At 72.4% G+C, this 56,221-nt stretch carries 52 protein-coding genes (1 of these 52 cut by a window edge); 30 read left to right on the forward strand and 22 right to left on the reverse strand.

The window, feature by feature from the left end; genetic code table 11:
- Positions 1-127 precede the first annotated feature (127 nt).
- From AC5L38_RS04880 to AC5L38_RS04910, 7 genes are all read left to right on the forward strand, one after another.
- Positions 128-1,414, forward strand: a complete 1,287-nt coding sequence (locus tag AC5L38_RS04880) for an amidohydrolase family protein (RefSeq protein WP_495241550.1) — start codon at positions 128-130, stop codon at positions 1,412-1,414.
- A complete protein-coding gene (locus AC5L38_RS04885) occupies positions 1,411-1,827 on the forward strand; it encodes a DUF4440 domain-containing protein (protein WP_495241551.1) in 417 nt (138 codons plus the stop codon). Before AC5L38_RS04880 ends, AC5L38_RS04885 begins: the two co-directional genes overlap by 4 nt.
- Entirely contained in the window at positions 1,824-2,813 is a 990-nt protein-coding gene (locus AC5L38_RS04890; protein ID WP_495241552.1) for a zinc-binding dehydrogenase, read from the forward strand. Before AC5L38_RS04885 ends, AC5L38_RS04890 begins: the two co-directional genes overlap by 4 nt.
- Positions 2,814-2,859: 46 nt before the next feature.
- On the forward strand, positions 2,860-3,204 hold the full coding sequence (locus AC5L38_RS04895) for a TIGR04076 family protein (protein ID WP_495241553.1): 345 nt from the start codon (positions 2,860-2,862) through the stop codon (positions 3,202-3,204).
- Positions 3,205-3,327: 123 nt separating this feature from the next.
- Positions 3,328-4,356 (forward strand): LLM class flavin-dependent oxidoreductase, encoded by a 1,029-nt coding sequence (locus AC5L38_RS04900; RefSeq protein WP_495241554.1) that lies wholly within the window; start codon positions 3,328-3,330, stop codon positions 4,354-4,356.
- A 184-nt stretch (positions 4,357-4,540) separates the two neighbouring features.
- Positions 4,541-5,914 carry a kynureninase gene (kynU, locus tag AC5L38_RS04905; RefSeq protein WP_495241555.1) on the forward strand — a complete coding sequence of 458 codons (1,374 nt, stop codon included), beginning with the start codon at positions 4,541-4,543 and terminating at the stop codon, positions 5,912-5,914.
- Positions 5,911-7,254 (forward strand): FAD-dependent oxidoreductase, encoded by a 1,344-nt coding sequence (locus tag AC5L38_RS04910; RefSeq protein ID WP_495241556.1) that lies wholly within the window; start codon positions 5,911-5,913, stop codon positions 7,252-7,254. The genes kynU and AC5L38_RS04910 overlap by 4 nt, the downstream gene beginning before the upstream one ends.
- Positions 7,255-7,303: 49 nt before the next feature.
- Here the strand turns inward: AC5L38_RS04910 and AC5L38_RS04915 are convergent, their stop codons facing one another.
- Complete coding sequence (locus AC5L38_RS04915; RefSeq protein WP_344749018.1) at positions 7,304-7,933, reverse strand: helix-turn-helix domain-containing protein; 630 nt, start codon at positions 7,931-7,933, stop codon at positions 7,304-7,306.
- 96 nt (positions 7,934-8,029) lie between these two features.
- On the opposite strand from AC5L38_RS04915, the gene AC5L38_RS04920 reads away from it, so the two are divergent.
- Positions 8,030-9,292, forward strand: a complete 1,263-nt coding sequence (locus tag AC5L38_RS04920) for a damage-control phosphatase ARMT1 family protein (RefSeq protein WP_495241557.1) — start codon at positions 8,030-8,032, stop codon at positions 9,290-9,292.
- A gap of 148 nt (positions 9,293-9,440) precedes the next feature.
- Here the strand turns inward: AC5L38_RS04920 and AC5L38_RS04925 are convergent, their stop codons facing one another.
- The 3 genes from AC5L38_RS04925 to AC5L38_RS04935 all read right to left on the reverse strand — a co-directional run bounded on the left by AC5L38_RS04925 (position 9,441) and on the right by AC5L38_RS04935 (position 11,958).
- Positions 9,441-10,109, reverse strand: a complete 669-nt coding sequence (locus AC5L38_RS04925; protein ID WP_495241558.1) for an AIM24 family protein — start codon at positions 10,107-10,109, stop codon at positions 9,441-9,443.
- A gap of 212 nt (positions 10,110-10,321) precedes the next feature.
- A complete protein-coding gene (locus AC5L38_RS04930; protein WP_495241559.1) occupies positions 10,322-10,981 on the reverse strand; it encodes a DUF47 domain-containing protein in 660 nt (219 codons plus the stop codon).
- A complete protein-coding gene (locus tag AC5L38_RS04935) occupies positions 10,978-11,958 on the reverse strand; it encodes an inorganic phosphate transporter (RefSeq protein ID WP_495241560.1) in 981 nt (326 codons plus the stop codon). The genes AC5L38_RS04930 and AC5L38_RS04935 overlap by 4 nt, the downstream gene beginning before the upstream one ends.
- 441 nt (positions 11,959-12,399) lie before the next feature.
- Here AC5L38_RS04935 and AC5L38_RS04940 point away from each other — a divergent pair, with 441 nt between their 5' ends.
- The 5 genes from AC5L38_RS04940 (at position 12,400) to AC5L38_RS04960 (ending at position 17,315) form a co-directional block, all read left to right on the forward strand.
- On the forward strand, positions 12,400-13,092 hold the full coding sequence (locus AC5L38_RS04940; protein ID WP_495241561.1) for a RibD family protein: 693 nt from the start codon (positions 12,400-12,402) through the stop codon (positions 13,090-13,092).
- A 10-nt stretch (positions 13,093-13,102) separates the two neighbouring features.
- Entirely contained in the window at positions 13,103-13,546 is a 444-nt protein-coding gene (locus tag AC5L38_RS04945) for a cytidine/deoxycytidylate deaminase family protein (RefSeq protein WP_495241562.1), read from the forward strand.
- A 529-nt stretch (positions 13,547-14,075) separates the two neighbouring features.
- The gene (locus AC5L38_RS04950; RefSeq protein WP_495241563.1) at positions 14,076-15,314 is read left to right on the forward strand and encodes a glycosyltransferase family 9 protein; all 1,239 of its coding nucleotides are present in this window, start codon (positions 14,076-14,078) and stop codon (positions 15,312-15,314) included.
- Between the two features lie 34 nt (positions 15,315-15,348).
- Complete coding sequence (locus tag AC5L38_RS04955; protein ID WP_495241564.1) at positions 15,349-16,353, forward strand: glycosyltransferase family 9 protein; 1,005 nt, start codon at positions 15,349-15,351, stop codon at positions 16,351-16,353.
- Entirely contained in the window at positions 16,350-17,315 is a 966-nt protein-coding gene (locus AC5L38_RS04960) for a UDP-glucuronic acid decarboxylase family protein (RefSeq protein ID WP_495241565.1), read from the forward strand. The genes AC5L38_RS04955 and AC5L38_RS04960 overlap by 4 nt, the downstream gene beginning before the upstream one ends.
- 33 nt (positions 17,316-17,348) lie before the next feature.
- Here AC5L38_RS04960 and AC5L38_RS04965 read toward each other — a convergent pair whose 3' ends face one another.
- From AC5L38_RS04965 to AC5L38_RS04980, 4 genes are all read right to left on the reverse strand, one after another.
- Positions 17,349-18,092 carry a hypothetical protein gene (locus AC5L38_RS04965; protein WP_495241566.1) on the reverse strand — a complete coding sequence of 248 codons (744 nt, stop codon included), beginning with the start codon at positions 18,090-18,092 and terminating at the stop codon, positions 17,349-17,351.
- Between the two features lie 163 nt (positions 18,093-18,255).
- Complete coding sequence (locus AC5L38_RS04970; protein WP_495241567.1) at positions 18,256-18,783, reverse strand: GNAT family N-acetyltransferase; 528 nt, start codon at positions 18,781-18,783, stop codon at positions 18,256-18,258.
- Between the two features lie 108 nt (positions 18,784-18,891).
- Positions 18,892-20,079, reverse strand: coding sequence for an ROK family protein (locus AC5L38_RS04975; protein WP_495241568.1), 1,188 nt, complete (start codon positions 20,077-20,079; stop codon positions 18,892-18,894).
- 157 nt (positions 20,080-20,236) lie between these two features.
- A complete protein-coding gene (locus AC5L38_RS04980; protein ID WP_495241569.1) occupies positions 20,237-20,425 on the reverse strand; it encodes a hypothetical protein in 189 nt (62 codons plus the stop codon).
- A gap of 15 nt (positions 20,426-20,440) precedes the next feature.
- On the opposite strand from AC5L38_RS04980, the gene AC5L38_RS04985 reads away from it, so the two are divergent.
- The 5 genes from AC5L38_RS04985 to AC5L38_RS05005 all read left to right on the forward strand — a co-directional run bounded on the left by AC5L38_RS04985 (position 20,441) and on the right by AC5L38_RS05005 (position 26,233).
- The gene (locus AC5L38_RS04985) at positions 20,441-21,901 is read left to right on the forward strand and encodes a sugar ABC transporter ATP-binding protein (protein WP_495241570.1); all 1,461 of its coding nucleotides are present in this window, start codon (positions 20,441-20,443) and stop codon (positions 21,899-21,901) included.
- Positions 21,898-22,941 carry an ABC transporter permease gene (locus tag AC5L38_RS04990; RefSeq protein ID WP_495241571.1) on the forward strand — a complete coding sequence of 348 codons (1,044 nt, stop codon included), beginning with the start codon at positions 21,898-21,900 and terminating at the stop codon, positions 22,939-22,941. The genes AC5L38_RS04985 and AC5L38_RS04990 overlap by 4 nt, the downstream gene beginning before the upstream one ends.
- A gap of 115 nt (positions 22,942-23,056) precedes the next feature.
- Positions 23,057-23,995, forward strand: coding sequence for an ABC transporter permease (locus AC5L38_RS04995; RefSeq protein WP_495241572.1), 939 nt, complete (start codon positions 23,057-23,059; stop codon positions 23,993-23,995).
- 31 nt (positions 23,996-24,026) lie between these two features.
- Positions 24,027-25,232, forward strand: coding sequence for a substrate-binding domain-containing protein (locus tag AC5L38_RS05000; RefSeq protein ID WP_495241573.1), 1,206 nt, complete (start codon positions 24,027-24,029; stop codon positions 25,230-25,232).
- A gap of 161 nt (positions 25,233-25,393) precedes the next feature.
- Complete coding sequence (locus tag AC5L38_RS05005; RefSeq protein ID WP_495241574.1) at positions 25,394-26,233, forward strand: sugar phosphate isomerase/epimerase family protein; 840 nt, start codon at positions 25,394-25,396, stop codon at positions 26,231-26,233.
- A gap of 37 nt (positions 26,234-26,270) precedes the next feature.
- On the opposite strand, the gene AC5L38_RS05010 is transcribed toward AC5L38_RS05005, so the two are convergent.
- From AC5L38_RS05010 to AC5L38_RS05020, 3 genes are all read right to left on the reverse strand, one after another.
- Positions 26,271-27,752, reverse strand: a complete 1,482-nt coding sequence (locus tag AC5L38_RS05010) for a hypothetical protein (protein ID WP_495241575.1) — start codon at positions 27,750-27,752, stop codon at positions 26,271-26,273.
- Between the two features lie 286 nt (positions 27,753-28,038).
- A complete protein-coding gene (locus AC5L38_RS05015) occupies positions 28,039-29,541 on the reverse strand; it encodes a S1 family peptidase (RefSeq protein ID WP_495241576.1) in 1,503 nt (500 codons plus the stop codon).
- An 85-nt stretch (positions 29,542-29,626) separates the two neighbouring features.
- Entirely contained in the window at positions 29,627-30,586 is a 960-nt protein-coding gene (locus AC5L38_RS05020) for a LysR family transcriptional regulator (RefSeq protein ID WP_495241577.1), read from the reverse strand.
- Between the two features lie 327 nt (positions 30,587-30,913).
- Here AC5L38_RS05020 and AC5L38_RS05025 point away from each other — a divergent pair, with 327 nt between their 5' ends.
- On the forward strand, positions 30,914-31,693 hold the full coding sequence (locus AC5L38_RS05025; protein ID WP_495241578.1) for a putative hydro-lyase: 780 nt from the start codon (positions 30,914-30,916) through the stop codon (positions 31,691-31,693).
- A gap of 60 nt (positions 31,694-31,753) precedes the next feature.
- Here the strand turns inward: AC5L38_RS05025 and AC5L38_RS05030 are convergent, their stop codons facing one another.
- The 3 genes from AC5L38_RS05030 to AC5L38_RS05040 all read right to left on the reverse strand — a co-directional run bounded on the left by AC5L38_RS05030 (position 31,754) and on the right by AC5L38_RS05040 (position 33,693).
- The gene (locus AC5L38_RS05030) at positions 31,754-32,332 is read right to left on the reverse strand and encodes a P-loop nucleotide/nucleoside kinase family protein (RefSeq protein WP_495242065.1); all 579 of its coding nucleotides are present in this window, start codon (positions 32,330-32,332) and stop codon (positions 31,754-31,756) included.
- A 78-nt stretch (positions 32,333-32,410) separates the two neighbouring features.
- Positions 32,411-33,232, reverse strand: a complete 822-nt coding sequence (locus AC5L38_RS05035) for a patatin-like phospholipase family protein (protein ID WP_495241579.1) — start codon at positions 33,230-33,232, stop codon at positions 32,411-32,413.
- Positions 33,233-33,294: 62 nt separating this feature from the next.
- Complete coding sequence (locus AC5L38_RS05040; protein WP_495241580.1) at positions 33,295-33,693, reverse strand: PPOX class F420-dependent oxidoreductase; 399 nt, start codon at positions 33,691-33,693, stop codon at positions 33,295-33,297.
- 95 nt (positions 33,694-33,788) lie between these two features.
- On the opposite strand from AC5L38_RS05040, the gene soxR reads away from it, so the two are divergent.
- From soxR to AC5L38_RS05060, 4 genes are all read left to right on the forward strand, one after another.
- A complete protein-coding gene (gene soxR / locus AC5L38_RS05045) occupies positions 33,789-34,268 on the forward strand; it encodes a redox-sensitive transcriptional activator SoxR (protein WP_495241581.1) in 480 nt (159 codons plus the stop codon).
- 268 nt (positions 34,269-34,536) lie between these two features.
- On the forward strand, positions 34,537-37,527 hold the full coding sequence (locus AC5L38_RS05050; protein ID WP_495241582.1) for a cellulose binding domain-containing protein: 2,991 nt from the start codon (positions 34,537-34,539) through the stop codon (positions 37,525-37,527).
- Between the two features lie 300 nt (positions 37,528-37,827).
- Positions 37,828-38,427 carry a TIGR02611 family protein gene (locus AC5L38_RS05055; protein ID WP_495241583.1) on the forward strand — a complete coding sequence of 200 codons (600 nt, stop codon included), beginning with the start codon at positions 37,828-37,830 and terminating at the stop codon, positions 38,425-38,427.
- 250 nt (positions 38,428-38,677) lie between these two features.
- Positions 38,678-39,052: a hypothetical protein gene (locus AC5L38_RS05060; RefSeq protein ID WP_495241584.1), complete on the forward strand. Its 375-nt coding sequence runs from the start codon at positions 38,678-38,680 to the stop codon at positions 39,050-39,052.
- 156 nt (positions 39,053-39,208) lie between these two features.
- Here the strand turns inward: AC5L38_RS05060 and AC5L38_RS05065 are convergent, their stop codons facing one another.
- Complete coding sequence (locus AC5L38_RS05065; protein ID WP_495241585.1) at positions 39,209-39,979, reverse strand: TetR/AcrR family transcriptional regulator; 771 nt, start codon at positions 39,977-39,979, stop codon at positions 39,209-39,211.
- A gap of 132 nt (positions 39,980-40,111) precedes the next feature.
- Here AC5L38_RS05065 and AC5L38_RS05070 point away from each other — a divergent pair, with 132 nt between their 5' ends.
- The 3 genes from AC5L38_RS05070 (at position 40,112) to AC5L38_RS05080 (ending at position 42,368) form a co-directional block, all read left to right on the forward strand.
- Positions 40,112-41,119, forward strand: coding sequence for an ATP-binding cassette domain-containing protein (locus AC5L38_RS05070; RefSeq protein WP_495242066.1), 1,008 nt, complete (start codon positions 40,112-40,114; stop codon positions 41,117-41,119).
- A complete protein-coding gene (locus tag AC5L38_RS05075; RefSeq protein ID WP_495241586.1) occupies positions 41,116-41,976 on the forward strand; it encodes an ABC transporter permease in 861 nt (286 codons plus the stop codon). The genes AC5L38_RS05070 and AC5L38_RS05075 overlap by 4 nt, the downstream gene beginning before the upstream one ends.
- A 119-nt stretch (positions 41,977-42,095) precedes the next feature.
- Complete coding sequence (locus tag AC5L38_RS05080) at positions 42,096-42,368, forward strand: hypothetical protein (RefSeq protein ID WP_495241587.1); 273 nt, start codon at positions 42,096-42,098, stop codon at positions 42,366-42,368.
- Here the strand turns inward: AC5L38_RS05080 and AC5L38_RS05085 are convergent.
- On the reverse strand, positions 42,322-44,151 hold the full coding sequence (locus AC5L38_RS05085) for a phosphatidylglycerol lysyltransferase domain-containing protein (RefSeq protein WP_495241588.1): 1,830 nt from the start codon (positions 44,149-44,151) through the stop codon (positions 42,322-42,324). The two genes, AC5L38_RS05080 and AC5L38_RS05085, sit on opposite strands and share 47 nt — an antisense overlap.
- 509 nt (positions 44,152-44,660) lie before the next feature.
- Between AC5L38_RS05085 and AC5L38_RS05090 the strand changes: the two genes are divergently transcribed.
- On the forward strand, positions 44,661-45,662 hold the full coding sequence (locus AC5L38_RS05090; protein ID WP_495241589.1) for a hypothetical protein: 1,002 nt from the start codon (positions 44,661-44,663) through the stop codon (positions 45,660-45,662).
- A gap of 36 nt (positions 45,663-45,698) precedes the next feature.
- Here the strand turns inward: AC5L38_RS05090 and AC5L38_RS05095 are convergent, their stop codons facing one another.
- Positions 45,699-46,019, reverse strand: coding sequence for a GroES family chaperonin (locus AC5L38_RS05095; protein ID WP_344748144.1), 321 nt, complete (start codon positions 46,017-46,019; stop codon positions 45,699-45,701).
- A gap of 161 nt (positions 46,020-46,180) precedes the next feature.
- Here AC5L38_RS05095 and AC5L38_RS05100 point away from each other — a divergent pair, with 161 nt between their 5' ends.
- Positions 46,181-47,824 (forward strand): DUF885 domain-containing protein, encoded by a 1,644-nt coding sequence (locus AC5L38_RS05100; RefSeq protein ID WP_495241590.1) that lies wholly within the window; start codon positions 46,181-46,183, stop codon positions 47,822-47,824.
- Between the two features lie 145 nt (positions 47,825-47,969).
- On the opposite strand, the gene AC5L38_RS05105 is transcribed toward AC5L38_RS05100, so the two are convergent.
- The 3 genes from AC5L38_RS05105 to AC5L38_RS05115 form a co-directional block, all read right to left on the reverse strand.
- Positions 47,970-48,764 (reverse strand): ABC transporter ATP-binding protein, encoded by a 795-nt coding sequence (locus AC5L38_RS05105; RefSeq protein WP_495241591.1) that lies wholly within the window; start codon positions 48,762-48,764, stop codon positions 47,970-47,972.
- Positions 48,761-49,810 (reverse strand): FecCD family ABC transporter permease, encoded by a 1,050-nt coding sequence (locus tag AC5L38_RS05110; RefSeq protein ID WP_495241592.1) that lies wholly within the window; start codon positions 49,808-49,810, stop codon positions 48,761-48,763. Before AC5L38_RS05110 ends, AC5L38_RS05105 begins: the two co-directional genes overlap by 4 nt.
- A 187-nt stretch (positions 49,811-49,997) precedes the next feature.
- Positions 49,998-51,083 carry a FecCD family ABC transporter permease gene (locus AC5L38_RS05115; RefSeq protein WP_495241593.1) on the reverse strand — a complete coding sequence of 362 codons (1,086 nt, stop codon included), beginning with the start codon at positions 51,081-51,083 and terminating at the stop codon, positions 49,998-50,000.
- Between the two features lie 86 nt (positions 51,084-51,169).
- On the opposite strand from AC5L38_RS05115, the gene AC5L38_RS05120 reads away from it, so the two are divergent.
- Complete coding sequence (locus tag AC5L38_RS05120) at positions 51,170-52,192, forward strand: ABC transporter substrate-binding protein (protein WP_495241594.1); 1,023 nt, start codon at positions 51,170-51,172, stop codon at positions 52,190-52,192.
- A gap of 81 nt (positions 52,193-52,273) precedes the next feature.
- On the opposite strand, the gene AC5L38_RS05125 is transcribed toward AC5L38_RS05120, so the two are convergent.
- Positions 52,274-54,670, reverse strand: a complete 2,397-nt coding sequence (locus AC5L38_RS05125; RefSeq protein WP_495241595.1) for a helicase-associated domain-containing protein — start codon at positions 54,668-54,670, stop codon at positions 52,274-52,276.
- A 426-nt stretch (positions 54,671-55,096) separates the two neighbouring features.
- Positions 55,097-55,528: an ATP-binding protein gene (locus AC5L38_RS05130; protein ID WP_495241596.1), complete on the reverse strand. Its 432-nt coding sequence runs from the start codon at positions 55,526-55,528 to the stop codon at positions 55,097-55,099.
- Positions 55,529-55,844: 316 nt separating this feature from the next.
- Between AC5L38_RS05130 and AC5L38_RS05135 the strand changes: the two genes are divergently transcribed.
- A protein-coding gene (locus tag AC5L38_RS05135; protein ID WP_495242067.1) for a Sco1979 family transcriptional regulator crosses the window boundary here: on the forward strand, positions 55,845-56,221 show its 5' portion. The gene runs 484 nt beyond the window's last position; the window shows 377 of its 861 coding nt (coding positions 1-377); it begins with the start codon at positions 55,845-55,847; its stop codon lies beyond the right edge, outside the window.

Here is a 56,221-nt window from a genome sequence, read left to right on the forward strand (position 1 = left end):
TGACGGCCGGTGGCGGCGGGCACGGCGATCCGCGCGAGCGCGACCCCGACCTGGTCCGCCGCGACGTCGCCGAGGGCCACGTCTCCCCCGAAGCGGCCCACCGGATCTACGGGATCGGGGCCCTCCGATGAACGACACGGCCGGCGACACGACCGGCGGCACGGTCCTCGTCAACTGCACCGTCACCGACGCCCGCGCCACCGGTGCCCCCGGGAACCGTACGACGGAAGCGGGCGAGGGGCGGATCGCCGACGCGGCGGTGTGGATCCGGGGCGACCGGATCGCGGCCGTGGGCCCCCGCGAGCGGATCCTGGAGCGGACGGGCGACGCCCACCCGGTTGACCTCGACGGCGCGTACGTCACCCCCGGCCTGGTCAACATGCACACCCACCTGTCCCTGTCGCTCCCGGGCAAGGGAGGCGACAGCGTCAAGAACATGACGGCGCACGAGCTCGCCCTCTACATGGCCGACGGGGCCCGGCGCACCCTGAACTGCGGGGTCACCACGGTGCGGTGCGTGGCCGAGAAGGACCACGCCGACTTCGCGCTGCGCCGGGCGATCGAGTCGGGCCGGGCGGCCGGCCCGCGCATCTTCACCGCAGGCCAGGCCCTGGTCTGCACCGGCGGCCACGGACACGAGGGGAGCGACACCCTGGAGTGCGACGGCGCCGACGGGTTCCGGCGCGGGGTGCGCAGCCAGGTCAAGGCGGGCGCCGACCTCATCAAGATCATGATCTCGGGCGGGATCGCCGGGGAGCACGAGAGGATCGACACCCCGCAGCTGTTCTCCGACGAGATGGCGGCGGCGCTGCAGACCGCGCACGCCTGGGGCCGCAAGGTCACCGCGCACGCGGGCCCGGCGGCGGTAATCGCCGAGGCCGTCGAGCTCGGCCTCGACTGCGTGGAGCACGGCTACCAGCTCACCCCCGAGGTCGCGAAGAGGATGGCCGAACGCGGCACCTCCCTGGTGCCGACGCTGCTCGTCACCCGCTGCAAGGAGTTCTTCGACGAGCTCGGCGTGCCGGAGTGGATGCAGTGCCGCTCGCTCGGCGCCGGACCCCGGCACCTGGAGAGCTACGCCATGGCCCTCGACGCGGGGGTGGACGTCCTGCTGGGCAGCGACATGCCGCCGTTCTGGGTCTTCGAGGGGACCAACGCCTCGGTACGCGAGCTGGAGTGCATGTCCGAGGGCGGCCTCGGCCCGGCGGGGGCGCTCTACGCGGGCACGCTCGGCCCGGTGCGCTGGCTCGGCGCCGACGCCGACCTCGGCACCGTCGAGGTCGGCAAGTACGCGGACCTCATCGCGATGGACGCCGACCCGCTCGCGGACACCTCGGCCTTCCGCGGGGTCCGCTGGGTGATGAAGGGCGGCCGGGTCGTCCGCGACGACCGGTCGGGATGGGAGAAGTCATGAACACCGCCTCCGGCATGAACACCGCCTCCGGCACGGACGCCGACCTGATCTCGGCGGGCATCGACGACATGTACGACGCGTTCCTCGCGGCCGACCGCCGCCGGTTCGACGGGCACCTGCACGACGAGGTGACCACCTGGGAGACGCACCTGCCGGGACCGCTGCGAACCCGGTCGGAGCTCGACGCCTACCGCGACGACAGGGACGGCTCGGGTGCCCGTCCCCGCCTCGACAGGCTGGCGGCCGAGGACAAGCGGATCGACGTGTGGGACGACACCGGCGTCGCCCGCTACGTGCTCGTCGCCGAACCGCCGGGCGGGCCCGCGCAGCGCAGCCGGGTGACCGACGTGCTGCGCCGCGTCGGCGGCGACTGGCTCATCGTGCACCACCACTCCGAACTGCTCACGCCGTGAACCGGCGGCTGGTCGCCCACGCGCACGGCGAGCCCGAGGAGGTCCTCTCCCTGGCCGAGGTGCCCGAGGACCGCGCCCCCGGCGACGGGGAGGTCAGGATCGCGGTGCGGGCCGTCGGGCTGAACTACCTCGACGTCATGCTGTGCAGGGGCACCTACCCCGTGCGTCCCGACCCGCCGATGACGCCGGGCGTCGAGGCCGCGGGGACGGTCGTCGCCGCCGGGCCGGGCGCCGGGCACCTGGAGGGCATGACGGTCCTCGCCTGCCCGACCCTGCCGCACGGCGCCCTCGGCGACGTCGTCACCGTTGACGCGGCCCTTGTCGTGCCGTACCCGGACGGGCTCGATCCCGTCACGGTCGCGGCCCTGCCCGTCACGTACCAGACCGCGTGGTTCGCGCTGCGCCGGGCCGGGCTGGCGGCGGGGGAGACGGTGCTCGTGCACGCGGGCGCGGGCGGCGTCGGCATCGCCGCCACCCAGCTCGCGCGGGCCTTCGGGGCGCGCGTGATCTGCACGGCGGGCGGGCCGGCCAAGACCGCGCTGTGCCGGGAGAACGGGGCGGACGAGGCGATCGACTATCTGGACGCCGACTTCGCCGCCTCGGTCACGGACCTGACGGACGGCCACGGCGTGGATGTGGTGGTCGACCCCGTCGGCGGCGACGTCCTCGCGCGCTCGCTGGACTGCCTGGCCTTCGAGGGACGCCTGGTGGCCGTCGGGGCGGCCGGAGGGACCCCGCCGCCGGTCGACCCGATGGCGCTGGTCGCCGCGAACGCCTCCCTGGTCGGGGTGTCGTGGGGATCGGCGTACCCGTGGCGCAGGCCCGGCGCGGTGCGGGACGCCTACGAGGAGCTGTTCGCGCTGCTCGCCTCGGGCGCCGTCCGGCCGCTCGTGTCGCGCGTGGTGGACCTGGCGGGCACCCCCGCCGCCCTCGCCGACCTGGCCGCGCGCCGCACGACAGGAAAGATCATGGTCCGGACGGGCTGAGTCAGGACGGGCTGGGTTCAGGACGGGCTGAGGGAGAGGAGCCGGCATGGAGGACATCGTCGGGAACGACGGCGGCGACGGCGACATGGAGCTGTACGACCTGCGGGTGGTGGTCGACCGCATCGAGGGCAGATCCGTCTGCGGGATGGAGGTGGGCGACTGCTTCACGCTGGAGAACAGCGCCCACCTGCGGCTCCCCGACGGCGAGCACTTCTGCGTCTACGCGCTCGCCTCGGTCCTGCCGTTCCTCGCCGCCAAGCAGCGCGACCTCGCCAAGGGCGACTGGCTGGCCCGGGACACCCTGTTCGCCTGCCCCGACCCGGAGGAACGGCTGGTGATGCGGGTCGAGCGGACCCGCCGCCGCCGGATGAACTCCGCCGACCTGACCTGAGAGGGTTCACGATGACGGCCGATCCGAGCGGGGCCGCGACGGCCGCCGCCGACCTGGGAAGTTCGCGATGACGGCCTGCCGGAGCGGGGCCGCGACGGCCGCCGCCGACCTGAGGGGGGCGCGATGACGGCCGCCGAGATCGGGCTCGGACTGCAGAGCGACAAGCGGGCCGGTGACTACGCGCGGCTCGCGCGCCGCGCCGAGGAGCACGGCTTCGACGTGCTGAGCGTGTTCGGCGACCTGATGTACCAGCCGCCGATCTTCCCCCTGCTGGAGATGGCCGCGGCCACCGGGCGGGTGAGGCTGGGCGCGGCCTGCCTCAACCCGTACTCGACGGCGCCGTACGAGATCGCCGGGCAGCTCGCCGCCCTCGACCTGGCCTCGCACGGCCGCGCCTACCTGGGCCTGGCGCGCGGCACCTGGCTCGGCGCGGTGGGCATCGCCCAGCCCAGGCCGCTGACCGCGCTGGCGGAGACCGTCGAGGTGGTCCACCGGCTGCTGGCCGGTGACGCCGCGGGCTACGAGGGGGAGATGTTCCGCCTCGCGCCCGGCACCCGGCTGCGCTACCCCGTGCACCGGGCCCGGCCGCCGCTGCTGCTCGGCGCGTGGGGTCCGCGGGGGGCGGCGCTGGCCGGGCGGGTCGCCGACGAGATCAAGGTGGGCGGGAGCGCGAACCCGGCGATGGTCGGGGTGATCCGCGAGCGGGTCGCGGCCGGGGCGACGGCCGCCGGGCGCGACCCCCGCGAGGTCGGCGTCGTCCTGGGCGCGGTGACCGTCGTCGACACCGACGGCGCCGCCGCCCGTGCCAGGGCGCGCGCCGAGGTCGCCATGTACCTCGCGGTGGTCGCCGACCTCGACCCGACCGTGGAGATCCCCGCCGACCTGCTCGGCCGGGTCAAGGAGCTGGTGGGGGAGGGGAGGGACGAGGAGGCGGGGCGGCTGATCCCCGGAGACCTGCTCGACCTGTTCGCCTTCTCCGGCACCCCGGAGCAGGTCGCCGCGCAGGCGCAGGCCCTCATCGACGCGGGGGCGCACCGGGTGGAGTTCGGTACGCCGCACGGTCTCACCGACGACGGCGGCGTGGAGCTGCTGGGCACCGAGGTGTTGCCGCTGCTGGACCGTTCTCCGAAGGGGGTGGCGCCGGCGCGGTGACCGGAGGTGACGCTCCGTCATCTCGAAACCGGATGCCCGCAGAACCTTCCATCCGCAAAGCGCGCGGCCGGAATCGTCTAACGCTCCTAATTTCACCCCAGTTCAGTATGGGTGAACATAAGAATGGAGAAGGAGATGACGTGACGATCGAGCGTGCCGGGGACCCGGCGATCAGGGTGTCGGCGTGACGGCCGCGAGGGCCGGAGGCCTCGGCGACCTTCGCGACCAAACCGGATATGACGGCGCCGGAGGTCCCGGCGAGCGGGAGGCGCTGGCCGCCGACGCCGAGTGCGCCGAGCTCGCGCAGAGAACGGGGAGGCCGGTGTGCCGCCGCGCGGAGTTCCTCGTCCCGCCCGCCCCCGCCACCTCCCGCCACCCCGAGGTGGCCTACTTCGCGGGCAACTCGCTCGGCCTCCAGCCCCGCGCCGCCCGCGCCGCGATCTCCGCCGAGCTGGACGACTGGGCCCTGCACGCCGTCGAGGGACACCACCGGGCGGCACATCCCTGGCTGCCCTACCACGAGGAGCTGCGCGAGGACGCCGCCGCGCTCGTCGGCGCGTTCCCCGACGAGACCGTGGTGATGAACTCCCTCACCGTCAACCTGCACCTGATGATGGCGACCTTCTACCGCCCGGCGGGCGAGCGCACCCGCATCGTCATCGAGGACCACGCCTTCTCCTCCGACAGCTACGCGGTGCGCAGCCAGGCCGTACACCACGGCCTCGACCCCGACGAGACGGTCGTCCGCCTGCGCCCCCGCGAGGGCGAGGACTGCCTGCGAACCGAGGACATCGTGGACTACCTGGCCCGCGAGGGGCACCGGGTGGCGCTCGTGCTCCTCGGCGGGGTCAACTACCTGACCGGGGAGTTCCTCGACATCCCCGCCGTCACCGCCGCCGGGCACGCGGCCGGGTGCCGCGTCGGCTGGGACCTCGCGCACGCGGCCGGGAACGTGCCGCTCGCGCTGCACGACTGGGACGTGGACTTCGCGGCCTGGTGCTCGTACAAGTACCTCAACGCCGGTCCCGGCGCGGTCGCCGGGTGCTTCGTGCACCGGCGCCACGTGACCGACCCGCAGCTGCCCCGGCTGGCCGGGTGGTGGAGCACCGAGCAGGCGACCCGCTTCGAGATGCGGCCGGAGCTCGTCCCCGTCCCCACCGCCGACGCCTGGCAGATCTCCAACCCGCCGATCCTCGCCATGGCCCCGGTCAGGGTCTCGCTGCGGATGTTCGCCGAGACCGGGACGGCGGCGCTGCGGGAGCGGAGCCTGGCGCTCACCGGCTACCTGGAACGGCTGCTGGCCGAGGTGGCCCGCGATCGCCCGCTGGAGATCGTCACGCCCGCCGACCCGGCCAGGCGCGGGGCCCAGCTCTCCCTGCGGATGACCGGGGGCATCGACGCCTCCGAACTGTCCGCCCGGCTGCACGAGGTCCACGGCGTCCTCGCCGACGTGCGGCGCCCGGATGTCATCCGGCTGGCCCCCGTGCCCATGTACTCCACGTTCCACGACTGCTGGCGCGCGGCCGACGCGCTCGCCAGGGAGGTGAGACCGGCATGAGTTCCCCAGGCGAGGTCGGCGAGGTCGCCGTGGTCGGCGCCGGGCTGGTCGGCTGCCTGACGGCCTGCTACCTGGCCCGCCGGGGCTACGGGGTCACCCTGTACGAGCGCAGGCCCGACCCGCGCGAGGCCGCCCCCGAGCGCGGGCGCTCGATCAACCTGGCGATCTCCGAGCGGGGGATCGACGCGCTGCGCGGGATCGGGCTGGAGGAGACCGTGCTGAAGGCCGCGCTGCCGATGCCCGGCCGGATGATGCACGCCCCCGACGGCACGCTCGGCTTCCAGCCCTACAGCGCCGGGGGGCGGCGGGCGATCAACTCCATCAGCCGCTCGGAGCTCAACCGGACCCTGCTGGACGCCGCCCTCGGCATGCCCGGGGTCCGCGCCCTCTTCGAGCACCGGCTCACCGGGCTCGACGTCGACTCGGGCCGGATGGACTTCGACACGCCCGGCGGTCCCGTCACCCACACCGCCCCGGTCGTGCTGGCCGCCGACGGCGCCTACAGCGCGGTACGGGGACGGCTGCAGTTCCTGCCCGGCTTCGACTTCAGCCAGGAGTACCTCGACTACGGCTACAAGGAGCTGACGATCCCGGCGCGCGACGGCGGGTTCGCCCTCGACCCGGGCGCGCTGCACATCTGGCCGCGCGGCAAGGCCATGATGATCGCCCTGCCCAACCCGGACAGGTCCTTCACCTGCACGCTGTTCTGGCCCAAGTCGGGGCCGGGCAGCTTCGCGGAGCTGGACACCGAGGAGCGGTTCGAGAGGTTCTTCGCCGCCAACTACGCCGACGCCCACGCCCTCATGCCCGACCTCGCCGAAGACTACGCCCACAACCCGATCGGGCACCTGGTCACCATGCGGGCCCACCCCTGGCACGTGCGCGGCACCGCCGGGGCGGTGGTCGGCCTGCTCGGCGACGCGGCCCACGCGATCGTCCCCTTCTACGGCCAGGGCGCCAACTGCGGCTTCGAGGACTGCGTGGAGCTCGACCGCTGCCTGGAGGAGACCGGCGACGACTTCCCCCGGGCCCTCGCCATGTACGGGGCCCGCCGCAAGGAGCACGCCGACACCATTGCCGAGCTCGCGCTGGAGAACTTCGTCGAGATGCGCGACAAGGTCGCCTCCCGCTCGTTCCTGCTGCGCAAGCGCGTCGAGCACGGCCTGGAACGGCTGCTGCCCGGCCGCTACGTCTCCCGCTACGAGCTCGTGTCGTTCAGCACGGTGCCGTACGCCGAGATCCAGCGGCGCATCTCCCGCCAGCGCGGGGCGGTCGCCGCCGGGGCGCTCGGCGCGCTGGCCGCGGTCACGCTGGCGGCCCGTGCCCTGCGCCGCCGCTGACCGCCCCCGCGCCTTCGGGGATCGGGGAACAAGCCGGGGCGGGCAGGGGTCAGAACAGCCGGGGGGTCACCACGGACACGACCGTGGTGACCCGGTCGGTGTCGTTGAACATGCTGTGCGGGACGGTCGACCTCAGGTGGACGCTGTCGCCCGGGTGCAACCGGTGCTCGACGCCGTCGACCTCGTACAGGAGCTCGCCCTCCAGCACGAAGGCGAACTCCTCCCCGGCGTGGCCGTAGGAGTTCTCGCGCTTGCCGCCGGGCGCGATGTGCACCAGCAGCGGTTCGAGCACCAGGTTCGGGCCCCTGGCCGAGAGCATGCGGTAGGTCTGCTGGCCCGAGATGTACTCGGTGGCGGCCGTCGCCGAGCGGGTGAGCGTGAAGTGGCTCGGCAGATGGGAGACCGGGGCGTGCTCCTCCTCGGTCTCCTCCTCCGGCGGCACGTCGTTGAAGAACTCCGCCACGCTGCGGTCGAGGGCGGTCGCCACGCTGTTGAGCGCGGTCAGGCCGATGGAGGAGATACCCCGCTCGACCTGCGACAGAAAGCCGATCGAGAGCCCGGAGTGGGTGGCGAGACCGCGTAGTGTCAGACCGCGCTCCTTGCGGAACTGCCGCATCCGGGCTCCGACGGCGTCGTGGCGGTCCAGCTCCTCACCGCTGCGACGCTCCGATGTGCCCACCTACGGCTCCCTCCGTCAAGCGGCGTGGCCGCCTGTTCGCTCTAGCTAAACATATTTCATAACAAGAGTCGTCTTGCGTCAAAAAGGGAGTTGGAAATGGCAGACGGTGACGCCCGGCAGCGGTCCGCAGGGCCTTTGGGGCCGCACGATCCGCCGGAGTTCCTGAGCGACGTGCCCGGTTCCTATCCGTGGCGGGTCCTTCATGAACGTCACCCCGCGCTGATCGAGAAGGTCCGTGCCGCCACGCCGTACGACATCCGGGTGAACCGGGCGCTCGACCTGCTCCTTGAGGAGATCGAGGGGGTGATGGAGCCGCTGGAGGACCGCGCGCACGACCGTGACCTGTGGGAGAGCTGGGACCGGGGGCACATCGGCCGGCGGTGGGACGACGCGCCGTTCCTGTGGGCGGAGAGTTACTTCTACCGCAAGCTCCTGTCCGCGGTCGGCTACTTCGGGCCCGGCGCGTGGCAGGGCGTGGACCCGTTCGAGCCCTTCAAGCAGGCCGAGCTGTCCGGCGAGGCCGTCGACGGGGAGCTGCGCGAGCTCGACGCCCTGACCGCCCTGCCCTCCGCCGAACGGGCCAGGACGCTGACCCTGAGGGCGCTGTGGGGCAACCGGGCCGACCTCGTGTTCCGGGTCGCGGCCGGGCCCGAGCTCGCGGTGCGCGAATCCGGGCTGCTGGCCGACGACGGCGAGCTGTTGTGGTCGCTGATCGGCGGCGAGGAGACCGATGCCGCCGGCGTTCCCGGTGTGCCGGACGTTCTCGGGGGCGCGGCCGGCCGGGGTGCCGCGAGGATCTGCCTGGTCGCGGACAACGCCGGGAGCGAGCTGCTGCCCGACCTCGTCCTGATCGACCACCTGCTGCACGCCCGGGGAACGGGAGAGGTCGTCCTGCACGTCAAGCCGCTGCCGTACTACGTGTCCGACGCCACCCCGACCGACGTCCTGGCCTGCCTGCGGCGCATGTCGATCGCGGGCGGCGAGGCGGGGGAGGTCGCCGGACGGCTGCGGGCGGCGCTCGGGTCGGGCCGGTTGCTCGTACGGGCGCACGCCTTCTCCTGCGCGCCCCTGCCCTACCGCGAGATGCCGGTCGGCATGCGCGAGGACTTCGCGTCCGCGTCACTGACGATCATGAAGGGTGACCTGAACTACCGCCGCCTGGTCGGCGACAGGGCCTGGCCGCACACCACCCCGTTCGCCGAGGCCACCGCGTACTTCCCCGGTCCGGTCGCGGCGCTGCGCACCCTGAAGTCCGAGGTCGCGGTCGGCCTGGACGGCGACGTGGTCACGGCCCTGGAGGCCACCGGCCGCCCCTGGCTGACCACCGGCGCCCACGGCCTCGTCCAGGCCAGGGCGTGACGACCGGGGCCAGCCGCCGGGCCGGGGGATGATCGGGCCGCCGGCCCCCCGCGCGGACTCGTGACGTCCGTCCATGGCCTCGTCCAGGCCGGGCTGTGGCAACCGGGGTCAGCCGTCGGGCCGGACCTTCGCGCGAACTCGCCCCGCGTCAGCCGCCGGACTGGGGGACGATCGGGCCCTCGCTCGCCTGGACGAGGACGAAGCCGTCCCCCTCGAACGCGAGCTGCAGGGCCTCGCCGCTGCCCCGCCCGATCAGCGCGCCCGCCTTCATCGTGCGGTTGACGCCCACGCGCAACCCCGCGCTCCAGCACACCGCGGACTGGCCGTCGGCGAAGGTCGGCGCCTGGGACGTGTCGAGGAGCACGGGGGAGCCGTGCGCGGTGACCGCCACCCAGCCGGTGCCCCTGAGCGTGGTGTTGAACAGGCCGCCGGCGGCGACGCCCGCGCCCTGGACGCGCTGGATGTCCCAGGTGAGCTGCGGGTCGAAGGCGAGCAGGTTGGTGCCGTTGACGGTGAGCGCCTCGTCGTCCAGGTAGAACAGGTGCACGTCGGTGGCGTTGTCGGCGAAGAAGATCACGCCCTGCCCGCGGACCCGCATCAGCGGCGCGCCCTCCCCGCTCATCATCTTCTTCAGGAAGCGGCCCACGCTTCCCGCGCCCTCGTAGTCGAAGTCCATCGTGCCCTGGAAGGCGACCATCGCCCCCTGCCGGGCGAGGACCTCCCCGCCCAGCCGCACCCGCAGCATCTTGGCGTTCTGCAGGGCGAAATGGTCGGGGAGCCGGTCCTGGTCAAGGTTTCCGAAGAACGAGCTGCGCACGGGAGATGCCTCTCAGCGTCGGGGACGTCACACGGTGGACGGTCGCATGCTGAATGACGAACCCGGCCGCGAAGGAGTTCCCGCCCGCCGTTCCGGCGCTTCCGCCCGGACGGCTCCGGCGCGTTCTCCCCGGTGCCCGGACGCGGCAGTGCCCGGACGCGCCGGTCTCCGGATGCGCCGGTCTCCGGACGTGGTGATCCGGGGCGTCGTCCTCAGTGGCTTCGCTTGAGCATCGCGTCCGCGAGCGCGTCGGCGGCCTCGCCGAGACGGCGGCCCACCGCGTCGAGCCGCGACAGCAGCTCGCGTCTGCGCAGGGTGTCCATGTCCAGCGGCTCGGCGAACAGCTCGGCGAGCCGGGCCTGGTAGAGCTGGCGGACGCGGCTGCACGCCTTGCGCGTGGCCAGCACGGCCACGGTGACCGAGGCCGGGGCGTCGATCATCTTCAGCACGGCGCCCTCCAGCTCGTCGAGGCCGTCGATCACCGCCTGCAGCGGTTCGGCCGCGAACCGCAGATCCTCCGGCCCGAACAGGTCGATCTCGCGTACGTGGTCACGCAGCTGGTCCAGCACGTCGTCGATCGAGCGGGAGAGCCTGAACAGGTCCTCCCTGTCGATGGGGGTCGCCAGCACCCGCCGCAGGAGCCGTACCAGCTCGGCCCTGGCCTCGTCCCCCTCGTGCTCCACCTCGGCCATCCGGGCCCGCGCCGCCGACCGTTCGGTCTCGCCGGACGCGACGGAGCGGGCCAGCTCGGCCCCCGCCCGCGCGATGGCCACCTGGTCCCGTACCAGCCCGACGATCCGCCGCCCGGACCGGCCGCGCAGGTCGTCCCAGGCGCGCGCGAACCTCCGGGGCCGGCTCTTGGCGCGCTTCACATCAGCCTCAGCGCCAGACCGCCGAGGCAGCCCAGCGCCATCGACGACGGCAGCGTGACCAGCCACGCCATACCCACGTTCGCGACTCCTTGCCATCGAACTCTCCTCGCTCCCTCGCTCGTCGCCGCGCCGACCACTCCCGCGGTGATCGACTGCGTCATGCTCACCGGGCTTCCCAGGGCCGAGCTGCCGAGGACGGCGCCGGTGGCCGCCGTCTCGGCGGAGACGATGTGCAGCGGCCGGGTGATGACCACCCCGCGCCCCAGCCGTCCCCCGACGCGGATCAGGCTCGTCAGGGCACCGGCGAGGAAGACCGCCACCAGGGCGGCCATCCACACCGGCGGGACCTCGACGGGCCCCACCCCGCCGAGCCCGTCGCGGCTCACCCCGATCGCCACGCTCACCACCGCGATCATCTTCTGGCCGTCGTTCACCGCGTACGCCACGCACTGGGCCGAGTAGGCCAGCAGGTGCGTGGTGAACACCAGCCGCGGCATGCGGCGGTGGGACGGCACGCGGCGCGACACGGCCCCCAGCAGGTAGCCCAGGGCCAGCCCGGCCAGGGGTGCCCCGGCCCCGATCGCCAGGACGGTGCCCAGGTCCCGCCACGACACGTGAAGCCCGGCGCCGAGCCCCGCGCCGCTGATGCCGCCGATCACCGCGAGGGTCAGGCTGGTCGGCAGGCCCCTGCGGGTCAGCGCCGCGACCACCGCCACCGCGATCACCACCCCCACCAGGAACGCCGCCGCGCCGCCGCTGGTCCCGAGCCCGGCCAGCCGCTCGGTGAACGTGCGCGCGACCGCGACCCCCAGGAGGTACGGGACCGCGAAGAGCACGGACACCAGGAGCACGGTGACCGCCCACCCGGGGGAGCGGGGGAACCTGAGCCCGAGGCCGATGATGGTGGCGCCGTCGTTGGCGCCGCTGGCCAGCACGAAGAGGATCGCCACGGTGGCGAACGCCAGGGTCCATCCCATCAGTCGGGGGACCTGCGGCCGTGCCCCGCGCCCTCGCGGCACCCGTGCGCCGGGTCGCTCGCCGTCACGCCTCTCCCTCGCCCCGGACGACGCGAACGCCGCGGACGCCATGGCCGATGTGGGCGTACGGGACACCGGTGTCGCGGAGACGACGGCCGGTCGGTGCCGGGAGAGAGCGCGGGAGGCCGGGGAGGCGCCCGTGACCACGACTCGGCGAGCTCACACGCATTTATGACCCTTCAGTTGGAAAGCTTCAGTTTTAGGTTAACAGAGGGTAAACAGTCGGGGAATTGCCGCTGACATGGAGATGACGTAAAGATGGCACCCCGTACTCGCCGCCCCCCGGCATCCCGGGCGTGAGGCGGCGGGGCGGGACGTCGCCGCGAGCGGTCCGGAGGCGGGTTGTTACGATCGGCCGGTGCCCGACCGGGGAGGTGAGGGGTGGGCGAGCGCCCGTACGTGCTGCTGAGCTGCGCGATGTCCGTCGACGGATACATCGACGACAACACGCCTCACCGGCTCCTGCTCTCCAACGACGAGGACTTCGACCGGGTCGACGCGGTCCGCGCCACCTGTGACGCGATCCTGGTCGGGGCGGGCACCGTCCGCCGTGACGACCCCCGGCTCCTGGTCAGGTCACCGGAGCGCGGACGGGAGCGGGCCGCGCGCGGCCTGCCGCCGTCCCCGGCGAAGGTGACGCTGACCGCCACCGGGGACCTCGACCCGGGCGCCGCCTTCTTCACCGCCGGCGACGCGGAGCGGATCGTCTACGCCGCGCCGGCGGCCGTGGCGAAGCTCGCCGGCCGTCTCGGCGGGGCCGCCGAGGTGGTCGACGCGGGCGGCCCGGGCGACGGCGGCGATACGGTCGATCTGGGCCGGGTCCTCTCCGACCTGCGCGGGCGGGGGGTACGCCGCCTGATGGTCGAGGGCGGCACCTCCGTCCACACCCGCTTCCTGCGGGAGGATCGCGTGGACGAGCTCCACCTCGTCGTCGCACCGTTCTTCGTCGGCGACCCCGCCGCCCCGCGCTTCGTCCTGGGTGGAGACTTCCCCCGCGACCGCCGTCGCAGGATGGAACTGGCGGAGGCCCGCACGATGGGCGACGTCACCCTCCTGCGCTACCTGCTGAGCTGAGGAGGTCCGGATGGACGACCGCGACTGGCTGGGGCTGGCGTGCGACCTGGCGAGGTCGTGCCCGCCCTCGGAGACGGCCTTCTCGGTCGGCGCCGTGGTCGTCTCCGCCGACGGCGAGGAGATCTCCCGGGGATACTCGCGGGAGGGCGACCCCCACGTCCACGCGGAGGAGTCGGCGCTGGCCAAGATCTCCCCGGACGACCCCCGGCTGGCCGGGGCCACGGTCTACAGCAGCCTGGAGCCGTGCAGCGCGCGCAGGTCGCGTCCCAGGACCTGCGCCCGCCTGATCCTGGACAGCGGCGTCCGGCGCGTGGTGATGGCGTGGCGCGAGCCGCTGGTCTTCGTCGACTGCCACGGGGCCGAGGAGCTCGCGGCGGCCGGGGTGACCGTGCTGGAGATCCCCGAGCTGGCCGGCCGCGCCCGCGAGCCCAACGCCCACCTCGTCTCCGGCTGACCAGCAGGCCGTTTCCCGCCGGCCGGTTCCCGTTTCCCTCCGGCCGGTTCGGCTGATCGGCTCCCTCCGGATGGCTCCCTCCGGCCGCTTTCCCGCGCATGACGGCCCGCGCGGACCCCGGGCCGTCCCGGGCGGCCGGGGTATCGTGGGCGGTCGAGGCGTCCCGGCCGGTCCGGTCGTCCTGAACACGCGGCCCGCGGGGGCCGTCCGGCCCGGTTCGGAACCGCCGGGCCCCGCGGGGGAGATTCACCGTCGCGATGCCCTGCTCCGGTACCCCGCGTGGGAACCGGATAATCTCCGGGATGATTACTTATAGTTATAAAAGTAATCGCATAATCCTCTCAACTGCGCTTATATACGATTTTTCGGTTTGTGTGGCCGCTCCGCTCGGTAGTCATTAGATATCGAACGAGAGGCCGAGCACCATGAGATTTCCCGGGAAAAACGCGATATTTCATGACGCGCCGGCCTGCCACGTGGTCACCCGCCCCGCGGCCGGCGGGAAGGTCTCCGGCGCCGGGGAGCGGTGGTGACCGGCACCGTCCTCGTCGCCCGCGTGGACAACGCGGGCGACGTCCTGCTGGCCGGACCGGCGATCCGCGCGGTGGCCGCGGGCACGCGGGAGGTCGTGCTGCTGACCGGGCCCTACGGCCGGGCCGCCGCCGAGCTGCTGCCCGGGGTGTCGCGGGTGGTGGAGTGGCGCACGCCGTGGATCGACCCCGCCGCGCCGCCCGTGACCAGCCCGCACGTCCTCAGGCTGCTGCGGATCGTCCGGGACGTGGCCCCCGAGCAGGCGCTGATCCTCACCTCGTCGCACCAGTCGCCGCTTCCGCTGGCCCTGCTGTTCAGGCTCGCGGGCACGCCGAGGATCTCCGCGATCTCCGCCGACTACCCCGGCTCGCTGCTCGACGTGCGGCACGTCGTCGACGAGGACGTCGACGTTCCGGAGCCCGAGCGCATGCTCGGGCTGGCCCGCGCGGCGGGATTCGACCTTCCCGAGGGAGATCCGGGCGCCCTCGCCGTACGACGCCCGCTGCCCGACGTCGGCCACCTCACCGGGCCGCCGGGCTACGTGGTCCTGCACCCCGGGGTGTCGGCCCCGGCCAGGGCGTGGCCGGAGGAGAGCTGGGCCCGCGCGGTCCACGACCTGGTCCGCTCGGGCCGCAGGGTCGTCGTGACAGGCGGCCGGGACGAGCGGGGACTCACCGCGCGGATCGCCTCCGGGATCGGCCAGCACGGCCTGTCGCCCGGCCCCCTCTTCGCGGGCGGCTGGATGGGCGGCGGTCCCGTCCGCCTGCGCGGCTGGGAGGAGACGGACGAGGCCACCTTCACCGACGGCTGGGTCGACGGGCAGTCCGTCGCGACGGGCGGCCGGGGCACGGACGGCCCCTCGGTTCCGCGCGGCGGGCGGGCGGGCGCGTACCCGCGAAGGTCCGTCGTCGACCTGGGCGGCAGGACGACCTTTCCCGAGCTCGCCGCGGTGCTCGAAGGAGCGTGCGCGGTGGTCGTCGCCGACGCCGGTCCCGCCCACCTCGCGGCCGCGGTCGGCACGCCGGTCGTCAGCCTGTTCGCCCCCGTGGTCCCCGCCGGGCGCTGGGCGCCGTACGGGGTGCCGGCCGTGGTCCTCGGCGACCAGCGGGCGCCCTGCAGGGCGACGCGGGCCCACACCTGCCCGGTCGCCGGTCACCCGTGCCTGTCGTCGGTGCCGAGCACCCGGGTCGTCGAGGCGGTCGACCACCTGACGTTCGTGAAAGAGGCCGTCACATGAGGATCGCCCGGACATTCGCGAAAGAGGCAGTCACATGAGAGTCCCCCTGGTGCCGGAGCACGCGAGCCCCCTGACGAGCGTCGGTGCCGCGGGACCTCCGGACGATCGGCCGCTCATGGTGGTGCTGCGCGGGCTGGGGCTGGGGGACCTGCTCACCGCGGTCCCGGCGCTGCGCGCTCTGCGGCGCTCGCACCCCGGCCACCGGATCGTGCTGGCCGCCCCCTCCGCGCTGGCGCCCCTGGTGCCGCTGATCGGCGGGGTGGACGAGGTGTGCGACGTGTCGGGGCCCGGCCACGTGCCGCCGCTCGGCTGCCCCGTCGACGTCGCCGTCAACCTGCACGGGGGCGGCCCGCACAGCATCGCCGCGCTCCACCGCACCGGCCCGGCGCGGCTGCTGACCCACGCGCACCCCGCCTTCCCCGACGCGTACGGACCGGACTGGCCGGACGGCGCGCACGAGGTGCGGCGCTGGTGCGACCTGCTCGGCTGGTACGGCATCGAGGCCGACCCCGCCGATCTGGAACTGGAACTGCCCCGGCTCGTCGACGAGAGGTCGCGGCCGGTCGTCATCCACCCGGGGGCCGCGTACCCGGCGAGGCGCTGGCCGCCGGAGCGGTTCGCGCTCGTGGCCGCGGAGCTGCGGGACGACGGGCACGAGATCGTGATCACCGGGAGCGAGCGGGAACGGGACCTCGCCGAGCGGGTGGCACTGCTCGCCGGGCTGCCGTCCACGTCCGTCCTCGCCGGGCGCACCGGGCCGCTCGAACTGGCCGAGCTGGTGGCCGAGGCCCGGCTGCTGATCTGCGGCGACACCGGTGTGGCCCACCTGGCGGCGGCCTTCGTCACCCCCTCCGTGGTGCTGTTCGGCCCGGTCTCGCCCGCCCGATGGGGGCCTCCCGAGACGGGGCCGCACACCGTCCTGTGGACCGGAGGTCTCGGCGACCCCTACGGGTACGAACCCGATCCGGGGCTGCTGGAGATCGGTGTCTGGGACGTCCTGGACGCCGTGGCGCGGTTGACGGAGGTGGGTGTGCGGTGAACGGGCGGCGGGTGGTGGTGACCGGCGGGGCCGGGTTCGTGGGGTCGCATCTGTGCGAGCGCCTGGTGGCCGAGGGGGCGCAGGTGCTCTGCCTGGACAGTTTCCTGACCGGTTCGCCGCGTAACGTCGGGCATCTGGCGGGGCATCCGGCCTTCCGGCTGGTGGAGTGCGACGTGACCGGTTTCGTGCATGTGCCGGGGACGGTGGACCTGGTGCTGCACCTCGCCTCGCCGGCCTCGCCGGCCGACTACCTGCGTCATCCGATCGAGACGTTGAAGGCGGGCAGCCTGGGCACGCTGCACGCTCTGGGGCTGGCCAGGGAGAAGGGGGCCCGGCTGGTGCTGGCCTCCACCAGCGAGGTCTACGGGGACCCGCTGGAGCATCCGCAGCGCGAGACCTACTGGGGCAACGTCAACCCGGTCGGGCCGCGCAGCGTCTACGACGAGGCCAAGCGGTTCGCCGAGGCCCTGACCACCGCCTACCGCACCTGCCACGGCGTCGACACCGCCATCGTGCGGATCTTCAACACCTACGGGCCCAGGATGCGGCCCTACGACGGGCGGGCCATTCCCACCTTCGTACGCCAGGCGCTGCGCGGTGAGCCGATCACGGTGGCCGGGGACGGCGGGCAGACCCGTTCGGTGTGCTACGTCGACGACACCGTGGAGGGGATCGTGGCACTGGCCCGGGGCGAGCTCACCGGCCCGGTCAACATCGGCAATCCCACCGAGCTGACCGTGCTGGCCCTGGCCGAGACGGTCCGCCACCTGACCGGCTCGGAATCGCCGATCCGCTTCGTCGGCCGCCCCGACGACGACCCCGAGATCCGCCGCCCCGACATCTCCCTCGCCGCCTCCGCGCTGAACTGGCGGCCGAGGATCGACCTCATCGAGGGACTGCGCCGCACCATCACCTGGTTCGCGCGAGAACTCAGCGAGTCACAGGAACTGGTCCCCCGCTGAGAGCCCTCCTTCCCGCCGTACGCGCGGCGACGGTCAGCCGCGGCTGTGACCGCCGTGGCCGTCGGCGTCGGCGCGGACGAGGCGCAGGAAGGCCTTGAGCCCGGTGATGACCTCGTGGTTGTCGGTGAGACCGTCCACCGTGTCCTCGAAGCGCCGGGCGAGGCCGGTGATCCGGCGGTCCAGGGCCTCGTCGCCGTTCCGCAGGCCGGCGCCGAGCGTCTCGGTGACGCCCCGGAGCCGTTCGGCCGACTCGGTCAGCGCGGTCACCTCGGCGGCCAGGCCGTCCACCCGGGCGACGAGGGAGACGATGTCCTCGCGAGGGTGACGAGCCTCGCTCATCAGCGTGGTGACCCGCTCGCGAAGGTGGGACAGATACGCGCCCGCCGGGCGGAAACAGGTGCTCAGCAGGTAGAACCCGGCGAAGTAGTAGCCCACCGAGGCGCCGGAGAAGTAGGTGATGACCGCCAGGAGCGCCGCCGAGACGATGTGGCCGCCGATGGCGAAGCCGCGCATCCGCCGGGCGATCTCCGAAGCCTCGGCCTCGTGCCCCTCGGGCACCTCGATGCCGCGCTCCCTGGACACGTGGATCTCGTGGACCACCTGGCGTGCCCCGAAGTAGAGGTTCCACGGCAGGGTGAGGAGCACGATGAGCCAGATGAGGCTGATCGCGCCGAGCCCGAGCGACAGGAACGTGGAGAGCGGGACGTGGGCGTACACGAGCAGCCACGCCGCGACCACCGTGGCGACGAGCCCGACCAGGAAGATCCACCATTTCATGGTCCGAGCATTTCGAGGATCGCGAAATCCGGGGAGGGCGCGCGCACTCAGCCGCCTTGAGCGTTCCTACTCAGACGCGGGCCGGTTCCGCGAGTCCCGCGACCACCCGGATCCGCCCCGGATCCACATGTCCCGCGGCCGCGGGCGGCAGCCGGTCCCGGAGCTAGCCGGATCTCCAGACGACCTCGCCGTCCACCCTGCCGCCGGTCGGTGTCAGGCCCGCGCGGCGGGCCACCGCCGAGGAGGCGGAGTGGTCGGGATGGATGGTGGCGACGACGGTGGTCGTGCCGTGCTCCCTGAGCCAGGCGACGAGCGCGACCGCCGCCTCTCCGGCGATGCCCCGGCCCTGCCAGGGGGTTCCCACGACCCAGGCCACGGTCGCGCGGTCACGGATGACGGTCGCCTGGACGTAGCCGACCAGTCTGTCCGGGCCGCCGTCCGAAGCGCCGCCGGAACGGCCGTCCGTAGCGTCGAGGCGGATCACCCAGTTGAGCCACGACTCCTCCCGGCCGGGCGGCGGGGGGGCGACCAGGCGGGCGTAGCGGTCGCGGAGCTGCTCGGGGGTCTCGGGCGAACCGCCGATGAAGGCGTGCAGTGCCGGATCACCGAGCACCTCGGCCATCTCCGCCGCGTGGCGCACCGCCAGCGGCTCCAGAGTGAGCCGGGCGGTCCTTACGGGTTCGGCGTTCATGGTGGGACGAGTATCCCACGAGCGCCGTTCGCCGGCCGGTGGGGACGTGCGAGGACCCGTCGGAGGGATTCAGGGGGATGCGGGGAGACGCGGGGGGAGGAGGACCGGTCAGGTGGTGGGGACGGACACGGAACGGTCGACGCTGCCGGGGGCCAGCACGTGCTCGATGACCATGACGGCGGCGCCGATCACGCCCGCGCGGTCGCCCAGCTCGCTGGCGGTGATCGTCAGGTGCTGGGTGGCCAGCGGCAGCGACCGGCTGTAGATGACCTCGCGAAGACCGGCGAGCACCTGTTCCCCGGCCTCGGAGATGTCGCCGCCGACCACGATCACCGAGGGGTTGAAGAAGTTGACGATCGAGGCGAGCACGTCGCCGACCTCGCGGCCCGCCTGCCGGATGAGCTGGACGGCGTGGGTGTTGCCGCCGCGCACGAGGCGGACCACGTCGCGGCTGTCCTCGGCCCCCACCCCGTCGGCGGACAGCTTGGCGGCCATGGCCGCGCCGCTGGCGACGGCCTCCAGGCAGCCGACGTTGCCGCAGCGGCAGACGGTGTCCAGGGCCGAGGCCACCCGGATGTGCCCGATGTCGCCGGCCGCGCCCTGGGCGCCCCGGTGCAGGCGGCGGTCGCTGATGATGCCGCAGCCGATGCCGGTGCCGATCTTGACGAAGATGAGGTGGTCGGCCTCGGGGCGGGCGGCCCAGTGCTCGCCCAGCGCCATGATGTTCACGTCGTTGTCGACGAGAACGGGGGCGCCGAGGCGCGAGCCGAGCCACTCGGGGACGGGGAAACCATCCCAGCCGGGCATTATCGGCGGATTGACCGGTCGCCCCGAGCTGTGCTCGACGGGGCCGGGCAGGCCGACGCCGATGCCGCAGATCTCGTCGGGGCGGTGGCCGGTCTCGGCGAGCATCTCCTCGAAGGTGCGCTGGAGCCAGCCGAGCGTCTCCTCGGGGCCCCGGTCTATCGACACCTCGGCCGCGCGCTCGGCGAGGACCGTGGTGCCGAGGTCGGTGACCGCCACCCGGGCGTGGGTGGCGCCGAGGTCGGCGGAGAGGACGACGCGGGCGGTGCGGTTGAACGTGAAGGCGATGGCCGGGCGGCCACCCGAGGAGATGGCCTCCTCCGTCGGGATGATCCACTGCTGGCTCAGCAGCGCGTCGAGACGCTGGGCCAGGGTGGATCTGGCCAGTCCGGTGAGCTGGACCAGCTCGGCCCTCGTTCTGGCCTGACCGTCGCGCAGGATGTTCAGAAGCGCCCCCGCGCCGGCGATCGAACCGTTCGCTTCGCTAAGCATGCGCACAGTCAACACTCCTTGTTTCCGCCGAGTCAAAGCAACTTAGGTCCTCCACCTGCTTCATTATGCCAAATAGTGACATGCTTTTGCTTGACCGTCGACATAAGGGCGCTTTAGCATCCGGAAACATGGAGGAAATCGGGCGGTTACCGATGAATCAATTACTATCCGGTGTCGCCGGAACTGGCTTTTCGGATGTGTTCACCCTGCTCTCGAGGCCCCTGACGTCCTTGACGCTCTCAACGCCCTCGGCGCTTCCAACACTCTTGATGTTCCCGGCACCCTTGACGTCCCTGACAGCCCTGACGAGTTCTCCCGCCACCGGACCGCGCGCCGGGACGGTCACCCCATGATCCTGAGGATGCGCGGTATCGCCAAGAGCTTTCTCGGGGTTCGCGTACTGAGCGGGGTCGATCTGGACGTCGCCGCCGGAGAGGTGCACGCGGTCGTCGGGGAGAACGGCGCCGGGAAATCCACGTTGATGAAGGTTCTCGCCGGGGTGCACGCCCCGGACGAGGGCACCGTCGAGATCGACGGAGCCCGGGTCGCCTTCGCCCACCCGATCGAGGCCCAGCGCGCCGGGGTCGCGATCATCTACCAGGAGTTCAACCTGCTGCCCGAGCGCAGCGTCGCCGAGAACGTCTTCCTGGGCCGCGAGCCCGTCCGGCGGGGGCTGGTCGACAGGGAGGCGATGGAGACCGCCACCACCCGGCTGCTCCAGGAACTCGGCGAGACCTCCTTCACCTCCCGCGACCTGGTCCGCCACCTCTCCATCGCCCAGCAGCAGGTCGTGGAGATCGTCAAGGCGCTCTCCCAGGACGCCCGCATCATCGTGATGGACGAGCCCACGGCGGCGCTGGCCGAGCACGAGGTGGAACTGCTCTACCGGCTCGTCGCCCGCCTGCGGGAACGGGAGATCGCCGTCCTCTACATCTCCCACCGGCTGCGCGAGGTCTTCGACCTGTCCACCCGGGTGACGGTGCTGAAGGACGGCGCGCTGGTCAGGACCGCCGACACCGCCGGGATCACCTCCGACGAGCTGGTCAGGCTGATGGTCGGCCGCGACCTCGGCACCTACTTCCCCTCCCGGAACGCCGAACCTGGTGAGGTGCGCCTCAGCGTGCGCGGCGGCGGCAACGCCGTGCTCGACGGGATCGACCTCGACCTGCGCGAACGCGAGATCCTCGGGGTGGCCGGCCTGCAGGGGTCGGGCCGCACCGAGCTGGCCAAGGCCCTCTTCGGCGCCGAGCCGTTCACGCGCGGCACGATGACCCCGCTGCGGCCGGCGTCGGTACGGCAGGCCGTGGCCGCCGGGATCGGCCTGGTGAACGAGGACCGCAAGGCCGAGGGACTCGCGCTGCGCCAGTCCGTACGGGACAACGCCCTGCTGGTCTCCCGCTCGGTGCGCAGGATCGGGGGCGGCGGCCGGATCGGCGGGACCGGCGGGACCGGCGTCCTCGAACTCCTGGAGGCGGTACGGCTCCATCCGCCCCGCCCCGACCAGGAGGTCCGCTACCTGTCGGGCGGCAACCAGCAGAAGGTCGTGCTGGCCAAGTGGATGACCGTCGCGCCGAAGGTCCTGATCTTCGACGAACCCACGCGCGGCGTCGACGTGGGAGCCAAGGCCGCCATCCACGACCTGATGCGCGGCCTGGCGGAGGACGGCATGGCGATCATGATGATCTCGTCCGAGCTTCCCGAGCTGATCGGCATGAGCGACCGCGTCGTCGTGATGCGCGACGGCCGCCTCGCCGGGGAGCTCCCGGCCGGCTCCTCCGAGGAGGCCGTCATGCGCCTGGCCGCCGGCGAGGTGTCGTCGTGACCGGCGGAGCCCGGCCGGCGGCGGCGACCGGCACCGCGGGTCCCGCCGCCCCCGTCCCCCCGGAAGGCGGCGGGCGGCGCGCCCTGGCGGGACGCATCGGCTCGACCCAGGTCATCTACCTGGCCCTGGTCGGGGTCATGCTCGTCGGATGGGTGCTGGTGGCCTTCGACGGGGGGAACTTCCTCACGCTGGAGACCGTCGTCGGCATCCAGCAGCGCTCGGCCGCGCTGGGCATCGTCGCGGTGGGACAGACGCTGGCGATCCTGGTCGGGTCGCTCGACCTGTCGGTCGCGTACCTGATCAGCCTCACCTCGCTCGTCGCGGCCGAGATCATGGCCGGGCAGGACGGCGGGATCGTCCCCGGAATCGCGGCGGTGCTCGCGGTGAGCGCGCTGATCGGGCTGGTCAACGGCCTGGTCATCACCCGGCTGCACGTCCACGCCTTCATCGCCACCCTCGGCACGGCACTGATCGTCAAGGGGGTCGTGGACCACCTCTACGACGGGCCCGCGGGCAGCGTGCCCGAGTCCTTCCAGCGGCTCGGCTACGACAGGATCGGGCCGGTCCCGGTCTCGGCGCTGCTCTGGGCCGCCGTCGCGGTCGCCGTGTGGTTCCTGCTGCGCCGCACGAGGCTCGGGTACCGGATCTACGCGGTCGGCGGGGACGAGGAGGTCGCCCGGCTGTCCGGGGTGCGCACCGGCAGGATCGTCGTCGCCGCGCACGTCCTGTGCTCGGTCTGCGCGGGCATCGCGGGGCTGTTGCTGGCGAGCAGGCTCGGCGCGGGCGCGCCCACGGTCGGCACCGACGGCGGCTACGACCTGGAGTCGATCGCCGCGGTGGTCCTCGGCGGCACGGCCCTGGCCGGCGGCAGGGGCGGGGTCGTGGGGACGGTCGGCGGGGTGCTGCTGCTCGCCGTGCTCGACAGCGTCTTCAACCAGCTGGAGGTCAACGCGTTCTTCAAGGACGTGGTCCGCGGCGTGGTCATCGTCGCCGCCGTGGCCGTCTACGCCCGCCGCACCGCCCGGAGGCGATCGCGATGACCGTCCACATCCGCCGCGATGCCCGGGCGATGACGATGACCGTCCACGCCCGCCGCGGTGCCGGGGCGATCCCGGCGACCGCCCGCGCCCGCCTTACCGCCGGGAGGCGATCCCGATGAGAGCCCTCAGGTCCATGGGGCCGATCCTGGCCGTGCTGGCGGTGCTGCTGGTGCTGATCGCGGTGGCCAACCCGTTCTTCCTGGAGCCCGCCGGGTTCCTCGCCTTCCTCAAGCGGGCCGCGCCGCTGGTCATCCTGGCGGCCGGGCAGTACTTCGTGATCGTCTCCGGGGAGTTCGACCTGTCGGTCGGGTCGCTGGTCACCGTGCAGGTCGTGGTGGCCGCCCGGCTGATCGACGGGCAGGAGCAGGCGACCTGGCCGGTGCTGGCCCTGCTGATCGCGATCGGGCTGCTGGTCGGGCTCGCCAACGGGGTCATCACCACCGGCCTGCGGGTGCCGTCGTTCATCACCACGCTCGGCATGATGCTCGTGCTGTCCGGCGCGGTGTTCCTGTGGACCGGCGGCGCCCCGCGCGGCGCGCTGTCGGAGACGTTCCGGATGTTCGGCCGAAAGGACCTCGGCCCGGTGCCCTGGTCGGTGCTCATCCTCGTCGCCGCGGGCGCCGCGGCGATCCTCCTCATGCGCTCCGACTTCGGCAAGCGGCTCATCGCCACCGGCGACAACGAGCGCGCGGCCGGGCTGTCGGGGGTCCGGGTCGACCGGACCCGGATCGCCGCCTTCGTCCTGTCCGGCCTGGCCGCGGCCGTCGCGGGCATCCTGCTCGGCGGCTTCGCGGGGGTCTCCGCCCAGGTCGGGCAGGGGCTGGAGTTCTCCGCCATCACCGCCGTCGTCCTCGGCGGCGTGGCGCTCGGCGGCGGGCGCGGATCCGTGGTCGCCGCGATGGCCGGCGCCTTCACCCTCGAGGCGCTGTTCACCCTGCTCAACCTGTACGGGATCTCAGGAGCCCTGGAGTTCGCGGTCCAGGGCGTGATCATCATCGCCGCGGTCGCGGCGAGCGCCGTACGGCTTCCGTTCAGGCGCGCGCTACGCGTCTGAGCGCACCCCCCAGAAAAGAAGGAGACCTTCATTGAACAGGCCGATAACGGTGCTCGTCGCGGGTGTCTCCGCGATGTTGCTCGCAGCGGGATGTGCCAGTGACAAGCCGGTGACCTCCAGCGCCGCCCCCGAGACCTCCGCAACGGCCTCGACGGCGGCGTCACCCAACACCGGCGAGCAGTCGAAGTTCTTCGTCCAGGCCGACTACGACGCCCAGCTGGCCATGCGGACCCAGAGCGCGGAGGGGCCCGCGGACAAGCCGTGGGAGCAGGCCATCGCCCCGGAGATGGTGGACACGGCCAAGTACAAGAAGGACGGTCCCTACGACCTGTGCTTCTCCAACGCCGCCGTGAACAACCCGTGGCGGCAGGTGGGCTGGAAGACCATGCAGGCCGAGGTGGCGCTGCACAAGGAGATCAAGAATTTCACCGCCCTCGACGCGGAGGGCAAGGACGACAAGCAGATCTCCGACATCGCCGAGCTGGTCGGCAAGGGCTGTGACGCGCTGATCGTCTCGCCCAACACCACCGCGACGCTGACCCCCGCGGTGACGGGCGCCTGCCCCAAGGTCCCGGTCATCGTCTTCGACCGCGGCGTGGAGACCGACTGCCCGGTGACGTTCATCAACCCCATCGGCGGCTACGCCTTCGGCGCCGACGGCGCTGAGTTCCTGGTGGAGAAGGTGCCCGCCGGGGGCAAGGTCCTCGCGCTGCGGATCCTGCCGGGCGTCGACGTGCTGGAGACCCGCTGGTCGGCGGCGAAGGTCACCTTCGACAAGAGCCAGCTCGACGTGGTCGGGGTGGAGTTCACCGACGGCGACGCCGCCAAGACCAAGAGCATCGTGAGCGACTACATCCAGCGGCACGGCAAGATCGACGGGGTGTGGATGGACGCGGGCGCGACCGCCGTGGCGGCCGTCGAGGCGTTCGAGGACGCCGGGGTCCCGGTGCCGGCGATCGTCGGCGAGGACCAGCAGGACTTCCTGCAGAAGTGGAAGAGCGGCGGCCTCACCGCCATCGCGCCGACCTACCCCACCTACCAGTGGCGCACCCCGATCATCGCCGCCCTGAAGATCCTCAAGGGTGAGGAGGTGCCCAAGACCTGGAAGCTGCCGCAGCCCAAGATCACTTCTGAGAACCTGGACACCTACCTGCAGCCCAACATGCCGCCGCTGCACTACGCGCTCTGCGGCTGCGAGAAGCTGCCGGACTTCCCCGCCAACTGGGGCGGCAAGTAAGGCCGGTCCACCGGGGCTCCGGGCACCGCCGGGCGGTGCCCGGAGCCCACCGGACACGTCCGCGGGCTCACGACGTGAGCCCGCACCGGACTCGTTCACGGGTTCACGGGTTCACGACGAGCCCGCACCGAACGCAGGGAAGCTCAGGGAAGGGGTTGCCGATGTTCCCCATCGGGGTCAACACGTGGGTGTGGGTCTCGCCGCTGACGGACGAGGATCTCGCCCGGCTGGCGCCGAAGGTGGCGGCCTGGGGGTTCGACACGATCGAGCTTCCGGTGGAGCAGCCCGGCGACTGGGACCCCGCGTGGGCGGCCGAGCTGCTGGGCAGCCTCGGGCTGGGGGCCTCGGTGGTCCTCGTCATGCCGCCGGGCAGGGAGCTGGTCGGCACCGACGCGGGGACGGTCGCCGCCACCCAGCGGTACCTGCGCGAGTGCGTGGACGCCGCGGTGGCGGTGGGCAGCCCGGTGATCGGCGGGCCCGCCTACGCCTCGGTGGGGCGGACCTGGCGGATGTCGGACGAGGAGCGCAAGACCTGCTACGCCGAGCTGCGGGAGAACCTGGCCCCGGTCGGCGAGTACGCGGCCGAGCGCGGGGTGACGGTCGCCGTCGAGCCGCTCAACCGCTACGAGACCAGCCTGGTCAACACCGTCGAGCAGGCCGTCGAGGCGGTCGGCGGGATCCCGGGCGTCGGCCTCGCGCTGGACGTCTACCACATGAACATCGAGGAGCGGGACCCGGCGGCGGCCGTACGGCGGGCCGGGGACCTGGTCGCGCACGTGCAGGTCTGCGCCAACGACCGGGGCGCGCCCGGCGCCGACCACATGGACTGGCCCGCCCTCGCCGACGCCCTGCGCGACGTGGACTATCGAGGGCCGCTCTGCATCGAGTCGTTCACCGCGCACAACCGGACGATCGCCACGGCCGCCTCGATCTGGCGCCCCCTGGCCGACACCCAGGACGCTCTCGCCACGGCGGGCCTCGCCTTCCTGCGCACCCTCTGACGGGCCCGGGTCCGGGCCCCGCCCCGGCCGGAGCCGTTCAGCGGCCGGCGTCCCCGTCGGCCGCGCCGGGTGCGCCGGGTGCGCCGGGTGTACGCCGGGGGCGCCTGAAGAACGCGGCCACCGCGTAGGGGTCGACCGGGTCGGTGAGCAGGGCGAGCATCTCCGCCCTGCGCTCCGGGTCGACCTTGAACGGGTGGCCGAACACGTGCGGCCCCGTCCCGTCGCCCAGCACCCTCGTCAGCATCAGGTCTCCGGGCAGCGCCTGCCCGGAGAGCAGCTCGTCGGACAGCGTCACCGGCTCCCCGGCCGCCCCCTCGCCCTCGGCGGCGGCCACGGTGATCTCGTCCCCCGAGACGCCGAGGACCTCCCACAGGCGCAGCGGCGTCCGCCGCCAGGACTCCAGCAGCTCCACCTCGTCGTCGCGCAGCCACTCGGCCCGCGCGTCCAGGAACTCGCCGACGACGTCGTTCTCGAACAATGCCAGGTCGGCCAGGGCGGGCTCGGCCACCCGGACGCTCAGCGCGATCAGGTCCTCGATCAGCCTCCGGCGGGCCGGGCGGTAGGCGTACGCGAGCAGCTGCCGGAACAGGTGCGCGGCCCGCTCGGGCAGCGGGGCGCCGGGGTCGGTGCGGCATGCGGCGTACTCGGCGGCGTCACGCACGGCCGGTGCCATGCCGGGGGAGAGGGAGAGCACCTCGGAGATGAGCCCGGACGCCTCGAACGAGCGGCCCTCGCCCTCGGCCGACCTCGCGACCAGCAGCAGCGCGGCCGGCTCGGTGCGGGGCAGGGCCCCGACCAGCGCCGGGCCGAGCGGCTCGCGCTCCACCTCGTCGGCGATCCTCGCGAGCACCACCTCCGACCGCGACAGGTAGGTGACGGCCTTGGAGAGGTCGGCGCCCTCGCCGTACGTCCGCAGCGCGCTGCGGACCAGGGCCAGCCTGATGATGTCCAGCGGCGCGAGGTCGGCGACCGACGCGGTGTCCCACGGCGCGCCCACGATGCCCACCCGGCCGTCGCGCAGCTCCAGCGAGGCGTTGCGCAGCAGCGGCGACAGCGGCGGCAGCGGGTCGGCGAAGGTCTCGGGGGCCTTCATCAGCAGCTCCAGGACCACCACGTCGACCGGCACGCCGGGGCTGGGCTCCAGCCCTTCCGCGAAGGCGCGCAGCGCGTCGAGCGCCTGCTCGCCGAACTCCTGGACGACCCGCACCGCCCGCTCGGCGGGGACGTCGTCCAGCTCGGTGACCGACAGTTCCAGGGTGCCGCCGCGCAGGCGCAGCGCGATCACCTGCTCGGGCTCCACCCCGTCGAGCCAGCCGTCGGGCCCGGTCAGGACGGGCTCGCCGGTGTCGAGCGAGGTTCGTACCCGGCCGCCGCCCGCCAGCGGCACCCCCTCGCCGTCGGCCAGCCGGGCCCACAGCCGCAGGTCGTCGGAGGCGGGCAGCACCCCGCTCGCCAGCTCGGCCCGGGTGGCGAGGTGCGTCAGCACCGCGCCCTCGCTCAGCGTCAGAAGGTCGCTCATCCTCCCATTGTTCTCGACGCCCGGGCATGGCGGCGCCGCCCTCCCCCCGCGAGGTCGCACGGGCTCGCGGGGGGAGGGCGGCAGGGGCGGCCGGTCCGCGGGGGCGGCGGACCGGCCCGATCTCGGGCGGCCTTTCCCCGGAGGCCGCCCGGGGCCCGTCCGTCCGGCATGTTCCGGATCGGGCCGGGCCGGACCGGGCCGGACGGGGCCGAGGAGGGAGCCCCACGGGCTGACCGGTCCGGGGGCGGGAGGGCCCGGCGGACCGGTCAGGCCGTGGGGGAGAGCCTTACGGCCTGGTCAGGCCGAGGGTGTAGGAGCCGGAGCCGCTGTAGGCGTGCACCCGTACGCGGTAGGTGCCCGCGGTCCCGGTGTAGGTGAAGGCCTCGTCCGGGTTGGGGGTGGTCCCGCTGGCCACGGTCGTCCAGGTGGAGCCGCTCAGCTTCTGCAGGTAGGCGTCGTAGTCGGTGCCGCTGGGGCCGTCCAGGCAGACGCGGTGGACGCCCGCGCCGGCGCTGTAGCCGGAGGTGCCGGGCTGGTAGGCGTTGGCGTTGGACGTCAGCGAGCCGGTGTAGGAGTTCTGGTAGCCGCTGCAGCCGGTGGGCGGCGGGGTCCCGTTGGTCACCAGGGTGAGCCCGTACACCGAGAGGATCTCGTTGATCGGCTGGTGGTAGGTCGTGCCGCCGGAGGTGCAGTTGCCCGAGCCGCCGGAGGTGACGCCCTGGGCCTGGCTGCCGGAGATGTAGGAGCCGCCGGAGTCGCCGGGCTCGGCGCACACGGTGGTGCGGGTCAGGCCGGTGATGGTGCCCTCGGGGTAGGTGACGCTCGTGTTGTGCTGGCTGATGGTGCCGCAGCGGTACTGGGTGGTGGAGCCGGAGCGGCAGATGGAGCTGCCCACGACCTGCTGGGTGGAGCCGGTCACCGGCAGGATGCCCGCGCTGTAGCCGTTCACCACGCCGGTCGGGGTCCAGTTGGCGTTGACCGCGACCCACGCGTAGTCGTTGCCGGGGAAGGACGAGCCCTGGAAGGTGCCCTGGGCGACCCGGTTGTAGCCCTGGGTGGCGGTGCCGGGCGTGCCGCAGTGACCGGCGGTGGCGAAGCCGCCCTGGGTGCCGCGGGTGACCGAGAAGCCGACCGAGCAGCGGCCGCCCATGTAGTAGGCGTCGCCGCCGCGGACGTCGTACAGGGGCTTGGGCCTCTCCTGCGAGGCCTCGACGCGGACCAGCGCCCCGTCCACGCCGCTGCCGGCCACGAACGCCTGCGCCTCGGCGACGTCACCGGCCAGCACGACGACGCTGTTGCTCGGCACGTCGACGTACCAGGACGGGATCGACTTCGGCGCGGAGGACACGAGCTGGTCGAGCCGCTCCTTGGCCGCGTCGAGGGTGGCCAGGGAGTTCTTGAAGAGCTTGACCTCCGCGCCCGACTTCGCGAGCGAGGCGACCTTGGTGGAGTCGCTGGTGGCGATCACCAGGTCGGAGGTGGGGCCGGTGACCCAGGATCCGGCGTAGGAGGCGCCGAGCTGCCCGCGGAGGGCGGGCTCGATCTTGGCGGCGGCGGCCTCGTTGACGAGCCGGGCAGCGGCCTGCTCGCCGGTGCCGCCGAGGTCTCGCCGGATGGCGTCGACCAGGCCCGGCGACGGCTTGGCGGTGGCCTGCACCAGCGTGCGGGCCTCGGCGAGGGTGTAGGGGGCCGCGGGTTCGCCGGGTCCCTGCTGGGCGGCGGTGGCGGGGGCGGCCACCATCGCGACAGCGAGCGCGAAGCCCGCTGTCACGGCACTTCTGCGGAGCATGGGTTCTCTCCTCGTGTGGGGGGTGCCGTCAAAGTAACGGCGTGCACACGAGACGCGCCTCTACCAAATGTCTCCTATCGTCACGTTATGGAGAGGTGCCCAGTCCGGGGTTCCGGGTCAGCCAGGCGGCGTACCGTCTGCTCCGCCCGATCGCGTCGGAGTGCGCGGCCTTCGCGTGTTCGAGGATCGACGTCGCGACCGCGGCGCTGGCCGCCTCCGGGTGCCAGCCGAGCAGCTGCCGCCAGCGCAGCGGGGCCCCCGCGAGCGGTACCAGCCTCAGCCCCTCGGCGGGCTGGAAGGTCGCCTGGCACAGCGCGGCGGCGCGGCCGACCTTGGCCAGGTGCATGCAGGTGGCCACGTCGGTCTCGTAGATGGTCTTGGGGGTGAAGCCGGCGCGGGCGCAGGCCGTGGCGAAGCAGTCGCCGAAGCAGCTGTCGCCGGGGGTGACCGTCCACTGCTCGTCGGCCAGCTCCGCGAGTTCCACCTCCTCCCTGTCCACCAGCGGATGGTCCTCGTTGAGCAGTACGAAGACCGGGTCGGTTCCCACGGTCGACCACACCACCGGCCCCTCCACCGGCGGGGGGCTCTCCCCGCAGGCGCCGATGAACGCGAAGTCGATCCGGCCGAGCATCACCATGGCGGTGAGCTCCCTCGCGGACCAGGAGGTGTGGGTGCTCACCGGGGTCGACGGCCAGGCGGTGGCGAGGCGGTCCATCAGGCCACCGAGGATGGGCCCGTTGGTGGCGCCCAGCCGGTAGCTGGGGATGTCGGCGTTCGCGTTCGCGAATCGAAGGGCCTCCTCCTGGAGTTCGCGGGCCGCGGGCAGCAGCACCATCGCGCGTGACAGGACCAGCTGCCCCAGGGGCGTGGGCCTGGCGCCGTTGTGGTCGCGTTCGAAAAGAGCTCCCCCGAGAACCCGCTCTATCCGTTTGAGCTGCGCCGTCAGTGCGGGTTGGGCCAGTCCGAGGTGGGTGGCGGCCTTGGTGACGCTGCCGGCCTGTGCCACCGCGCGCACGATCTTGAGGTGTCGGAGCTCGAGATCCATACCGGGAACGTAAGGCCGGGACGTTATACCCGCAATGCAAACATGTCATGAAATATGACTCAATTTTGTCGAATCGTTCCAAAAAGACTTCATGCTCTTTAAATGCGATATTTGCGGACATCCATTAATGCCTTACTGGCCGCCGCGTCCGGATTGCTCCAGATCTGCCAGGCTGAACTCTGACAGCGGTGTCCGACATCCGAGATTTCCAGGCTTCGGATTTCACCGGCATTTCGGTCACCATGGCCATCGGTATCCGGCACCCGCATTCTCCGCGCGGACGGGGGAGCGCTGGCCGGGGGACGGCGCCGAGGTTATGATCCGCCGATGGACATAGCGGAGCTCACCCCCGAGCAGGCACGGAACCACTTCAGGGACGGGCTGCGGGTGCCCACCGCGGGATGGTGCCGGGGCTGGGCCCAGGCCAACCTGCTCGCCGTGCCCCGCGAACTCGCCTACGACCTGCTCCTGTTCGCCCAGCGCAACCCCGGCGCCTGCCCTGTCCTGGACGTGGGCGATCCCGGTGAGGTGAGCACCGACCTGTTCGGCGGCGACCTGCGCACCGACCTGCCCGCCTACCGCGTCTACGAGGACGGCAAGGTCGTGGCCGACGTCGACGACGCCCGCGACGTCTGGCGGCACGACCTGGTCGCCTTCCTGCTGGGCTGCAGCTTCACCTTCGAGGACGCGCTGCTGAGGGCCGGGGTCCCGGTGCGGCACATCGAGGCGAAGACGAACGTGCCCATGTATCTCACCTCGATCGCCTGCCGTCCCGCGGGATCGCTGAGCGGCCCGATGGTCGTCTCGATGCGCCCGGTCCCGGCCTCCTCGGTCTCGACCGCCGTACGGGTGAGCGCGAGGTACCCGGCCCTGCACGGGGCGCCGATCCACGTCGGCGATCCCGGCGAGATCGGGATCGCCGACCTGGGCGTGCCCGACTTCGGCGACCCCGTCGAGGTGCGGGCGGGGGAGATCCCGGTCTTCTGGGCCTGCGGGGTGACGCCGCAGGCGGCCGTCATGGCGAGCGGGGTGTCCTTCGCCATCGGCCACCTCCCCGGACACATGGCGATCACCGACGCCAGGGACGACCGCTTCCAGGTTCCGTGACCCCCGCCCCGCCGCCGCGCCACCACCCCTGACGCCGTACGCACCGGACCGGACACCCGGCTAGGGGCGGGCGGCGCCCCAGGAGGCGACGAGCCGTTCCAGCTGTGACGCGAGCGCGGGGGCGCCGGGCCGGTTGTCGACCTCGTCGTGCGGCACGGCGGGTGGCTCGTCGACCCTGATGGCCCGCAGGTAGTCCTCGAAGCGGTCGAGCTTGCCCGCGTCCCTGGCGAGCCCCCTCGCCTCCAGCCGGGAACGCAGCGTCGGGCCGTCCGAGCGGATCCAGAGGAGACGGATGGGCGGCCCGCCCAGCCGTCCGGCCCAGTGTTCCCACACCGCCGCGTCGTGCACCTGGGTGGTGAAGGGGCCTTCCAGCATCACCGGGCAGCCGTGCGAGCGGATCTGCCGGGCGACCTCGGTCAGCCCCTCGTACTCGTGGCGCTTGATGTTCTCGTCGTACCAGCGCCCCTCGCGTTCGCCGTCGTCGCGACCGTGGGCGCGGAGGGTGGCCGCGACGAAGCCGCCGTAGACGGTGTCCTTGTCGAGCAGCGCGGGGACCGGGTCGAGCAGCGCCAGCAGCGCCGCCGCGACGGTCGACTTCCCCCCGCCCGGCGGCCCGCTCACCACCCACAGCGGCGCCACCCCACCCGCGCTCTCGTCGGAGGCCTCGTCGCCGACCTCGCCGGAAGCCGCGCCGGAAACCCGCCCGCGCACGCGGCTTCAGTCCTTCCAGGCCTTGGCCACGCTCTCCTCGACGGCGGGCGCCTGGGCGAGACCGGCCAGGAAGGCGGGGCGCCACAGGGCCGGGTCGAGGACGTTGGCGCCGAACACGGCGATCGACGCCTCGTCGGGGACGACGTGGGCGATCGCGGCGTCGCCCAGTTCGGCGAGCTCGGCGTCGAGGCGCGTCCTCGGCGAGGTGTGCGCCAGCGGTTCCAGGAGCACCACGGCGGAACTGCCCGCGGCCAGGTCGGCGTTCGTCGGGGAGCGGACCCCGCCGTCCATGTAGCGGCGCCCGTCGATCTCCACCGGCGGGAACACGCACGGCACCGCGCAGCTGGAGGCGACCGCCGAGACCAGAGGCGCCGCCGAGCCGCGCTCCCAGACCACGAACTCGCCGGTCCCCGCGTCGACGGCGGTGATCAGCAGGCGGCGCTCCGGCCACTCCTTGACGGGCAGCCGGTTGCCGATCGTCTCGATCCTGGCGCCGGTGTCCTTCACCGCCAGGGCCATCTCGCCGACCCGGCGCCGGGCCTCCCGGGGTTCCAGCGACGGGTCGTAGAGCAGGCTGAAGGCGACCATGACCGCCTCCATGTCGACGGCGGAGACGGTCGCGACCTCCGTGTCCGCCTGGACGCCGACCGAGCTCTCCAGGTCGGCCTCGGTGGCGACGAGCGTCCCGACCACCGACCCGGCGGAGGTGCCGATGACCAGGTCCGCCTCTCCCAGCTCTATGCCCGCCCGGCGCAGGCCGGTGATGATCCCGGCCTCCCAGGCGATGCCCGCCACTCCTCCGCCACCCAGCACCAGTGCTCTCGTCATGCGCCATTCTTACCCGATCGGCCTTTCCCGTAGGGGAAGGGCCCCCGGCCCCGGGTACGGGATCAGATGTCGCGGCCCTTCATGCCCTCCTGGGCGGGGTCGACGCCCCAGGAGATGATCCGCCGGGGGTGGATGCGGATGATCTCCCGGCTGAAGTACGGGGAGGGCGGCTCGTGGTCCTCGACGGCCTCGGCCTCGCCGCGGATCTCCACGCCCCTGACCCGCCAGGGATCGGTGGAGGCGACGTCGTCCACCACGAAGGCCACCTGCGGGTTCGTCCGGACGTTGTGGAACTTCCTGGTGGTGCCCATCGCGCGGCCGTAGATGTCGACGACGCCGGTCTCGATGTCGACGCGGAACCCGGTCGGGCTGTTCTGCAGGGAGCCGCCGGGTCCGGTCGTGGCCAGGCGGCCCAGGCGCTGTCCTTCGAGATAGGCGAGTTCCGCCTCCGTGAATGTCATGGTCCCCCTCTTTCCGCCTTCGTGGATGTCATGCGTGGATGTCATGCCCTCACCCTGCAACCTCAATATTGATTGAGGTCAAGTTAGACTGGCGCATGCCCAACAATCCGGAGATGACCGTCGGCCAGCTCTCCTCGCGCAGCGGGGTCGCGGTCTCCGCCCTCCACTTCTACGAGGCCAAGGGCCTGATCCGCAGCCGCCGCACCGCGGGCAACCAGCGGCGTTTCCCCCGTGACACGCTCCGCAGGATCGCCTTCATCAGGGTCTCCCAGAGGGTCGGGATCCCCCTCAGGACGATCCAGGAGGCGCTGTCCGCCCTCCCCGACGAGCGCACTCCCACCAGGGACGACTGGGCGCGGCTCTCGACGATGTGGCAGTACGAGCTCGACGACCGCATCAAGCAGCTCGAACGTCTCCGGCACGGCCTGACCGACTGCATCGCCTGCGGCTGCCTCTCGCTGGACCGCTGCGCGCTGGCCAACCCCGACGACGTGGCCGCCGCGAGGGGGCCCGGCTCGCGGCTGATGCTCCCGCCTCGGGAGAGCTGCGCTCCCTGCGAGGTGCGACAGGTCTAGCGGGAGGCTCCGTGCTCCCGCCGGGGTCTCGCGCCCCGGCCGGCGGCGCGCGGGGCGGTGCCCCGGAGGCGTCGATGCCACCACCGGGGGTTCCAATGCCATTCCCTCTCGGTTTGTTAGTTGTCTATTCAAACTATTGACGACCCGGGGTCCGGCATGTGACCCTCTGGGCGTTCATGCACGCGCATCGTGGGCGGTCGAAGGTCAGGGTCCCGTCACCTGATCGTGCATGGCGGTTTGTCTGCTGCATTGCGAAGGGAAGCCGTACATGCGAAGAAGGCTGTTCAGCATGCTCGCCGCCGTGGCGGTGGCGTGCGCGTCGGTCGGCGCGGCCGTCGGGGGCGGGAGCGCCCAGGCGTCCGCGTCCGGTGCCGGGACCGGCGCGGGGGCCATGACCGGGGCCGTGACCGGGACCGGTTCGGTGGCCGCCGCCGAGACGTACGACTGGAAGAACGTCAGGATCGACGGCGGCGGGTTCGTGCCGGGGATCGTCTTCAACCAGACCGAGAAGAACCTCGTCTACGCCCGCACCGACATCGGCGGCGCGTACCGCTGGGAGCAGTCGAGCAAGAGCTGGACCCCGCTGCTCGACTGGGTGGGCTGGGACAAGTGGGGATACAACGGCGTGGTCAGCCTGGCCACCGACCCGGTGGAGACCAACCGCGTCTACGTCGCCGCCGGGATGTACACCAACAGCTGGGACCCCAACAACGGGGCCATCCTGCGCTCCGCCGACAAGGGCGCGACCTGGCAGGCCACGCCGCTGCCGTTCAAGCTCGGCGGCAACATGCCGGGCCGGGGGATGGGCGAGCGGCTCGCCGTCGACCCCAACAGGAACAGCGTCGTCTACTTCGGCGCGCCCGAGGGCAACGGCCTGTGGCGCAGCACCGACAAGGGTGTGACCTGGGCCAAGGTCGCGAGCTTCCCCAACCCGGGGAACTACGCCGACAACCCCTCCGACCCGAACGGCTACACCAGCCACCGTCCGGGCGTGGTCTGGGTGACCTTCGACCCCGGCTCGGCGACCGCGGGCAACACCACGCAGAAGATCTACGTGGGTGTCGCCGACAAGCAGAACACCGTCTACAGCTCCTCCGACGGCGGGACCACCTGGAGCCGGGTCGCCGGGCAGCCCACCGGCTACATCGCGCACAAGGGCGTGCTCGACCACGTCAACCACACCCTCTACATCGCGACCAGCGACACCGCGGGCCCCTACGACGGCGCCAAGGGCGACGTGTGGAAGCTCAACACGACCACCGGCGCCTGGACCCAGATCAGCCCGGTCCCCTCCAGCTCGGCCGACGACTACTTCGGCTACAGCGGCCTCACGATCGACCGGCAGAACCCCGGCACGATCATGGTCGCCACCCAGATCTCCTGGTGGCCGGACGTCATCTTCTTCCGCTCCACCGACTCCGGCGCGACCTGGACCCGCATCTGGGACTTCACCTCCTACCCGAACCGCAGCTTCCGCTACACGATGGACATCTCCTCCTCGCCGTGGCTGACCTTCGGGGTCAACCCGCAGCCGCCGGAGGTGACGCCCAAGCTCGGCTGGATGACGGAGTCGCTGGAGATCGACCCGTTCGACGGCAACCGCATGATGTACGGCACCGGCGCCACCGTCTACGGCACCGAGGACCTCAAGAAGTGGGACACCGGCGGACAGCTCACCATCAAGCCCATGGCCAAGGGGCTGGAGGAGACCGCCGTCCTCGACCTGATCAGCCCGCCGTCGGGCGCGCCGCTGGTCAGCGGGCTGGGTGACATCGGCGGCTTCCGGCACACCAACCTCGACGCCGTGCCGCCCATGCTGTTCACCTCGCCGGTCTTCACCTCGACGACCAGCCTCGACTACGCCGAGACCAACCCGTCCGTCATGGTCCGCGCGGGCAACTTCACCGACGCCGACCGGCCCGGCGACAGCCACGCCGCCTTCTCCACCGACGGCGGCGCCAACTGGTTCCAGGGCGGCGAGCCCGGCGGGATCAACGAGGGCGGCACGATCGCCGCGGCGGCCGACGGCTCCCGGTTCGTCTGGGCGCCCAAGGGCGTGGGCGTGCACTACTCGGTCGGCTACGGCAACACCTGGACCGCCTCCACCGGACTCCCGACGGGCGCCGTGGTCGAGTCCGACCGGGTGAACCCCAACAAGTTCTACGGGTTCAGCGGCGGAAAGTTCTACGCCAGCACCAACGGCGGCGCCTCCTTCACGGCCACCGCCGCGACCGGGCTGCCCGCCGAGGGCAACGTGAAGTTCAAGGCCGTACCCGGCCGCGAGGGCGACATCTGGCTCGCCGGGCCGCCCAGCGACACCGGCGCCGCCTCGGGCCTGTGGCGCTCCACCAACGGCGGCGCGTCGTTCACCAAGCTGTCCGGCGTCACCAGCGCCGTCAACGTCGGCTTCGGCAGGTCCGCCACCACCGGCGGCTACCACGCGCTGTACACCGTCGCCACGATCGGCGGCGTGACCGGCGTCTTCCGCTCCGACGACACGGGAGCGAGCTGGGTCAGGATCAACGACGACAAGCACCAGTACGGCAACGCGGGGGAGGCCCTCACCGGCGACCCGCGCGTCTACGGCCGCGTCTACCTCGGCACCAACGGCCGCGGCATCCTGTACGCCGACAACGGCGGGACCGTCCCGCCCCCCGACACCGTGCCGCCGACCACGCCGGGCACCCCGGCCGCCTCGTCGATCACCTCGTCGGGGGCGACGCTGACCTGGACGGCCTCGACGGACGCCGTCGGGGTCAGCGGGTACGACGTCTACCGCGAGGCGGGGGCGACGGACGTCAAGGTCGGCTCGCCCACCTCTGCGTCGTTCGCGCTGACCGGGCTGACCCCCGACACCTCGTACACCTTCTACGTGATCGCCCGCGACGGCGCCGGGAACAGCTCCACGGCCTCCGGCCCGGTGACCTTCAGGACCCTCACCGGGTCCGTCGGCGGCGGCTGCACCGCGGCCTACCGGGTGTCCAACTCCTGGCCGGGCGGCTTCCAGGGCGAGGTGACGGTGCGGAACGCCGGAACCTCGGCGATCACCGGCTGGACGGTCAGATGGTCGTTCCCGAACGGCCAGACGATCACCCAGCTCTGGAGCGGCACCCACACCCAGAGCGGTGCCGACGTCACCGTGCGGAACGCGGGCTGGAACGGCAACCTGGGCGCCGGAGCCTCCACGACGTTCGGCTTCGGCGCCTCCTGGACCGGCAGCAACGGCGTCCCGTCCACCGTCACCTGCACCGCTCCCTGACGGCCCTCCGGCAGTTCGGGGGGTCGCGCACCCGCACCGCCCTCTGACGGTTCGCCGGCGGCCCGGGGTGTCTCGCGAGAACCGCGGGACACCCCGGGCCCGCATGGATCCGCACGGTCCCGCCCCGCACGGTCCCGCCCCGCCCCGAACGGGCGGGGCGGGACCGTCTTGGCGATCTCGTGGCCCTCTCCACCGGAAGGACCCCCTGCTCTCCCTCTTGAGGATGATCTGAGAACGTCAGCGGGGCCGGTCCGCTCAGCAGCGCCTATTGTGGAAGAAACCGACTGTCCTGGAGAGAACATGACGATCTCAGATGGGGTGCGCGAGCCTCACGGCTCGGCCGGGCGGCTGTCTGAGACCGGCACCGCCGACGCGCGGGACGAGGACGGCATTGACGGCGTACGAGGTGAGACCGGCGTGCGGGGCGCGACCGGTGTCCGAGGTGAGACCGGTGCCTGGGGTGACGGTCACATCGAGACGGGCGACGCCGACGCGCTGAAGGGCGCGGCGGCCGAGCGGTCCGGCATCAACGGCTGGCTCGACGGCGTCAGGTCCACCCGCGCGGGCCATCTCACGCTGAAGATCGTCATCGGTGCCATCGGCGCCGTGCTGGTCATCGGCGGCCTGATCATGGTCCCCTTCCCCGGTCCCGGCTGGCTGGTCGTCTTCGCGGGACTGGCGGTGCTGGCCACCGAGTTCCACTGGGCCCACCTGGTGCTGGAGTTCGGGAAGCGGACCCTGTCGGCCTGGACGGCCTGGCTGGGCCGCCGGGGCTGGACGGTCAAGATCCTGGTCGTCCTCGCCGCCGCGGTGACCGCCACCGCCATCGTCTACTTCGGCCTCAAGCTCAGCTTCGACCTCGACCTGGTCGTCGAGGCCCAGAAGCTCCTCACCCGATAGCCCGGCCCCGATCCGGGGTGATCGCCCCCGGCGACGGCGATGACGCCGCTCTGCCCGGAATATCGCCGATGCCGTCGATGCCGTCGATGCCACCGATGGTGTCGCGTGTCCGGGGAGGGGGGCCGCGTCCCCGGAGCTTTACCCAGGTCCGCCCACCTCGTTATCTTTCCAGGATGTGACTCTCCGTAGTGTCTCCACGTCCGATCCGCAGGGACGGGTCGGTAGAGACGAATAAGGAGAGTGACGTTCTATGCGCGCCCTGTCCTCGCTGCTGGTCCTGGCGGCCGCCGGAGCCCTCGCCCTGACCGGCACCCCCGCCAACGCCGACGACGTCAACCTGGCCGCGAGGGTCCAGCCCGGCGAGGAGGTGTTCCTCACGCCCGAGCTCGTCCCCGCGGCCCAGTACAACGGAAACGTGCTGGTCCAGCTCAACACCAACAACGTGCCCGTCAAGGTCAAGATCGCCAACTGCCGTGGCAGGAACATCGGGACGGTGCCGATCGCCGCCAACGACCACGCCGCGTACGTCGCCGCCAGCACCTCCCCGCCCACCCCGTGCATCCGCTACCGGGTGAAGAACATGGGCAACCAGACCGCGGCCATCACGGGCACCGGTTACTACTAAACCGGCCCGCCGGGGTGCGCGGGACGGGAACGGCTACCGAGGGCGTTCCCGTCCCGCGCACCCCGATTTTTTCGTTTCCGGCCACCGTGGCACCCCCGGTGGCCCCTGGCGGTGCCACGGTGGCTCCCCGTGTGGCCCCCCGCCTGGCCCTCGGTGTCACGAGCGGTCCCGGCTCGCGATCAGGCCGGCGATCCCGTCCAGGATGCGTTCCAGGCCGAAGGCGAGGGCGTGCGCGGGGTCGGCGACGGACTGGTGGGCCTCCCCGGCCGCCCTGCCGACGCGGGAGGCCAGCGGGAACCGGCCGGCGTCCACGATCTTTTCGAGGATCGGCGCGTTGGACAGCCACCACTCGGCGTCGGTGATCCCGCTCTCCTCCTGGACTCGGGCCTGGTTGGCCTTGGCCCTGGCGGTGCTCTCCACGTGGCTGAGCACCAGGGCCAGCACGGAGTCCATCTCGACGTCCGACAGGCCGGTGCCCTCCAGCGGGCGCAGCTCGGCCTCGTACTTGAGTGAGGCGTTCGGCCCCAGCGTGGAGCGGGCGTCGACGATCTGCAGCATCCACGGGTTGCGCCGGTAGAGGTCCCAGTTGCGGGCGGCGACGAACTCCAGCGCGCCCCGCCACCCGCCGGGCCGCCGGGACGGGGCGTCCACGTCGTCGTAGAGCTCCCCGTACGCGGTGTCGACCATGAGGTCCACCAGCTCGCCCTTGCCGGGGACGTGGGTGTAGAGGGACATGGTCCCGACCTCCAGCCGCTCGGCGACGTGCCGCATGGAGACCGCGTCGAGCCCCTCGTCGCCGGCCAGCTCGATGGCCGCCAGGACGATCGAACGCACCGTCAGCCCGGAACGGCCCGGCTTGCTGTGCGACCCCCACAGGAGCGCCAGGCTGCGTGCCGGGTCGGTGCCGGAAGCTTTCTTCGCACTCACGGGAACAGCCTCCAGATTCTCGGCGTTGAGACCACCGTAGCTGAGGCGTACGCTGTACGGTACGGCCTACGAGTCAGAGGCGCGATGGCGCCGGGTGGGAAGACGGGCGGAACAGGGGTGAAACAGGTGGTTGTGAGAGCGACGGAGTTCGCGATCGCCGCGTACGGCCTGCGCAAGAACTACGCGGGCGCCGCGGAGGGGACGGGGCTGAACGGGTTCGACCTGCGGGTGGCGGCCGGGACGGTCTGCGGCCTGCTCGGGCCCAACGGCGCGGGCAAGACGACGGCGATCAGGATCCTGTCCACGCTCCTGCGCCCCGACGCGGGCCGCGCGAGCGTCGCGGGATTCGACGTACGGGCACAGGCACGGCAGGTACGCGAGCGGATCGGGCTGGTCGGCCAGTACGCCGCGGTCGACGAGATACTCAGCGGGCGGCAGAACCTGGTGATGTTCGGCAGGCTGAACCACCTCTCCGCCGCCCGGGCGCGGCGGCGGGCCGACGAGCTGCTGGAGCGCTTCTCCCTCGCCGGCACCGGGGCCAGGCCGGTCGGCGGATACTCCGGCGGCATGCGCAGGCGGCTCGACCTGGCGGCGAGCCTCATCGTGGCGCCCCCGGTGCTCTTCGTGGACGAGCCCACGACCGGCCTCGACCCGGCCGCCCGCCAGGAGGTGTGGGCGGCCGTCCGTGACCTGGTCGGCTCAGGCGCGACCGTGCTGCTCACCACCCAGTACCTGGAGGAGGCGGACCGGCTGGCCGACCGGATCACGATGCTGGGGGCGGGCCGGGTCGTCACCGAGGGCACCCCCGAGGAGCTGAAGGCCGCCATCGGCGGCGACCGGCTCGACCTCGTCCTCGCCGACCGGGCGGACGTGGCCGCGACCGGGACCATCGCGGCGCGGGTCGCGTCCGGCGAGGTCCGCGTGGACGCCGAGGCGCGCCGGGTCAGCGTCCCGGTCGCCGAGCGCACCCGGGCGCTCGTCGCGATGGCCACCGCGCTCGGCGACGCCGGGATCGAACCGCTCGACATCACGCTGCGCCGCCCCACGCTCGACGAGGTGTTCCTGCACCTGACGGTGACACTCCGGTCTCCCGGCCCGGGCGCGACGCCCCCGGTTCCCGGTACGGAGGCGTCCCTGTGAGCGCGACGACCCCGGTTCCCGGCCCTGTGAGCGCGACGGCCCCGACCCCGCCCGCCGGGTCCCCGGCGTCCCGGTTCGGCTGGGCGCTGGCCGACTCGTGGACCATCACCCTGCGCGACCTGAACCACTGGGTCCGCCGTCCGGGCCCGGTCGTCCTCGGGTGGTTCTTCCCGGTCATGATGGTCCTGATGTTCGGCGGGCTGTTCGGCGGCGCCATCGGCGTCCCCGGCGGGGGAGACTACTTCGGCTTCCTGATCCCCGGCATGTTCGCGATGACGATGCTCTTCGGCCTGGAGAGCACGATGACGGCGGTCACCACCGACGCGGCCAAGGGGGTGACCGACCGGTTCAGGTCGATGCCGATGAGCGCCTCCGCGGTCGTCATGGGCCGGGGGGTCGCCGACATGCTCAACTCGGTCGTCGGGCTCGCCGTCATGATCGTGACCGGCCTGCTGCTCGGCTGGCGGGCCGGGGGCGGACTGCCCTCGGCGGCGGCCGCGGTGGGCCTGCTCCTGCTGCTGCGCTTCGCCCTGCTCTGGGTGGGCATCTTCGTCGGCCTCGTCGCGGGAGGGCCGGAGGCGGTGACGTCCGTGCAGATCCTGGTCTGGCCCGTCGGCTTCCTGTCCAGCGTGTTCGTCGACCCCGCCACCATGCCCGGCCGGCTCGGGACGATCGCGGAGTGGAACCCGCTCTCGGCCACCGCCACGGCCGCCAGGCGGCTCTTCGACAACCCCGGCTGGGGAGGTGACTCCTGGGCCGCGCAGAACGCCACGCCGATGGCGGTGGTCTGGCCGCTGCTGCTGATCGCGGTCTTCCTGCCCCTGTCGGCGCGTACGTTCCGCGGGCTCGGTGACTGAGGGGCCCCGCCGCGGGCGGACGTTCGTGTTTTACATCGTGGTGACGGTGCCCGCCGTCTTTTACATCGCGGTGACGGGATCCGTCGGGGCCTGTAACCGGCTGTAGTGAGCCTGGACGCATGAGTGAGACGGAACGGGAACGATCCGCCTCGGGGTGGACGCTCAACAGGGAACTGCTCAACGTCGGCGCGATCATCGTCGCCGCTGGTATGGCCCATCTCGTGATGGGCCTGATAGGACACGAGAAGTACGGGCCGTTCATGCTCCTGCTGCTCGGCGGGGTGCTCGTCGTGACAGCGCTCGGTCACCGGTTCTACGAGCACCGGCGGCACCCCGTCCCCGCGGTCATCGAATGCGGGAGGTGCGGAAGTACGCCGGGCGCAGGGCCCTGACGCGACGGAAGACGATCTCGGGAAGGCCGAGGGAGATGAAGGCCTCCGCCTGGAGCGCCGACACGCCGATTCGAGGAAGGTCCCGCGCCGCGGGATAGACCAGGAAGCGGGGTTTCCACAGCGGCTGGAACTTCGCGTTGAACCTGTACAGCGACTCGATCTGGAACCACCTGGACAGGAAGACCAGGACGCCGTACCAGGCGCGGAGGATCGGGCCGGCGCCCAGCCGCTCGCCCCTGGCGAGCGCGGCGCGGAACATGGCGAAGTTGAGCGAGACCACGCGCACCCCGAGGTCCGGGGCCGCCTGCAGGGCCTTGACGATCAGCAGGTCGTTGAGGCCCGGGTCGGCCGCGTGGTCGCGGCGCATCAGGTCCAGGGACATGCCGTCCGTTCCCCAGGGGACGAAGTGCAGGACGGCGCGGATGTCCTCGCCACTCTCCTCGCCCCCGGCGGCCGGGGCATCCGGGGCGTCGTCCGGGGCAGCCGGGGCGTCATCCGGGGCAGCCGGGGCGTTCCCGGCGTGACTGTGCGCCGTGACGACGACGCATCCGGCGTCGGCGGGGTCGCCGAAACGGCCGAGGGCCATGGAGAAGCCCCGCTCGGTGTCCGTGCCGCGCCAGGAGTCGGCGGCGTGTCGGATCCGGTCCCTCTCCGCCTCGGTGAGGTCCCCGACACGCCGTACGAGACAGGTGTAGCCCGCGCGCTCCACCCGGTTCACCATCTGCCGGACGTTGCGCATCGTCCTGCCCTCAAGGGTGAAGGCGGCGACGTCGATGACGGCCTCGTCGCCGATCTCCAGGGCGGACAGACGGCCCTCCCTGGTCCACACCTCGCCGCCCGTCTCGCTGCAGCCGATCACGGCGGGCACCCACGCGTGCCGCTCCGCCTCCTCCATGAAACGCCTGATCGCACCCGGCCACGCCTCGACGTCCCCTATCGGGTCGCCGCTGGCGAGCATGACCCCCGAGACCACGCGGTAGGCGATCACCGCCTTGCCCGTCGGGGAGAACACGACGCTCTTGTCGCGGCGCAGCGCGAAGTAGCCGAGCGAGTCGCGGGCGCCGTGCCGGGCGAGCAGCTCGCGGACCGTCTCCTCCTGCCCGGGGTCCAGCTCGGCGACGGGCCGCTCCGGCCGCAGGGCGAGGTAGAGGGTCGTCACCGCGGTGAGCGCGCCGAGACCGAGGAGGGAGTAGTAGACCAGGTCGGCGGTTCGCTCCGAGGAGTAGCTGACCGGGCCCTCCAGCCCCACGAGTCCGAGCAGCACGTGCTGGAGCCGCTCCCCGGCGCCGGGGTCGCCGACGATCATCAGGGGGTGGGCGTTCACCACGGCCCAGCCGATGACGATGTCCAGTACGCCCAGGATGAGGAAGTTCCACAACGCCCGCCGGCGGGTCCGGGGATCGGAGAGCGCGTCGAACTCGTGCCGGTTGATCACGAGCAGGACGAAGACCAGCGTGCTGAGGATGGCGGTGAAGGGACGGTGCGAGTGCAGGAGCTCCGCGAGGACGCTCAGCGGCAGGAGGACCACCACCGCCCGCCAGGCCCGTTTCTTCCTGCGCCGGAGACCGTGGGCGAGCATGACGGTCAGGATGCCCAGGACGAGCGAGACCGCCTGGGCGAGCGAGGTGAACGTCCCGGGCAGGAACCCGGCGATCTCGCCGACCCGGCTCCTCCTGAACGCGGGCAGCACGGCCCTGACGATGTCCAGGACGCCGATCGCCATCGCCGCGTAACCGGCCGCGGTGGACACCCAGGAACGGGGCGCGCATGACCGATCCCTCATGGCAGGACATTAATCGGTGATACAGGCCTTAACATGGCCACACGGCTCGTCGAGGCTGAATTCACCTCATCGGGCCGAGGTGACTTTGCATTGCGCGCCGCGGACCCTCCGCGAAAACGGCGGAGGACGGGACGGAGCCGGCCGCCGTAAAATCACCGTTCGTTTTCGGTCTGCCCGCCGCGTCCGCCCTTCGGTCCCGCCACCTTCGGCCTGGTCGCCCTCACCCGCGTCGCGCCTGGTTCCGCCGCGTCGCCCCCGGCCCCGCTCGTCGGCCCCGATCTTCGGCCCCGCCTTGCCCTTCGGCCCCGTCCTCGCCTCCCGGCCCGGCTCCGTCCCTGCCTTTCCGCCCTGTCCTCGCCCCGGCTTCGCCTTGGTCTCCCGGTGTCGTCGGACTCCTGGTCACGCTCGCCATCCGGTGTCCCCTCACCCCGGCCGGCCTCTCTCACACCTCTTCTAACCGATTCGTTCTAGATCAGGATCTTGAGGGCTTTCCGGCTTAGGATTCCGCCGTGTCCGTGACTCCTGGGATCTACCGGTTGCTCGGTTGCCTCGCCCTCCTGGCCGCGGTGACCGTGCCGCTTCCGGCGGCCGCACACGCCGCCGAGCCGGTAGCCGTCGCGTCCGCCACCGCGTCCGCCACCGCGTCCGCCACCGCGCCCGTCGACATCGTGCTGCCCGGCACCCGGGTCACCGTCCGGGAGGATTCCAAGGACGCGCTCAAGGTGACCTCCTACTCCTTCGGCAAGATGACCTACCTGCGCAGGGGGGCCGGGTTCACCCGGCAGACCGCCTACCAGGAGGTCACGGTCGCGCCGAAGGGTGCCAAGGCCCTCGCGGTGCCCACCTCCTACCAGGGCGGCCACGACTCCGTCGTCCTGCTCGACCTGGCGACCTCCAAGGGCACCAGGATCCGTACGGTGAAGAAGCCGCTCGTCGCGCACTACGCCCACTGGAACCGCAACGGCGGCAAGGCGGTGCTGACCGTCGAGAGGAAGAGCGGGTCCGCGTGGGTGACCTCCGGGTTCGTGATCGTCGACGCGGTCGCCAAGACCGCCAAGACGGTGACCGTGGCCAACGTCGACAAGGCCGCGAGGTTCCGCTGGAGCTCCGACGGCGCCGACGTCGTGGCCGAACACGCGGGCGGCACCCGCTTCTACGGGCAGGACGGCGCTATCCGCCGCACCCTGGCCAAGACGGGCAGGCCCGCCGGCGGCGAGGACGCCTTCACCCCCTCGGGCCGGGGCCTGATGACCTGGTGCCCGTCCAGCTACACCGAGCACGTCTGCGTCTGGGACCGCACCTCGGGCAAGCTCGCGGCCAAGGTGCCCGGCATCAAGCCGAAGGCGCTGTGGGGGTGGTGGGACGAGAAGCACTTCATCGCGGTCATCCCCTCCTCCGGCCACTACCAGGTGGTCCTGTCCACCCTCAAGGGCAAGGTCACGCGGGTCCTGGCCGCCTTCTCCCAAGCCGACTGGTCCAACAAGCTCTATCTCGGCTACACCCGGAAGTGACGACCCGCGCGGTTCGCGGGGCGCACAGGACGGGGCTCACAGATACAGGCCGGTGCCGTTGTCGGTCTGCGGGGTGGCGATGGCGTGCAGGTCGCGCTCGCGCATGACCAGATAGAGCTGGCCGTGGACCTCGACCTCGTACTGATCCTCGGGGTTGAACAGGACCTTGTCGCCGACCTTGACCGCGCGGGCGTTCTGGCCCGCGCCGCAGACCTCACCCCAGACGAGGCGGTTGGCCATCTTCACCGTCGCCGGGATGACGATGCCCGCCGTGCTGCGCCGTTCCTCGGACTCCTGCTCGATCTTGACCATGACACGGTCGTGGAGCATCTGGATCTCGAACTTCGGGTCACCCACAGCACGAGTTTATGGGAACCGTGGAGCCGAGCCTGCTCGAAGGCGCCGGACAGGTCCGCGCCGGGTGCGCGAAGGGGTGTCCCCGCGGCCCCGGACAGCGGGTGCCGGCGGGCGACGACATCCGGTGGGAAGGGTGTGGCCGCCGAGTAGGATCCGGCGTTATGACGTCTCCTGAGCTCGTGAGCGGCTTCCTCGACTGGTATATGGCGGCGAATCCCACCTACGCCGCCCTCGCGGGCGCGCAGGGGTACGACAGGACGCTGGGCGACTTCACCGAGTCCGGCATCCTCGCCAGGGAGCGGGAGGCGCGCCGCTGGCTGGAGCGGCTCCAGGAGGTCCGGGCGCCCGGAAGCCCCGAGGGGGTCGAGAGCCCCGAGAGCCCCGAGAGCTTCGAGGACGAGATCGACCGGGAGCTGGTCATGTCAACGCTGCGCGGCGGGCTCGCGTACGAGGCGTGGCCCCTCTGGCGGCGCGACCCGGCCGCCTACGTGGGGCCGATCTTCTCCTCGATGTTCGGGCCCTTCCTGCAGCGGCTGTCCGCCGAGGACGAGCTGGTGGACGCGGCCGTCGCGCGGCTGGCCGAGGTGCCGGACGTCATCGCCGCCTGCCGGGCCAACCTCGATCCCGCCCTGGCGGCCCCGCTGCTGATCGCGCGAGGGCTGGGCCAGTCGCGGACCGCCCGGCGCTTCCTCACCGAGACGGTCCCCGGCCAGGTCGCCGACGAGGCCCTGCGCGCCCGGCTGGCCGCGGCGGCCGAGCCCGCGGCGGCGGCGTTCGACGAGCTGGTGGAGTTCCTGGATGACTTCCGGGCGACCGGCACCTGGCGGATGGGGGAGGAGCTCTACTCCACCCTGCTGCGCGAGCGGGAGATGCTCGGCTACGGCGCCGACGAGCTGCTCAGGCGGGGGCAGGCCGCCTACGACGAGCTGGACGCGCGGATGCGCGAGGTGGCCGCCCGGCTGGACGGCGGATCCGGCGACTGGCACGCGGCCGTCACCGAGCTGCAGGGCGACCACGCGCCGACGCTGGAGGACATGCGGGCCGAGTACGAGGCCGAGACGGAGCGGGCCAGGACGTTCGTCCGCGAGCGCGGCCTGGTGACCTTCGCGGCGGGCGAGGAGTGCAGGGTCGTCCCGTCGCCGGAGTTCCAGCGGCCCATCGTCGCCGTCGCCTCCTACATGTCGCCCCCGCCGCTGTCGACCTCCAGGATCGGGCACTTCTTCGTCCCGTTCACCCCGTCCTCGTTCACCGAGGAGCAGGTCCGGCAGCGGTTGCGTACCAACGCCAGGGCGCAGATGCCCTCCATCGCCGTCCACGAGGCCTACCCGGGCCACCACTGGCACCTGTCGTGGATGGCGGACAACCCCCGGCGGGCCCGCAAGCTGTTCCGCACCCCGTACCTCACCGAGGGCTGGGGGCTGTACGTCGAGAAGCTCATGCACGAGCAGGGCTACTTCGCCACCCCGGCCCAGGAGCTCGCCCACCTCGACTTCCGGCTCTTCCGGGCGGCCCGCATCGTCGTCGACACCTCACTGCACTGCGGCGATATGACGATCGAGCAGGCCGAGGAGTACATGACCACGAAGTCGTCGCTCACCCCCGGCACGGCCAGGGGCGAGGTCGACCGCTACTGCGCGTGGCCCACCCAGGCGCCCTCCTACCTGACCGGCGCGCTGGAGATCGACCGCATCCGCGACGAGTACCTGGCCGCGGGCCGCGGCGACCTGCGCGCCTTCCACGACACGCTGGCCGGTTCCGGCGGGCTTCCCCTGGGCCTGGCCCGCCGGGTCGCGCTGGAGGGCTGACCCGCGGTGCACGCCCACCCGCGGGTGAGAGGTGCGATCGCGCCCGCGCACGAGCGGGAACGCGGCCTCGCCCACGCACTAGCGGGGCGCGGTCGGCGTCCACGCGCGGCCAGGGGTACGGGCGCGGGCGGGGGCGCGGTCGCGTCTACGCGCGGGCGGGGGCACGGCGGCGGGTCTCGGGGACGATCAGCGGGGTGCCGCTCTGCGGGTCCTCGATGATCTCGCAGCGCAGCTCGAAGACCTCCTCCACCAGCGCGGCCGTGATGATGGAGGCGGGATCGCCCTCGGCGACGATCCGGCCGTCGCGCATCACGATCAGGTGGGTGGCGTAGCGGCAGGCCTGGTTCAGGTCGTGCAGCACGGCGACCAGGGTCCTGCCCTGCTCGTGCAGGTCGGCGCAGAGGTCGAGCACCTCGATCTGGTGGGCGATGTCCAGGAAGGTCGTCGGCTCGTCGAGCAGCAGGATCGGGGTCTCCTGGGCCAGTGCCATGGCCAGCCAGACACGCTGGCGCTGGCCGCCGGAGAGCTCGTCCACGCAGCGGTCCGCCAGGTCGGTCACGTCGGTCGACTCCATGGCCGCGCTCACCGCCACCTCGTCCTCACGCGACCACTGCCGCATCAGCCGCTGGTGCGGGTAGCGGCCCCGCCCCACCAGGTCGGCGACCGTGATGCCGTCGGGCACGATCGAGCTCTGCGGCAGCAGGCCCAGCCTGCGCGCCACCTCCTTGGACGGCAGCGAGGTGATCACGTTCCCGTCCAGGTGGACGGCCCCGGCGCGGGGTTTGAGCATGCGGGCCAGGGCGCGCAGCATGGTGGACTTGCCGCACGCGTTGGGGCCGATGATCACGGTGAACGATCCGTCGGGGATCGTGACGTCCAGGTCGCTGGCCACCACGCGCTTGTCGTAGGAGAGAGTCAGTCCGGTGCCGTGCAGTCTCAACGTCGTTCCCTCCGGAGTAGAAACACCAGGTATATACCGCCGATCGCGGCGGTCATGATTCCCACCGGCAGCTGCACCGGCGCGAAGACACGCTGGGCGGCCAGGTCGGCGCCCACCAGTAGTGTGGCGCCCGTCAGCGCCGAGGTGACCAGGGTGACGCCGGGGGAGCGGCTGATCCGGCGGGCCAGCTGGGGGGCGGCCATCGCCACGAAGAGCACGGGGCCGGCGGCGGCGGTGGCGACCCCGCACAGCAGCACGCCGACGGCGATGGCCGTCGCGCGGACCGGCTCGACGCGGATGCCCGCGGCCTTGGCCGCGTCGTCGCCCATCTCCATCATCCGCAGCGGGCGCGACAGCCAGGCGCAGACGGGCAGGAGCACGACCAGCGCGTACGCGACCGGGACCGCGTGCTCCCAGCCGCGCCCGCCGAGGCTGCCGGTGATCCACGCCCCAGCGGTGGCGGCGTCGCTGATGTTGGCGCGGGTCAGCATGTACCAGTCGGCGGAGACCAGCAGCGCGTTGATCCCGATGCCGACGAGGATCAGCCGGTAGCCCTGCACCCCGCGCCGGAAGGCGAGGGCGTACACCAGCACCGCGGAGACGACGCACCCGGCGAGCGAGGCCCCCGCGATCTGCCAGGCGGTGCCGCCCAGCACGACGGCGGCGATGCCCCCGGTGGAGGCTCCGGCGGTGAAGCCGATGATGTCGGGGCTGCCGAGCGGGTTGCGGGTGAGGCTCTGGAAGATGGCCCCGCTCAGCCCGAACGCGGCGCCGACCAGCAGGCCGGTCACGACACGCGGCGCGCGCAGGCGGCCCACGATGAGCTCGGCGGCCGGAGGCCCCTGGCCGAACAGCGCGGCCACGATGTCGGGGATGGGGACGGTGAACTCGCCGACGGACAGCGCGACCAGGCTGACGACCACCCCCAGGGCGGCGACGGCGCTCCCGGCGGCGAGGCCGCGCGGCGAGAGCCGCAGCGACCAGGAACGCAGGCGCAGGGCGGCGGGCAGGGCCTTGGAGGCGGGCGTCGGCCGTGAGGGATCCACGCCGTGAGTCTCCGGAGCGGTCGGCGGCGGTGAGACGAGTTTCATGTGGGGTCCGCGTCGTGAGTCTCTGAGGCGGATGTCCGCGGTGAGGTGGGGTCCGCGTTGTGCGTCTTCGAGGTGGGTGTCCGCGGTGAGGTGGGGGCCGCCTCGTGCGTCTTCGAGGCGGACGCCGGCGGGTGGGTGGGTCTCATAGGGCGGCGAGCCTCCGGCGGCGGGCGAGCAGGATGAACACCGGGGCGCCGACGGCGGCGCACATGATGCCCACCTGCACCTCGGAGGGAGCGGCGATCACCCGGCCGAGGATGTCCGAGCCGAGCAGCAGCACCGGGGCGAGCACGACGGTGTAGGGCAGCACCCAGCGCTGGTCGGGCCCCGTGAAGGCGCGCACCGCGTGCGGCACGGCCAGCCCCACGAACCACAGGGGTCCGGCGGCGGCGGTGGCGGCCCCGCACAGCAGGGTGACGGCGATCGCGGTCAGCCCGCGCGTACGGGCCACGCTCACGCCGAGCGCGCGTCCCGCCTCGTCGCCGAGCGCGAGGGCGTTGAGCGGCCTGGCGAGCAGCAGCCCGAGCAGCAGCCCGGCCACGAGGAACGGGGCGAGCCGCACCGCGAGCTCGCCGCTGATCCCGGCCAGCGAGCCGGTGAGCCAGAACCGCATCCGGTCGAAGGTCGCCGTGTCGGTCCGCAGGATCGCCGAGGCCACGGCGTTGAAGACCATGCCCAGCGCGACACCGGCGAGCGTGAGCCGCACCGGCCCGCCGCCCGAGCGCCCGGCGGAACCGAGCGCGTAGGCCAGCGCGGCGGCGAGGGCCGCACCGGCGAACGCGAACCAGACGTAGAGGGAGGGATCGCTCACCCCGAGCAGCCCGATGGCGACCGTGACCCCGAACGCGGCGCCCTGGTTGACGCCCAGCAGCCCGGGGTCGGCGAGCGGGTTGCGGGTGAGGCTCTGCATCAGCGCGCCGGCCAGTCCGAGTGCCGCGCCCACGCCGATGCCGATCAGGGTTCTCGGTACGCGCAGGTCCCTGATGACCGTGTGGTCCGTGGACCCGTCGGGCGCGAGCAGCGCGTCCAGCGCCGTGGACAGCGGGACCGAGCGCGAGCCCACCGCGACGCTGACCATCGCCAGCAGCACCAGCACCGCCAGCCCGGCCAGCAGCCCGGCCGCCAGCGCCGCCGAGCGCCGTCCCGTCCCTCCGGCTCGCTCCGGAGGTGAGGCCTCCGGTCTCGCGGCCGTTCCGGACGCGGTCGTGGCCACAGCGGCCGTGTTCACCGGGTACCCCTCTTCGTCAGTAATGGTTAGGTAAGGCTAATCTAATGCATGAGTCATTTAGGTAAGCCTATCCATTGGAGTCGGAAATGTCCCTACCTGTCCTGCCCCGGCGGGGATTCATGGCCGCGGGCCTCGGTCTCGTGTTCGCCCTGGCCGCGTGCGGCGGCGGTACGGAGACGCCCGCCGCGACGGGCGGCTCCCCGGCCGCCGCCGCCTCCCCGGCGGCGGGTCCGTGGACGTTCACCGACGACCGTGGGAAGAAGATCGAGCTGCCCGCGCGCCCGGCCCGGGTCGTCGCCCAGGTCGGTGCCGCCGCGGCACTCTGGGACTTCGGGGTCCGCCCCGTCGCCGTCTTCGGGCCGCACAAGCTCAAGGACGGCACGAAGGACCCCCAGGTCGGCGACGTCGACATCACCAAGGTCGAGTCCATCGGCAACGTGTGGGACGAGTTCAACGTCGAGAAGTACATCTCGCTCCAGCCGGACCTGCTGGTCAGCAGCATGTTCGACAAGGACGCCCTCTGGTACGTGCCGCAGAAGTCCGCCGCCACCATCGAGGAGGCCGCGCCCACCCTCGGCGTCAGCATGCTCGACGTGACGATGCCCAAGCTCATCGAGAGGTACGGGCAGGTCGCCGAGGCCCTCGGCGCCGACCTCAAGGCCCCGGAGGTGACCGCGGCCAAGGCCAGGTTCGACGCCGCCGTCGCCGCGCTCCCCACCCCCGAGGCCAAGGGCCTGAAGATCCTGGTCATCGCGGGCGCGCCGGACGCGATGTGGGTGGCCAACCCCGGTGACTACCCGGACACGCGCTACTACAAGGAACTCGGCCTGGACCTCGTGGTGCCGGAGAAGGTCGAAGAAGGCGGCTTCTGGCAGTCCCTGAGCTGGGAGAACGCCGACACCTACGACGCGGACGTGATCCTGGCGGACTCCCGGACCCAGTCGCTGCGGCTCGAGGAGATGAAGAAGAAGCCGACCTTCGCCGCGCTGCCCGCGGTCAAGGCGGGACAGGTCTACGACTGGCACGCCGAGGAGCGCTACAGCTACCAGGGCTACGCCGACGTGCTGGAGGAGCTCGCCGCCAACCTCGCCAAGGCCAAGAAGCTCTAGCGGCACATACAGCGGACACGGCACGCACGCGGACCGGGTGGCGGCGGAGCCCGGCGGGCCGGGACGGTCGCGGGGTCCGGATCAGGCGTAGGTGCCGCGGACCTCGACGATGTCGGCCAGCGGGAACTCCAGATAGTCGCCCGCCTCCTCGCACCACGCGTCGAGCACGCCGCTGCGCAGCTCGCCGTGGCTGATGGTGGCGGTCAGGCCGTCGGCCAGCGTGATCGCCGCCCGTACGCCGCGGTCGACGACGAAGCCGAGCAGCGACTGCTGGGCCGTCGGCAGGCGGGAGGCCATCCGGCCGATGACCGCCCACGTCCTGCCGGCGGACTGGGAGGCCTCGCCCTCGGCGACCAGCAGGCGCTGGGCGTGCTCGCGCGGGTCGGGAGGCGGTTCCACCAGCGGGTACGCGGGCTGCTCGAACTCGGCCACCCGGCCCCCGGGAAGCAGGATCAGCCGCCCGTTCTGCGGCTCCTCGACACGGGCCCTGCGGATGGTGATCTCGCCGGTGTCCTCGATGGGCACCGGCGCGTAGCCGTTCTCCCGCAGCGCCGCCAGGGTCTTGTCGGCGGGCACCGAGCTGGCCAGCACGGTCGGGGCGAGCAGCCGCAGGCCCAGCCTGCCCAGCCGCCGGTGCCCGGCGATCTCGGCCAGCAGCGCCGGGTCGGAGGCCTGCACGATGCAGGCGACCGAGGTCACCGTGACCTCGCCGTGCCGCCTGGCCACGTCGTGTATCAGGTAGTCGAGCGGCTGCGGCACCGTACCGACCTCCGCGAGGTCGGCCAGCAGGCCCTCGGCGGTGTAGCCGGAGTCCATGGCCCGGCGCACGCTGGCCGGGGTGAACCGCCACACCGAGGCCGCGCCCCGCGACTCGCGTTCGGCGGCCCGGTCGAGCAGCTCGGCGAGCTCGCCGGCGGGCGGGCCGGTCACCACGGCGGTGAGGTCGGCACCGAAGAGCGCGCTCCGCCGCACGCTGGCCAGCGCCCTGGTGGAGCACTCGACCAGCACCGGGTCGTTCTCCACGACGGGCGCCGAGTCGTCGATCTCGTCGCCGGGGAAGGCGTCCAGCCCGGCCATCGCCCGGCCGAGGTCGGTGATGGTGTCGAGGGCGACCAGCCCGAGCATGCGGGCCTCCTCCAGCACGGCGGGGGCGCACTCGGCCAGCAGTGACTGGTCGAGCAGCGGGGCGTGCCAGTGCGCGGACCTGACCAGGCCCGCCCGGTCGGTGCACGCCGTGCTGGCGGGCAGCCTGGCCAGCACGCCGAGCAGCGCCCGCCGGGCGCGGGCGACCATGGCTCCGGCCGGGTCGTCGCCGAGCACCGTGCCGTACTTGCCGTCGATCCTGCGCAGCGACGAGCGCTCCATCCGCCACCACGCCGACAGCAGCACCCTGAGCCTGGCGGCGGCGTCGTCGAGGCGCCAGCGGTCGAACTTCTCGGTGGGCACCAGCCCGCCGGCCGACTCGTCCCAGGCCAGCAGCCGGGCCACCGCGGAGACCTCCAGCAGCAGCCGGGTCTCGTCCTCGTCGCAGCCGGTGTCCTTGGCCACCCGCCGGACCTCGCGCACCCCGACCCCGCCCGCCTTGAGCAGCGGCAGCGGGAACTTGGCGGTGTTCTCCAGCATGGCGGCGCAGCGCTCCACCACGTGCGGGGCGGCCAGCGTCATCAGGTGGTCGACGGCCTCGGGATCGACGGGGACGGTGGCGAGGTCGGGCGGGACCGGGGTGAAGGGCGGGTGGTAGTCGGGGCCGCGCAGCGCGAGCGCCACCTCGCGGGGCATCTCGGCCACGTTCCAGCTGGGCCGGAAGAGCAGACCGTGGTCGGCCGCCCACTTCTCGGGCGCGCCGGGCACCACGAACCTGCCGCCGTCGACGTCGCGGACCGGGCCGTCCCAGGCGAACTCCTCAAGCAGGCGCCTCGTGCCCTCGGGGGCCCTCTCCAGCAGCGCGGTCACCCGCGCGGGGTCTTCGAGGATCTCGGTGACCCTGGTGACCGTGCGCCGCTTGGGGCCGTGCGGCAGGCCGAGGGTCCTGGCCAGCGCGCGCAACGCGTCGGCGCTGACCGTCCAGGAGTTCAGGTAGTGGGGGAGCGGCTCGCCGAGCCCGCAGGGCGCCGCCCACCACCGGGCGAGCCCCTCGGCCATCCGGATGCGGCCCTCGCCGTCCGGCCACGCCAGCGCGTGGTCGAACAACAGGTCGAGCCAGGGCGACACCTCGGCCTCCGGCACGCCCATGAAGCGGGCGACCGTCTCCGGTCCGGCCCGCTCGCCGAGCGCCAGTGACGCCTGCGCCACCTCCAGCGAGGGCAGCGGCAGCCCGCGCATGACCTCCATCACCGCGAACCCGTTGCCCAGCCGCTGCGCCAGGGTGTCGAGGCGGCGCGGCCACGGTGGGGCGATGGCGTCCAGCCGGTTGGCCAGGACTCGGGCGAGCCGTTCTTCGTCGAGGGTTTTCAACCAGCCGAGCAGGTGATCGTCCATCTCGCAGCTCTCTCAGGAATCTCGCGCGGGGACTCTCCGTGAGCCATAAACATCCACGGTAATGCAGAGGGCATCTCTGACGGCATCTACCGCGCAGAATGCGATGCGTTATAAAGCTCTCCGTCCGGTTCTGACCGGCCCCGGGGCCGCGAGGCGGGAGGGAGGCGGCCCCGGGACCGGTCGGCGCCTTCGAAAGGGGAAGGGTCGGCGCCGTCCGGAAGAGGTTCGGTAGAGGTCCTGGGAAAGCTGTAGAGGTCCTGGGAAAGCGGAGAGGGTCGTCGGGCCGTGAGCCGGGCCCGTGAGTGCCGGGCCCGTGAACCGGGACGCGTGGATCGAGGCGGTGGGTCGGGGCCGTGAGGCCGTTCAGGGTCTCGGAACCCGAGGGGTGCGGCGACCGGGCGTTCCGGGGGTCACCCGGGAAGGGGGCTACGGGTGGTCGAGGGGATCGGGCTCCTCGGGGAAGCCCGTCCTGAGGACGGCCCACACGATCTTGCCGTACGGGGCCAGCGGTGCCCAGCCCCAGCGGAGGCTCAGCGACTCGACGATGTGCAGCCCGAGACCGCCGATGTCGAGGGGAGAGGGGTCGCGGAGCGCGGGGAAGCCGGCTCCCGGGTCGTTGAGCGTGCAGGCGACCAGCTCGCCGCGCCGCAGCAGGGAGAGCCGGATCGGCTCCCTGGCGCGCGACTCGGCCAGTCTCAGGCCGTGCCTGAAGGCGTTGGTCGCCAGTTCCGAGACCACCACCTCCATGTTCTCGCTCAGCTCGCGGAGGCTCCACCCCTTGAGGGTGCCCGTCGCGAAGCTGCGGGCGGAGTGGACGGACTCGGGGTGCGGCGGGAGCACGAAGGTGGCGCTGGCCATGGCTGCCGGGGATCCGGGAAGGAGATCGCGCGCGGAATCGGGCCACCAGCCGGCGGGGGGCCACCAGTCGAGCGCCGTCCATGACGTTGACGCTCGGGGGGGCGCGGTTTGGGCGGACTGCACAGCCGTCATCATGGTGCAAACTCCCGTGCAGGTGCAAGAGCGAATGCACGTGCATTAGGTCTGTGCAACCGCTACCGTTACCCATGATTGGGTGATTACGGACGAAAGGGGATCTTGGTCGTGGCCAAGGATTCTTAGGTCACGAAGTGACAGACTGTCGATCAGGAAAGCGAGCGAGGAGCACCACGTGTCCATGGATCCGCCCGGTACCGGTTCCACTGTTCGGCGAATCATGCTCGGAGCGAGCCTGCGCCGGCTGCGTGAGGAGAAGGGACTCGCCCGTGAGGCCGCGGGATTTCACATCCGCGCCTCGGAGTCCAAGATCAGCCGCATGGAGCTCGGCCGCGTGGGTTTCAAGACACGTGACGTGGAAGACCTGCTCACCCTGTACGGCGTGCTCGACGACGCAGAACGGCGCGGCCTGCTGGAGATGGTCCGCGAGGCGAACACCCCTGGCTGGTGGCACAAGTACGGCGACCTGTTGCCGAACTGGTTCACCACCTACGTGGGGCTGGAGGAGGCGACGAACATGATCCGCACCTACGAGGTGCAGTTCATTCCCGGCCTGCT

The organism is Streptosporangium nanhuense, from assembly GCF_059358815.1.

What these genes read in the sequence shown, in the direction of transcription:
- AC5L38_RS05060 (WP_495241584.1), top strand. Translation starts at nt 38,678, where the DNA reads ATGCGCGCCCTGTCCTCGCTGCTGGTCCTGGCGGCCGCCGGAGCCCTC.
- AC5L38_RS04900 (WP_495241554.1), top strand. Translation starts at nt 3,328, where the DNA reads ATGACGGCCGCCGAGATCGGGCTCGGACTGCAGAGCGACAAGCGGGCC.
- AC5L38_RS05125 (WP_495241595.1), bottom strand. Translation starts at nt 54,670, where the DNA reads ATGGACGATCACCTGCTCGGCTGGTTGAAAACCCTCGACGAAGAACGG.
- AC5L38_RS04995 (WP_495241572.1), top strand. Translation starts at nt 23,057, where the DNA reads ATGAGAGCCCTCAGGTCCATGGGGCCGATCCTGGCCGTGCTGGCGGTG.
- AC5L38_RS04880 (WP_495241550.1), top strand. Translation starts at nt 128, where the DNA reads ATGAACGACACGGCCGGCGACACGACCGGCGGCACGGTCCTCGTCAAC.
- AC5L38_RS05035 (WP_495241579.1), bottom strand. Translation starts at nt 33,232, where the DNA reads ATGACGAGAGCACTGGTGCTGGGTGGCGGAGGAGTGGCGGGCATCGCC.
- soxR (WP_495241581.1), top strand. Translation starts at nt 33,789, where the DNA reads ATGCCCAACAATCCGGAGATGACCGTCGGCCAGCTCTCCTCGCGCAGC.
- AC5L38_RS05010 (WP_495241575.1), bottom strand. Translation starts at nt 27,752, where the DNA reads ATGAGCGACCTTCTGACGCTGAGCGAGGGCGCGGTGCTGACGCACCTC.
- AC5L38_RS05050 (WP_495241582.1), top strand. Translation starts at nt 34,537, where the DNA reads ATGCGAAGAAGGCTGTTCAGCATGCTCGCCGCCGTGGCGGTGGCGTGC.
- AC5L38_RS04965 (WP_495241566.1), bottom strand. Translation starts at nt 18,092, where the DNA reads ATGAAATGGTGGATCTTCCTGGTCGGGCTCGTCGCCACGGTGGTCGCG.
- AC5L38_RS04955 (WP_495241564.1), top strand. Translation starts at nt 15,349, where the DNA reads ATGAGAGTCCCCCTGGTGCCGGAGCACGCGAGCCCCCTGACGAGCGTC.
- AC5L38_RS05025 (WP_495241578.1), top strand. Translation starts at nt 30,914, where the DNA reads ATGGACATAGCGGAGCTCACCCCCGAGCAGGCACGGAACCACTTCAGG.
- AC5L38_RS04985 (WP_495241570.1), top strand. Translation starts at nt 20,441, where the DNA reads ATGCGCGGTATCGCCAAGAGCTTTCTCGGGGTTCGCGTACTGAGCGGG.
- AC5L38_RS04910 (WP_495241556.1), top strand. Translation starts at nt 5,911, where the DNA reads ATGAGTTCCCCAGGCGAGGTCGGCGAGGTCGCCGTGGTCGGCGCCGGG.
- AC5L38_RS05100 (WP_495241590.1), top strand. Translation starts at nt 46,181, where the DNA reads ATGACGTCTCCTGAGCTCGTGAGCGGCTTCCTCGACTGGTATATGGCG.
- AC5L38_RS04885 (WP_495241551.1), top strand. Translation starts at nt 1,411, where the DNA reads ATGAACACCGCCTCCGGCATGAACACCGCCTCCGGCACGGACGCCGAC.
- AC5L38_RS04975 (WP_495241568.1), bottom strand. Translation starts at nt 20,079, where the DNA reads ATGCTTAGCGAAGCGAACGGTTCGATCGCCGGCGCGGGGGCGCTTCTG.
- AC5L38_RS04935 (WP_495241560.1), bottom strand. Translation starts at nt 11,958, where the DNA reads ATGGGATGGACCCTGGCGTTCGCCACCGTGGCGATCCTCTTCGTGCTG.
- AC5L38_RS05055 (WP_495241583.1), top strand. Translation starts at nt 37,828, where the DNA reads ATGACGATCTCAGATGGGGTGCGCGAGCCTCACGGCTCGGCCGGGCGG.
- AC5L38_RS05040 (WP_495241580.1), bottom strand. Translation starts at nt 33,693, where the DNA reads ATGACATTCACGGAGGCGGAACTCGCCTATCTCGAAGGACAGCGCCTG.
- AC5L38_RS05085 (WP_495241588.1), bottom strand. Translation starts at nt 44,151, where the DNA reads ATGAGGGATCGGTCATGCGCGCCCCGTTCCTGGGTGTCCACCGCGGCC.
- AC5L38_RS05130 (WP_495241596.1), bottom strand. Translation starts at nt 55,528, where the DNA reads ATGGCCAGCGCCACCTTCGTGCTCCCGCCGCACCCCGAGTCCGTCCAC.
- AC5L38_RS04970 (WP_495241567.1), bottom strand. Translation starts at nt 18,783, where the DNA reads ATGAACGCCGAACCCGTAAGGACCGCCCGGCTCACTCTGGAGCCGCTG.
- AC5L38_RS05020 (WP_495241577.1), bottom strand. Translation starts at nt 30,586, where the DNA reads ATGGATCTCGAGCTCCGACACCTCAAGATCGTGCGCGCGGTGGCACAG.
- AC5L38_RS05005 (WP_495241574.1), top strand. Translation starts at nt 25,394, where the DNA reads ATGTTCCCCATCGGGGTCAACACGTGGGTGTGGGTCTCGCCGCTGACG.
- AC5L38_RS05080 (WP_495241587.1), top strand. Translation starts at nt 42,096, where the DNA reads ATGAGTGAGACGGAACGGGAACGATCCGCCTCGGGGTGGACGCTCAAC.
- AC5L38_RS04920 (WP_495241557.1), top strand. Translation starts at nt 8,030, where the DNA reads ATGGCAGACGGTGACGCCCGGCAGCGGTCCGCAGGGCCTTTGGGGCCG.
- AC5L38_RS04945 (WP_495241562.1), top strand. Translation starts at nt 13,103, where the DNA reads ATGGACGACCGCGACTGGCTGGGGCTGGCGTGCGACCTGGCGAGGTCG.
- AC5L38_RS05015 (WP_495241576.1), bottom strand. Translation starts at nt 29,541, where the DNA reads ATGCTCCGCAGAAGTGCCGTGACAGCGGGCTTCGCGCTCGCTGTCGCG.
- AC5L38_RS05120 (WP_495241594.1), top strand. Translation starts at nt 51,170, where the DNA reads ATGTCCCTACCTGTCCTGCCCCGGCGGGGATTCATGGCCGCGGGCCTC.
- AC5L38_RS04895 (WP_495241553.1), top strand. Translation starts at nt 2,860, where the DNA reads ATGGAGGACATCGTCGGGAACGACGGCGGCGACGGCGACATGGAGCTG.